The organism is Hydrogenophaga sp. (assembly GCF_026125785.1).
Taxonomy (GTDB): domain Bacteria; phylum Pseudomonadota; class Gammaproteobacteria; order Burkholderiales; family Burkholderiaceae_C; genus Hydrogenophaga.
Genome location: NZ_JAHCKL010000002.1, coordinates 224,239 through 279,997, shown reverse-complemented (window position 1 = coordinate 279,997; position 55,759 = coordinate 224,239). Strand labels below are relative to the sequence as shown.

General features: G+C 65.9%; 54 protein-coding genes, 3 tRNA genes and 1 pseudogene (2 of these 58 running past the window's edge). 16 read left to right on the top strand and 42 right to left on the bottom strand.

Features of this window, described 5'->3' with window-relative positions; translation table 11 throughout:
• The 12 genes from fabZ to rpsB form a co-directional block, all read right to left on the bottom strand.
• Positions 1-406: the 5' portion of a 3-hydroxyacyl-ACP dehydratase FabZ gene (gene fabZ, locus KIT53_RS03575; RefSeq protein WP_297747738.1), read on the bottom strand. The gene continues 35 nt to the left of window position 1, outside the view; 406 of the gene's 441 nt are visible here — the first part of the coding sequence; its start codon is at positions 404-406; the stop codon falls past the left edge of the window.
• The gene (gene lpxD, locus KIT53_RS03570; protein WP_297747735.1) at positions 403-1,458 is read right to left on the bottom strand and encodes a UDP-3-O-(3-hydroxymyristoyl)glucosamine N-acyltransferase; all 1,056 of its coding nucleotides are present in this window, start codon (positions 1,456-1,458) and stop codon (positions 403-405) included. The genes fabZ and lpxD overlap by 4 nt, the downstream gene beginning before the upstream one ends.
• A 16-nt stretch (positions 1,459-1,474) precedes the next feature.
• On the bottom strand, positions 1,475-1,996 hold the full coding sequence (locus tag KIT53_RS03565) for an OmpH family outer membrane protein (RefSeq protein WP_297747731.1): 522 nt from the start codon (positions 1,994-1,996) through the stop codon (positions 1,475-1,477).
• Positions 1,996-4,317 (bottom strand): outer membrane protein assembly factor BamA, encoded by a 2,322-nt coding sequence (gene bamA / locus KIT53_RS03560; protein ID WP_297747727.1) that lies wholly within the window; start codon positions 4,315-4,317, stop codon positions 1,996-1,998. The genes KIT53_RS03565 and bamA overlap by 1 nt, the downstream gene beginning before the upstream one ends.
• Before the next feature lie 13 nt (positions 4,318-4,330).
• Positions 4,331-5,695, bottom strand: coding sequence for an RIP metalloprotease RseP (gene rseP, locus KIT53_RS03555; protein ID WP_297747724.1), 1,365 nt, complete (start codon positions 5,693-5,695; stop codon positions 4,331-4,333).
• 58 nt (positions 5,696-5,753) lie between these two features.
• Positions 5,754-6,938, bottom strand: coding sequence for a 1-deoxy-D-xylulose-5-phosphate reductoisomerase (gene ispC / locus KIT53_RS03550; RefSeq protein ID WP_297747721.1), 1,185 nt, complete (start codon positions 6,936-6,938; stop codon positions 5,754-5,756).
• 5 nt (positions 6,939-6,943) lie between these two features.
• The gene (locus KIT53_RS03545; protein ID WP_297747718.1) at positions 6,944-7,768 is read right to left on the bottom strand and encodes a phosphatidate cytidylyltransferase; all 825 of its coding nucleotides are present in this window, start codon (positions 7,766-7,768) and stop codon (positions 6,944-6,946) included.
• Positions 7,761-8,528 (bottom strand): polyprenyl diphosphate synthase, encoded by a 768-nt coding sequence (gene uppS, locus KIT53_RS03540; RefSeq protein ID WP_297747715.1) that lies wholly within the window; start codon positions 8,526-8,528, stop codon positions 7,761-7,763. Before uppS ends, KIT53_RS03545 begins: the two co-directional genes overlap by 8 nt.
• A 33-nt stretch (positions 8,529-8,561) precedes the next feature.
• Positions 8,562-9,122, bottom strand: coding sequence for a ribosome recycling factor (frr, locus tag KIT53_RS03535; RefSeq protein ID WP_297747712.1), 561 nt, complete (start codon positions 9,120-9,122; stop codon positions 8,562-8,564).
• 47 nt (positions 9,123-9,169) lie between these two features.
• Positions 9,170-9,880, bottom strand: coding sequence for a UMP kinase (gene pyrH, locus KIT53_RS03530; protein WP_297747709.1), 711 nt, complete (start codon positions 9,878-9,880; stop codon positions 9,170-9,172).
• 154 nt (positions 9,881-10,034) lie between these two features.
• Complete coding sequence (tsf, locus tag KIT53_RS03525) at positions 10,035-10,922, bottom strand: translation elongation factor Ts (RefSeq protein WP_297747706.1); 888 nt, start codon at positions 10,920-10,922, stop codon at positions 10,035-10,037.
• Positions 10,923-11,033: 111 nt separating this feature from the next.
• A complete protein-coding gene (gene rpsB / locus KIT53_RS03520; RefSeq protein WP_297747703.1) occupies positions 11,034-11,786 on the bottom strand; it encodes a 30S ribosomal protein S2 in 753 nt (250 codons plus the stop codon).
• Between the two features lie 377 nt (positions 11,787-12,163).
• Between rpsB and KIT53_RS03515 the strand changes: the two genes are divergently transcribed.
• Entirely contained in the window at positions 12,164-13,441 is a 1,278-nt protein-coding gene (locus tag KIT53_RS03515; RefSeq protein ID WP_297747700.1) for an FAD-dependent oxidoreductase, read from the top strand.
• A 122-nt stretch (positions 13,442-13,563) separates the two neighbouring features.
• On the top strand, positions 13,564-15,108 hold the full coding sequence (locus KIT53_RS03510) for an NAD(P)H-hydrate dehydratase (protein WP_297747698.1): 1,545 nt from the start codon (positions 13,564-13,566) through the stop codon (positions 15,106-15,108).
• 4 nt (positions 15,109-15,112) lie between these two features.
• Here KIT53_RS03510 and KIT53_RS03505 read toward each other — a convergent pair whose 3' ends face one another.
• From KIT53_RS03505 to rnr, 3 genes and pseudogenes are all read right to left on the bottom strand, one after another.
• Complete coding sequence (locus tag KIT53_RS03505) at positions 15,113-15,661, bottom strand: YggT family protein (protein WP_297747695.1); 549 nt, start codon at positions 15,659-15,661, stop codon at positions 15,113-15,115.
• A gap of 57 nt (positions 15,662-15,718) precedes the next feature.
• On the bottom strand, positions 15,719-16,540 hold the full coding sequence (locus tag KIT53_RS03500; RefSeq protein ID WP_297747692.1) for a type 1 glutamine amidotransferase: 822 nt from the start codon (positions 16,538-16,540) through the stop codon (positions 15,719-15,721).
• Between the two features lie 143 nt (positions 16,541-16,683).
• Positions 16,684-18,960, bottom strand: a pseudogene (gene rnr, locus KIT53_RS03495) (ribonuclease R); the annotation flags it as partial.
• Positions 18,961-18,985: 25 nt separating this feature from the next.
• On the opposite strand from rnr, the gene KIT53_RS03490 reads away from it, so the two are divergent.
• A tRNA-Leu gene (locus KIT53_RS03490) sits at positions 18,986-19,070 on the top strand.
• Between the two features lie 97 nt (positions 19,071-19,167).
• Here KIT53_RS03490 and rimO read toward each other — a convergent pair.
• The 5 genes from rimO to KIT53_RS03465 all read right to left on the bottom strand — a co-directional run bounded on the left by rimO (position 19,168) and on the right by KIT53_RS03465 (position 24,789).
• On the bottom strand, positions 19,168-20,556 hold the full coding sequence (gene rimO, locus KIT53_RS03485; RefSeq protein WP_297747689.1) for a 30S ribosomal protein S12 methylthiotransferase RimO: 1,389 nt from the start codon (positions 20,554-20,556) through the stop codon (positions 19,168-19,170).
• Between the two features lie 46 nt (positions 20,557-20,602).
• Positions 20,603-21,148, bottom strand: a complete 546-nt coding sequence (gene phaR / locus KIT53_RS03480) for a polyhydroxyalkanoate synthesis repressor PhaR (protein WP_297747686.1) — start codon at positions 21,146-21,148, stop codon at positions 20,603-20,605.
• Between the two features lie 228 nt (positions 21,149-21,376).
• Positions 21,377-21,453, bottom strand: a tRNA-Val gene (locus KIT53_RS03475).
• Positions 21,454-21,516: 63 nt separating this feature from the next.
• Entirely contained in the window at positions 21,517-23,787 is a 2,271-nt protein-coding gene (locus KIT53_RS03470; RefSeq protein ID WP_297747986.1) for a bifunctional (p)ppGpp synthetase/guanosine-3',5'-bis(diphosphate) 3'-pyrophosphohydrolase, read from the bottom strand.
• A gap of 81 nt (positions 23,788-23,868) precedes the next feature.
• Entirely contained in the window at positions 23,869-24,789 is a 921-nt protein-coding gene (locus KIT53_RS03465) for an alpha/beta hydrolase (protein ID WP_297747682.1), read from the bottom strand.
• A gap of 82 nt (positions 24,790-24,871) precedes the next feature.
• On the opposite strand from KIT53_RS03465, the gene KIT53_RS03460 reads away from it, so the two are divergent.
• Complete coding sequence (locus KIT53_RS03460; RefSeq protein ID WP_297747679.1) at positions 24,872-25,642, top strand: 3-hydroxybutyrate dehydrogenase; 771 nt, start codon at positions 24,872-24,874, stop codon at positions 25,640-25,642.
• Positions 25,643-25,661: 19 nt separating this feature from the next.
• On the opposite strand, the gene KIT53_RS03455 is transcribed toward KIT53_RS03460, so the two are convergent.
• Positions 25,662-26,324, bottom strand: coding sequence for an SIMPL domain-containing protein (locus tag KIT53_RS03455; protein WP_297747983.1), 663 nt, complete (start codon positions 26,322-26,324; stop codon positions 25,662-25,664).
• 98 nt (positions 26,325-26,422) lie between these two features.
• Complete coding sequence (locus KIT53_RS03450; protein WP_297747677.1) at positions 26,423-26,719, bottom strand: hypothetical protein; 297 nt, start codon at positions 26,717-26,719, stop codon at positions 26,423-26,425.
• Between the two features lie 169 nt (positions 26,720-26,888).
• On the opposite strand from KIT53_RS03450, the gene ompR reads away from it, so the two are divergent.
• On the top strand, positions 26,889-27,620 hold the full coding sequence (ompR, locus tag KIT53_RS03445) for a two-component system response regulator OmpR (RefSeq protein ID WP_297747674.1): 732 nt from the start codon (positions 26,889-26,891) through the stop codon (positions 27,618-27,620).
• A complete protein-coding gene (locus KIT53_RS03440) occupies positions 27,620-29,026 on the top strand; it encodes an ATP-binding protein (protein WP_297747671.1) in 1,407 nt (468 codons plus the stop codon). Before ompR ends, KIT53_RS03440 begins: the two co-directional genes overlap by 1 nt.
• A gap of 88 nt (positions 29,027-29,114) precedes the next feature.
• On the opposite strand, the gene ispF is transcribed toward KIT53_RS03440, so the two are convergent.
• Positions 29,115-29,618, bottom strand: coding sequence for a 2-C-methyl-D-erythritol 2,4-cyclodiphosphate synthase (gene ispF, locus KIT53_RS03435; RefSeq protein ID WP_297747668.1), 504 nt, complete (start codon positions 29,616-29,618; stop codon positions 29,115-29,117).
• Positions 29,615-30,346 carry a 2-C-methyl-D-erythritol 4-phosphate cytidylyltransferase gene (gene ispD / locus KIT53_RS03430; protein WP_297747665.1) on the bottom strand — a complete coding sequence of 244 codons (732 nt, stop codon included), beginning with the start codon at positions 30,344-30,346 and terminating at the stop codon, positions 29,615-29,617. The genes ispF and ispD overlap by 4 nt, the downstream gene beginning before the upstream one ends.
• 136 nt (positions 30,347-30,482) lie before the next feature.
• Here ispD and mfd point away from each other — a divergent pair, with 136 nt between their 5' ends.
• From mfd to KIT53_RS03415, 3 genes are read left to right on the top strand one after another with little or no spacing between them, the layout of a single operon-like run.
• Positions 30,483-33,968, top strand: a complete 3,486-nt coding sequence (gene mfd, locus KIT53_RS03425) for a transcription-repair coupling factor (protein WP_297747662.1) — start codon at positions 30,483-30,485, stop codon at positions 33,966-33,968.
• Positions 33,965-34,702 (top strand): phosphoserine phosphatase SerB, encoded by a 738-nt coding sequence (gene serB, locus KIT53_RS03420; protein ID WP_297747659.1) that lies wholly within the window; start codon positions 33,965-33,967, stop codon positions 34,700-34,702. Before mfd ends, serB begins: the two co-directional genes overlap by 4 nt.
• 14 nt (positions 34,703-34,716) lie before the next feature.
• Positions 34,717-35,268: a redoxin domain-containing protein gene (locus KIT53_RS03415; RefSeq protein WP_297747656.1), complete on the top strand. Its 552-nt coding sequence runs from the start codon at positions 34,717-34,719 to the stop codon at positions 35,266-35,268.
• Between the two features lies 1 nt (position 35,269).
• On the opposite strand, the gene KIT53_RS03410 is transcribed toward KIT53_RS03415, so the two are convergent.
• The 13 genes from KIT53_RS03410 to uvrB all read right to left on the bottom strand — a co-directional run bounded on the left by KIT53_RS03410 (position 35,270) and on the right by uvrB (position 46,900).
• Entirely contained in the window at positions 35,270-36,427 is a 1,158-nt protein-coding gene (locus KIT53_RS03410; protein ID WP_297747652.1) for an MFS transporter, read from the bottom strand.
• A 123-nt stretch (positions 36,428-36,550) separates the two neighbouring features.
• Positions 36,551-36,919 (bottom strand): translation initiation factor Sui1, encoded by a 369-nt coding sequence (locus KIT53_RS03405; protein WP_297747649.1) that lies wholly within the window; start codon positions 36,917-36,919, stop codon positions 36,551-36,553.
• A gap of 33 nt (positions 36,920-36,952) precedes the next feature.
• Entirely contained in the window at positions 36,953-38,161 is a 1,209-nt protein-coding gene (locus KIT53_RS03400; protein WP_297747647.1) for an HD domain-containing phosphohydrolase, read from the bottom strand.
• A 93-nt stretch (positions 38,162-38,254) separates the two neighbouring features.
• A tRNA-Val gene (locus tag KIT53_RS03395) sits at positions 38,255-38,329 on the bottom strand.
• Positions 38,330-38,387: 58 nt separating this feature from the next.
• Entirely contained in the window at positions 38,388-39,095 is a 708-nt protein-coding gene (dnaQ, locus tag KIT53_RS03390) for a DNA polymerase III subunit epsilon (protein ID WP_297747644.1), read from the bottom strand.
• Positions 39,096-39,153: 58 nt separating this feature from the next.
• Positions 39,154-39,492, bottom strand: a complete 339-nt coding sequence (gene fdx / locus KIT53_RS03385) for an ISC system 2Fe-2S type ferredoxin (RefSeq protein ID WP_297747641.1) — start codon at positions 39,490-39,492, stop codon at positions 39,154-39,156.
• A 13-nt stretch (positions 39,493-39,505) separates the two neighbouring features.
• Positions 39,506-41,380 carry a Fe-S protein assembly chaperone HscA gene (gene hscA / locus KIT53_RS03380; protein ID WP_297747638.1) on the bottom strand — a complete coding sequence of 625 codons (1,875 nt, stop codon included), beginning with the start codon at positions 41,378-41,380 and terminating at the stop codon, positions 39,506-39,508.
• A gap of 34 nt (positions 41,381-41,414) precedes the next feature.
• Complete coding sequence (gene hscB, locus KIT53_RS03375) at positions 41,415-41,945, bottom strand: Fe-S protein assembly co-chaperone HscB (RefSeq protein ID WP_297747635.1); 531 nt, start codon at positions 41,943-41,945, stop codon at positions 41,415-41,417.
• Positions 41,945-42,268: an iron-sulfur cluster assembly protein IscA gene (iscA, locus tag KIT53_RS03370; protein WP_297747632.1), complete on the bottom strand. Its 324-nt coding sequence runs from the start codon at positions 42,266-42,268 to the stop codon at positions 41,945-41,947. The genes hscB and iscA overlap by 1 nt, the downstream gene beginning before the upstream one ends.
• 88 nt (positions 42,269-42,356) lie before the next feature.
• On the bottom strand, positions 42,357-42,743 hold the full coding sequence (gene iscU, locus KIT53_RS03365) for a Fe-S cluster assembly scaffold IscU (protein WP_297747629.1): 387 nt from the start codon (positions 42,741-42,743) through the stop codon (positions 42,357-42,359).
• A gap of 12 nt (positions 42,744-42,755) precedes the next feature.
• The gene (locus KIT53_RS03360; protein WP_297747626.1) at positions 42,756-43,973 is read right to left on the bottom strand and encodes an IscS subfamily cysteine desulfurase; all 1,218 of its coding nucleotides are present in this window, start codon (positions 43,971-43,973) and stop codon (positions 42,756-42,758) included.
• 63 nt (positions 43,974-44,036) lie between these two features.
• On the bottom strand, positions 44,037-44,573 hold the full coding sequence (iscR, locus tag KIT53_RS03355) for a Fe-S cluster assembly transcriptional regulator IscR (protein ID WP_297747623.1): 537 nt from the start codon (positions 44,571-44,573) through the stop codon (positions 44,037-44,039).
• A 203-nt stretch (positions 44,574-44,776) separates the two neighbouring features.
• Positions 44,777-46,900, bottom strand: coding sequence for an excinuclease ABC subunit UvrB (gene uvrB, locus KIT53_RS03350; protein ID WP_297747619.1), 2,124 nt, complete (start codon positions 46,898-46,900; stop codon positions 44,777-44,779).
• Positions 46,901-46,957: 57 nt separating this feature from the next.
• Here uvrB and KIT53_RS03345 point away from each other — a divergent pair, with 57 nt between their 5' ends.
• Positions 46,958-47,560, top strand: coding sequence for a 3'-5' exonuclease (locus KIT53_RS03345; protein ID WP_297747615.1), 603 nt, complete (start codon positions 46,958-46,960; stop codon positions 47,558-47,560).
• On the opposite strand, the gene KIT53_RS03340 is transcribed toward KIT53_RS03345, so the two are convergent.
• Positions 47,536-48,369: an alpha/beta hydrolase gene (locus tag KIT53_RS03340; protein ID WP_297747612.1), complete on the bottom strand. Its 834-nt coding sequence runs from the start codon at positions 48,367-48,369 to the stop codon at positions 47,536-47,538. The genes KIT53_RS03345 and KIT53_RS03340 overlap by 25 nt on opposite strands.
• A gap of 5 nt (positions 48,370-48,374) precedes the next feature.
• Positions 48,375-48,842 (bottom strand): MarR family winged helix-turn-helix transcriptional regulator, encoded by a 468-nt coding sequence (locus KIT53_RS03335; RefSeq protein WP_297747609.1) that lies wholly within the window; start codon positions 48,840-48,842, stop codon positions 48,375-48,377.
• A 152-nt stretch (positions 48,843-48,994) separates the two neighbouring features.
• On the opposite strand from KIT53_RS03335, the gene KIT53_RS03330 reads away from it, so the two are divergent.
• Genes KIT53_RS03330 through KIT53_RS03320 form a run of 3 tightly spaced genes read left to right on the top strand, consistent with a single transcriptional unit; the run spans position 48,995 to position 51,017 of the window.
• Positions 48,995-49,981, top strand: coding sequence for a tripartite tricarboxylate transporter substrate binding protein (locus KIT53_RS03330; protein WP_297747605.1), 987 nt, complete (start codon positions 48,995-48,997; stop codon positions 49,979-49,981).
• On the top strand, positions 49,981-50,538 hold the full coding sequence (locus tag KIT53_RS03325; RefSeq protein ID WP_297747602.1) for a hypothetical protein: 558 nt from the start codon (positions 49,981-49,983) through the stop codon (positions 50,536-50,538). The genes KIT53_RS03330 and KIT53_RS03325 overlap by 1 nt, the downstream gene beginning before the upstream one ends.
• Positions 50,535-51,017 (top strand): hypothetical protein, encoded by a 483-nt coding sequence (locus tag KIT53_RS03320; protein WP_297747599.1) that lies wholly within the window; start codon positions 50,535-50,537, stop codon positions 51,015-51,017. Before KIT53_RS03325 ends, KIT53_RS03320 begins: the two co-directional genes overlap by 4 nt.
• Here the strand turns inward: KIT53_RS03320 and KIT53_RS03315 are convergent.
• Positions 50,996-51,397, bottom strand: coding sequence for a Zn-ribbon domain-containing OB-fold protein (locus KIT53_RS03315; RefSeq protein WP_297747596.1), 402 nt, complete (start codon positions 51,395-51,397; stop codon positions 50,996-50,998). The genes KIT53_RS03320 and KIT53_RS03315 overlap by 22 nt on opposite strands.
• Positions 51,398-51,400: 3 nt before the next feature.
• Positions 51,401-52,570 (bottom strand): thiolase domain-containing protein, encoded by a 1,170-nt coding sequence (locus tag KIT53_RS03310; protein ID WP_297747593.1) that lies wholly within the window; start codon positions 52,568-52,570, stop codon positions 51,401-51,403.
• A 100-nt stretch (positions 52,571-52,670) separates the two neighbouring features.
• On the opposite strand from KIT53_RS03310, the gene KIT53_RS03305 reads away from it, so the two are divergent.
• The 3 genes from KIT53_RS03305 to KIT53_RS03295 are packed head-to-tail and all read left to right on the top strand — an operon-like array spanning position 52,671 to position 55,065.
• Positions 52,671-53,426, top strand: a complete 756-nt coding sequence (locus KIT53_RS03305; protein ID WP_297747590.1) for an SDR family NAD(P)-dependent oxidoreductase — start codon at positions 52,671-52,673, stop codon at positions 53,424-53,426.
• A gap of 44 nt (positions 53,427-53,470) precedes the next feature.
• Complete coding sequence (locus tag KIT53_RS03300; protein WP_297747587.1) at positions 53,471-54,304, top strand: SDR family oxidoreductase; 834 nt, start codon at positions 53,471-53,473, stop codon at positions 54,302-54,304.
• Complete coding sequence (locus KIT53_RS03295) at positions 54,301-55,065, top strand: SDR family NAD(P)-dependent oxidoreductase (protein WP_297747584.1); 765 nt, start codon at positions 54,301-54,303, stop codon at positions 55,063-55,065. Before KIT53_RS03300 ends, KIT53_RS03295 begins: the two co-directional genes overlap by 4 nt.
• An 11-nt stretch (positions 55,066-55,076) precedes the next feature.
• Here the strand turns inward: KIT53_RS03295 and KIT53_RS03290 are convergent, their stop codons facing one another.
• Positions 55,077-55,759 carry the 3' portion of a PLP-dependent aminotransferase family protein gene (locus KIT53_RS03290; RefSeq protein WP_297747980.1) on the bottom strand. The gene runs 508 nt beyond the window's last position, so only the last 683 of its 1,191 coding nucleotides appear in the window; its start codon lies off the right edge, out of view; the stop codon is at positions 55,077-55,079.

Genomic DNA, 55,759 nt, shown 5'->3' with positions numbered 1-55,759 from the left:
CCTCGCAGGCCACCTCGGCGCCCACGCGGGTAACACCCTTGAACTTGAAAATGCCGGCCTTCATGCGCTCCAGCGTCACGTCCATCACCAGTTGATCACCCGGCTCGACCGGGCGCTTGAAGCGTGCGCCATCGATGCCTGCAAAGTAGTAGACCGTCTTGTCGTCGGGCGTCACACCCACGGTGTCAAAGGCCAGCAAGGCTGCCGCCTGCGCCATGGCCTCCAGCATGAGCACACCCGGCATCACCGGGCGGTGCGGAAAATGCCCGGTGAAAAAGGGTTCGTTGATGGTGACGTTCTTGAGGGCCTGGATGCGCTTGCCCTTGTCCAGCTCCAGCACCCTGTCCACCAGCAGGATCGGATAGCGGTGGGGAAGCTGCTTGAGAATCTGGTGAATGTCCATCATGGGTCGGAAGAGGTGTTTGGTCGGGCGCTTGCGATGGCCTGCTCGACAGCCTTGAGGCGTTCGCGCAGGCGGTTGAGCTGTTTGAGGGATGCGGCGTTCTTTTCCCAGGCCCCATTGTCGTCTATGGGGAACATGCCGGTGTAATGCCCTGGCTTGAGCAACGAGCGCGTCACCACCGAGGCGGCCGATACGTGCACGCCGTCGGCCAGCGTCAGATGCCCCAGGACCACCGCACCGCCTCCAATAGTGCAGTGCGCGCCGATGTGCGCGCTGCCCGCCACCCCCACGCAACCGGCCATGGCGGTATGGGCACCGACGCGCACGTTGTGTCCAATCTGGACCAGGTTGTCCAGCTTCACGCCGTCCTCGATCACGGTGTCGTCCAACGCCCCTCTGTCGATACAGGTATTGGCGCCGATTTCGACATCGTTGCCGATGCGCACCGCACCCAATTGCTCGATCTTGACCCATTGCCCCTGGTGTGGTGCAAAGCCGAATCCATCGGCCCCGATGACCACGCCACTGTGCAGCACGCAGCGCGCGCCCACCACGCAACGCTCGCCCACGCTCACCCGGGCATGCAGCAAGGTGCCTTCGCCTATATGGGCATCCGGCCCCACCACGGCATGGGCGCCGATGCGTGCTCCGTGCGCCACCTGCGCGCCGGCCGAAACGACGGCGAAGGGACCTATGTCCACGCCCTCTTCCACTCGCGCCTGCGGATGGACGCTGGCCAGCGGGTCGATAGCAGGCGGGCGCGCAGGTTCGTGCGCACGGCGCCACCACTGGGTGAGCCGTGCGAAATACAGGTAGGGATCGTCGGTGACGATGCACGCGCCGCGCCGCGCCGCTGGCTCGGCAAGTCCGGGAGGCACGATCAGCGCACCGGCCGCTGTGCTCCCGATCTGGTTGGCGTACCGCACATGGGCCACGAAGGCCAGTGCATCAGCCTCAGCGGAGGCCAGCGGCGCCAGCCGCTCGATACGGAGTGCGGGATCGCCCTGAAGTGAGCCGCCAAGGGCCTCGACGATGGAGCCCAGCGACTTGGACACCGCCCGCTCCGTGCGCTTACTTGCCGCCGCCGTTCAAGCCAGCCAGCACCTTGTCGGTGATGTCGTGCTTGGGGTTGATGTAGACGGCCTCCTGGATCACCAGGTCGTACTTCTCGGCCTCCGCCACCTGCTTGATGATGCGGTTGGCGCGCTCCAGCACACCCTGGAGCTCTTCGTTCTTGCGCATGTTCAGGTCTTCCTGAAACTCACGCTGCTTGCGCTGGAAGTCCCTGTCCTGCTCGACCAGTTGGCGCTGACGTGTGACGCGCTGAGCGTCGGGCAGTGTCGGCGACTCGCGTTCGAACTTTTCCGAAGCGCTCTTGAGCTGGCTGGCCAGGGACTGGATTTCCTTCTCGCGCCGCGAGAACTCCTGCTCCAGCTTGGTTTGCGCGGCCTTGGCCATGTTGGCTTCGCGGAAGATGCGATCGGTGTTCACGAAACCGATGCGGAAGTCCTGGGCGACTGCGGCGAGAGCCGACAGTCCCAGCACCACCACCGCCAGATGGCGGGGGTTGAAAAGGCGGAAAAGAGTCTTCATCAAAAGGAGGTTCCGATCTGAAACTGGAATTTCTGGATTCTATCCCCGGGGAATTTGCGGATGGGGTTAGCAAATGCAAAGCGCAGGGGGCCGATGGGCGAGATCCAGCTCACCCCGACACCGACCGAGGCGCGCATGTCGGAGAAACTGAGCTTCTCCCCTTCGCCATAGATGTTGCCCACATCGATGAAGCCGAACATGCGCAAGGTCCGGTCGTTGCCGGCTCCCGGGAAGGGGGTGATGAACTCGGCGTTGAGCGCCACGCTGCGGTTGCCGCCGATGTTGACCCGCTCACCCGCCAGCAGCCCGGAAAGAATCGGCGACGTGGGGCCCAGGGTACCCTGGTCAAAACCACGCACCGAGCCCAGGCCCCCGCCGAAGAAGTTCTTGAACAGCGGGAATGGACGCCCCCCCAGACCCTTGCCGTAGCCCAGTTCGCCGTTGAGCGCCAGCGTGTACTGTTTGTTCAACGGGAAATACTGCTGGACTTGGTAGTTGGCCTTGAAATAGCGGGTGTCTCCCGCCACGCCCAACTCCGTGTTGAAGCGTTGCAGGCGGCCCTGCGTGGGCACCAGGGCGCTGTCCCGGCCGTCTCGCGTCCAACCTATGGTCAGAGGCACCGACACGCTGGCGTCACCAAACGTGGTGGAGTAGTTCTGATAGGCCTCGGGCAGCCCATTGCCGGCCTCAATGCGGGTCTGCTCCACGCCGACCCCGAAAAACACCGTGTCTTGTTCGGTAAAAGGCACGCCGAACTTGACCGCGACGCCCGGGGTGACCAGGCGGTAGTCCCCACCCTGATTGGTGTAGGGCGTGGTGGTCTTGTAGTAGGCGTCGAAGGTCCGCGAAACACCGTCTGGCGTGAAGTAGGGATCCACCGTGCTCAGCACCAGTTGGCGGTTGAACCGGCTGGTGTTGACGTTGATGCCCAGGTAGTTGCCGGAGCCGAACACGTTTTCCTGCTGGATGCCGGCAATCAGCGAAAGCTGCTCGGCCTGGGAATAGCCGGCGCCAAGCGAGATATTGCCGGTGGGCTTCTCGGCCACGGTCACCGTCAGGTCCACCTGGTCTGGCGTGCCGGGCACTGCCTGGGTATCGACATTGACCTCGGTGAAGAAGCCCAGGCGGTCGACGCGGTCGCGCGAGAGGCGGATGCGATCGCCGTCGTACCAGGCCGACTCGAACTGACGGAACTCGCGTCGAACGACCTCGTCACGCGTGCGGCTGTTGCCTTCAACGTGGATACGGCGCACATACACCCGCCGCGCAGGCTGCGACCGCAGCACGAAAGACACCTGCTTGTTCACGCGGTCGATTTCGGGCGTGGCATCAACCTGCGCGAACGCGTAGCCGAAGGTACCGAAATAGTCGGTGAACGCCTTCACGGTGGCGGAAACGTCCTCGGCGTTGTAGGCCTCGCCAGCGCGCAAGGTCACCAGCGACTTGAACTGCTCCTCCTTGCCCAGGTACTCGCCCTCCAGCGCCACCGACTTGACCACGTAGCGATCGCCTTCGGAGATATTCAGGGTGATCGACATGTCCTGCTTGTCGGGCGAGATCGCTACCTGGGTCGACTCGATGCGGAACTCCAGGTAGCCGCGCGTGAGGTAGTAGGAGCGCAGGGTTTCGATGTCGGCGTTGAGTTTGGCGCGAGAGTAGCGGTCCGATTTGGTGTACCAGCTCAGCCAACTGCCCGTGTCGAGATCGAACAGATTGCGCAACGTGGATTCGGAGAAAGCCTTGTTGCCGACGATGCGGATTTCGCGGATCTTGGCCACATCGCCTTCGACCACGGTGAAGTTCAAGTTGACCCGGTTGCGCTCGGTTGGCGTCACGGTGGTCACCACGGTGGCCGCGTACATGCTGCGGTTGATGTACTGGCGCTTGAGCTCCTGCTCGGCGCGATCGGCCAGCGCCTTGTCAAACGGACGGCCTTCGGCCAGGCCGATGTCGCGCAGCGCCTTCTTGAGCACGTCCGCGTCGAACTCCTTGATGCCGGAGAAGCCCACATCGGCCACGGTGGGACGCTCTTCCACGATCACCACGAGCACGTCGCCGTTGATCTGCAGGCGCACGTCGCTGAACAGGCCCAGGCCGAACAGCGCGCGGATGGCCGTCGTGCCCTTGTCGTCGTTGTAGAGCTCGCCAATACGGAATGGCAGCGAGGCGAACACGGTACCCGGCTCCACGCGCTGCAGGCCTTCCACGCGAATGTCCCGCAGGGTGAAAGGGTCCACGGCCCAGGCGGGCAGTGCAGCCATGAGGGACGCCGCGAGCGCTGAAAGAGTCAGGCCGCGAAGACCGGTTTGTTTTGTTTTCATGGAAAGGAAGCGTTCAGCCCGCAAGACGGACCACATCATTGAACAAGGCGACGGACATGAGCGCCATGAGAACCACGACACCCCCTCGCTGCAGGCGCTCCATCCAGACATCGGAAACGCTGCGACCGGTCACACCCTCCCAAAGATAATACATCAGGTGCCCCCCATCCAGGACCGGCAGCGGCAGCAGGTTCAGCACCCCCAGACTGACGCTGATGAGCGCCAGAAACAGGAGGTAGGAGGTAACGCCGAGACTGGCCGACTTGCCCGCGTAATCAGCAATCGTGATAGGGCCGCTGAGGTTCTTTACCGAGGCTTCCCCCACCAGCATGCGCCCCATCATCCGCAGCGTGAGCCACGAGACTTCCCAGGTGCGAACCACGCCATTGATCACGCTGTCCACCAAGCCATGGCTGACGGTGGTCATCTGGGGCGCAGCGCCGATGTAGGCGCCCACGCGACCGATCCAGGCACCGTCCTGCTGTTCCGGCGCCGGCGTCACGGCCAGGCTCAAGGCCTGCTGGCCACGCCGGATGTCCCAGTGCTGGGTGACAGCCTTGCCCTCGGCACCGACCGACGCGCGGATCAGCGCCCGAAGGCTCTGGCCGTCGGCCACCGGATGGCCGTCGACACGCTGCACCAGATCACCGGGATGCAATCCGGCCGCCGCCGCCGCGCCGCCCTCCACCACTTCGCCCACCACCGGTGCGCTCCAGGGCGTCGTGATGCCGATGCGCTGGAACAGGGTGGCGTCCGCGTCGCGCACCTGGAGTTCACTCAGGGGCAGGACCAGCGAACGCACGCCGGCCTGGTCGCGCGGGCTGAACCAGACCGTCAGATCGTCGCCAGAGAGGGCCGCTTGCGTGAGGCGCCAGCGGAGGTCCTCGAACGACAGCACATCGACAGGCTCATCGTCTGCGGCGGCCACCTGCGTCACACGCTCACCGCCCTTGAAGCCAGCCTGTGCGGCAAGAGACCCCGCCACAGGCGATGCCAACACGGGCACCGGCTCCTCGATGCCCGTCCAGTTCACCAGCGCATAGATAAGCACGGCCAGCAGCAGATTCGCCGCAGGGCCCGCAGCAACAATGGCCGCGCGGGAACGCAAGGGCTGGGTATTGAAAGCCAGATGCCGCTCCGCCGGGTCCACGGGCGCTTCCCTCTCGTCCAGCATGCGGACATAGCCTCCCAGAGGCAGGGCGCACACGACAAACTCCGTGGAGCTGCCCGGCTTGCGCCAGCTCAGCAATGGTTTGCCAAAGCCGATGGAGAAGCGAAGCACTTTCACGCCGCACGCTACCGCCACACGGTAGTGGCCGTATTCATGCACCGCGATCAGCAGTCCCAGGGCCACGACAAAGGCAACGAGAGTGAGCATGGTCAGAGGCCGGTAGATTGGTGAGACGCAGGAAACCGCAGCCGCGCCCTGAATGCCTTCAGGCCCTCAGCCGCTCGACCTGAGCACGGGCCAGCGCCCGCGCCTCGGCGTCGATGGCCAGCAGGTCCGCCAGTTGCTGCGGCTTGGAGGGTTGCAGCGCCTGCAAAGTTGCATCGTTGATCCGGTGAATCTGGTCGAAACGCAGGTGTCCAGCAAGAAAGGCGTCCACCGCCACCTCGTTGGCCGCGTTGAGCACGGCGGTCGTGCCTGCCGGACCCTCGAGCGCCTCCCAGGCCAGGCGCAAGCCAGGGAAACGCCGATCGTCCGGTTTTTCGAAGCTGAGTGCGCCCAGGGCGGTGAAATCGAGCGCAGCCGCACCGGACTCGATACGCTCGGGCCAGGACAAACCGTAGGCGATGGGGCCGCGCATATCGGGCGTGCCAAGTTGCGCCACCACCGAACGGTCCCGGTACTGCACCATCGAATGGATCACGCTCTGCGGATGGATCACGACCTCGATGCGCGAACCCGGCAAACCAAACAGGTAGCTGGCCTCGATCACCTCCAGCGCCTTGTTCATCATGGTGGCGGAGTCGACGGATATCTTGCGGCCCATCACCCAGTTGGGATGCGCACAGGCTTCCTGAGGCGTCACCTTCTCCAGCGTGCCGAGATCGCGGGTCCGAAAGGGCCCCCCCGAGGCGGTCAGCACGATCTTGTCGACACGGCGCTCCCAGGTGTCCGGATCTTCTGGCAGAGACTGGAACACTGCGGAGTGTTCACTGTCGATCGGCAGCAGTGTGGCGCCGCCCTCTCGCACCGCCTGCATGAACAGTTCGCCCCCCACCACCAGCGCTTCCTTGTTGGCCAGCAGCACCTTCTTGCCCGCACGCGCGGCAGCCAGGCTGGGCGCGAGTCCCGCAGCCCCCACGATGGCGGCCATCACGGCGTCCACTTCGGCGGCGCTCGCCACATCGCACAGCGCCTGCGCGCCGGAAAGCACCTGCACAAGCAGACCTTCTTCGCGCACACGCTGCGCCAGTTCGTGCGCATGGGCAGGGCTGGCCATCACGGCATAGCGGGGTGCGAAGCGGCGGCACTGCGCCAGCAGCGCGTCGACCTGCGTGGCTGCGGTCAGTGCATGGACCACATAACGATCGGGGTGGCGTGCCAGCACATCCAGCGTGCTGGTGCCGATGGAACCGGTTGAACCCAGTATGGTGACGGCCTGCGGACGGGTCATGGCGTTCAAAGGGTCGTGAGCATCATGGCCAGGGGAAGCACGGGCAGCAGCGCGTCGACCCGGTCAAGCACACCACCATGGCCGGGCAGCAAGGCACTGGAGTCCTTGACCCCCGCGCTTCGCTTGACGAGCGACTCGACCAGATCGCCCACCACGCTCATCGCCACCAGGAACACCAGGGCCAGCACTGCGGGCAGTGGCCCGAGCTGCCAGAGGCGCGCATACAGGCTGTCGCCCTCGCCGCCCTGGACCACCAGCCAGCCTGCGGCCAGAAGCGCCACCCCCACCAGGCCGCTGATCGCGCCTTCCCAGCTCTTGCCCGGGCTGATGGTGGGAGCCAGCTTGCGGCGGCCCAGAGCCCGACCGCCGAAATAGGCGGCGATGTCGGCCATCCAGACCAGCGTGAGCACCGACAGAAGGAACGTGAGTCCGGCCTGCCTGGCCTGCACCAGGGCCAGCCAGGCACAGGCGATCAGAAACAGCCCGCCCCAGAGGCGTAGACCGGCAGGCCAGAGACTCCAGCCGCCGACGCCACGCCCCAGCATGGCCACGGACAGCAGCACCCAGGCCGCACCGACCACCAGCCACAGCGGACGCAACGCCAGCGAAAGCCCGCCCAGCAGCCAGAAAAGCGCCATGGCCAACGCCATGCCGGCGCCGAACGAGAGCGACAACCGAGGACCGCAGCCGTTGAGCCGGGCCCATTCCCAACTGGCGGCGGCAATGAGAAGCAGCGTCAACGCCGCAAAAGGTTCGATGGATGGGTAGAACAGGGCCGGCAGCAGGACCGCCAGCAGCAGGACCGCGGTGATGACACGCTGCTTAAGCATGCCGTTGGCCCGCATGGGCCGCCAAAGATTCGGCCTGGGCGCGCTGCTCCGCAGTCTGGCCAAAGCGGCGCTGGCGACCGGCGAACTCGGCCAGAGCCCGGTCGAGTGCGGCCCCATCGAAGTCCGGCCAGAGACAGTCGGTGAAGACGAGCTCTGCATACGCGGACTGCCAGAGCAGGAAATTGCTGATGCGCAGTTCGCCACCGGTGCGGATCAGCAGGTCGGGATCCGGCACATGCGACAACGCCATGGCATTCGACAGGCTCTCTTCCGTGATCGCCTCACCTCGCGCCGCCAGGCTGTGGGCAGCCTGTGCGATGTCCCAGCGTCCGCCATAGTTGAAACAGACGTTGAGAACCAGGCGGGTGTTGTGCGCGGTGTCTCGCTCTGCCGCCTCCAGACCCTGGGCCACGCGCGCAGACAGGCCACTGCGATTGCCCGGGAAATGCAGGCGCACGCCGTTGTCCTTGAGGCTGGGCACTTCGCGTCCGAGCGCCATGGCCAACAGGTCCATGAGACCCGACACCTCGTCGGCGGGACGGTTCCAGTTCTCCGAGGAAAAGGCGAACACCGAAAGCGCAGGGATGCCGCGCTCGATGCAGGCCTCAACAATGCGCCGCAAAGCGTCCACCCCTTGTTTGTGGCCTGCCACACGCGGCAACCAGCGCTTCTGTGCCCATCGGCCATTGCCATCCATCACGATGGCAATGTGGCCGGGCTTCACTGCGCCAACGAGCGGGGCGGGAGAAGGGTTCGACATCGACGCGATGGATGGGAAAACGGACACTGGGCTTCAGACCGCCAGGATGTCCTGCTCCTTCGCGGCGACCAGACGGTCCACCTCCGCGATCATGCGATCGGTGAGCTTCTGGATATCCTCCTGCGCACGGCGGTCATCATCCTCGGAAGCCAGCTTGTCCTTCACCAGGCGCTTGACCGATTCGTTGGCATCACGGCGCAGGTTGCGGATGGCGATCTTGGCCGCCTCGCCATCGCCTCGCACGACCTTGGTCAACTCCTTGCGGCGCTCTTCCGTCATCGGCGGCATAGGCACGCGGATCAGGTCTCCCTGGCTCGAGGGATTGAGGCCGAGATCGGACTCCCGGATCGCCTTTTCGATCTTGGCGCCCATGCCCTTTTCCCACGGTGCCACGCCAATGGTGCGCGCGTCCAGAAGCGACAGGTTGGCCACCTGGGACAGGGGCAGCATGGAGCCGTAGTACTCCACATGCACCGCGTCCAGCAGCGCCGGATTGGGCCGGCCGGTGCGCACCTTCGTCAAACCGGTCTTGAGCGCCTCCACCGATTGGAGCATCTTGTGCTCGGCGGTCTTGCGGATGTCCTCAATGCTCATGAATCATGCTCCTCGATGCGTCAGGAAGGAAAGAATGCTCGACGCCATCAGACGTGAACCAGCGTGCCCTCATCGCCTCCGAGCACCACCTTGCGCAGCGCGCCGGGCTTGAAGATCGAGAACACCTTGACAGGCAGGTTCTGGTCGCGGCACAGCGCAAACGCGGTCGCATCCATCACCTGAAGGTTCTTGCTCATGGCCTCGTCGAACGAGATCGTGGTGTAGCGCGTGGCGCTCGCGTCCTTGTTGGGGTCTGCGGTGTAGACGCCATCGACCTTGGTGGCCTTGAGCACCACCTCCGCGCCAATCTCCGCGCCCCGCAGGGCGGCGGCGGTGTCGGTGGTGAAGAAAGGGTTGCCGGTACCAGCGGCGAAGACCACCACCTTGCCCTCTTCCAGATACTGCAGCGCCTTGGGGCGGACATAGGGCTCGACCACCTGCTCGATGGCAATGGCCGACATGACGCGGGCGACCAGTCCGGCCTTTTCCATGGTGTCGGCCAGGGCCAGCGAGTTCATCACCGTGGCCAGCATGCCCATGTAGTCCGCCGTGGCACGGTCCATGCCCACCGAACCGCCCGCCACGCCGCGGAAGATGTTGCCGCCGCCAATCACGATGGCCACCTGCACCCCCAGCCGCGTCACCTCGGCGATTTCCTCCACCATACGCACGATGGTGGCCCGGTTGATGCCGAAAGCGTCATCCCCCATGAGGGCCTCGCCCGACAGTTTCAGCAGGATCCTCTTGTAGGCTGGCATGTGGCTACTTTCTGGAATTCGATGAAAAAACGCTCAACCGGCAAGTGTAGCGAGGAGCATGCGCCCTCCTGCCAGACAAGAACAAAAATGAAGTAACAGGCTCCACACGGCACAACGGGCCTTGCGGCCCGTTGCTGGAAGAGGCGGAAGCGACTCAGGCGCCCTTGGCGGCAGCGACCTGTGCGGCCACCTCCGCGGCAAAGTCATCGACCTTCTTCTCGATGCCCTCGCCCACCACGTAAAGAGTGAAGCCCTTGACCGTCGTTCCGGCGGCCTTGAGCATCTGCTCCACGGTCTGCTTGTCGTTCTTGACGAACGGCTGGTTGAACAGCGAGACCTCCTTGAGGTACTTCTGTACCGAACCCTCGATCATCTTGGCGGCGATGTCGGCCGGCTTGCCGGACTCGGCCGCCTTGGCGGTTGCCACCGAACGCTCCTTCTCGATCAGGTCGGCGGGCACATCGGCGCTGGTGAGCGCCACAGGCTTCATGGCCGCGATGTGCATCGCGGTGTCCTTGGCCGGGACCTCCTCGCCGTCAAACTCCACCAGCACGCCGATGCGGGTGCCGTGCAGGTAGCCGGTCACCTGACCACCGTCGCTGTAGCGCTTGAAGCGGCGAAAGCTCATGTTCTCGCCGATCTTGCCAATCAGCCCCTTGCGCACGTCTTCCAGCGTGGGGCCGAAGCCATCCTGGCTGTAGGCCAGCGCGCCCAGTGCTTCGAGGCTGGCCGGATTGCCCTGGGCCACGAGTTTGGCTGCGGCGTTGGCCAGCGCGAGGAAGCTGTCGTTCTTGGTCACGAAGTCGGTTTCGCAGTTGACTTCGATCAGCGCGCCGGTCTTGCCTTCGATGAAGCTGGCCACCACGCCTTCGGCGGTGACGCGGCTGGCAGCCTTGCCGGCCTTGGTGCCGAGCTTGACACGCAGCAGTTCCTCGGCCTTGGCCATGTCGCCATCGGCCTCGGTCAGGGCCTTCTTGCACTCCATCATGGGGGCGTCGGTCTTGGCGCGCAGTTCGGCGACCATGCTTGCGGTAATTGCCATTGTGGTTTCTCCGTTGACCACGCCGCGGCAGACGGCGGCGCGGGTTGAAATGATGCTGCAGACTTGTGAAAAAGGGGCTACATGAGCCCCTCTTTCATGGGCGCGCCACGCTCAGGCGGACGCGTCTTCCTTGACTTCCACGAACTCGTCGGAACCCTCGGCAGTGGCCTTGACCACGTCGTTCACGGCGTTGCTGCGGCCTTCGAGGATCGCGTCGGCGATGCCACGGGCGTACAGCGCCACGGCGCGGGCCGAGTCATCGTTGCCGGGGATCACGTAGTCGATGCCCACGGGCGAATGGTTGGTATCCACCACGCCGACCAGCGGAATACCCAGCTTCTGGGCTTCGAGCACCGCGATCTTGTGGAAGCCCACGTCGACCACGAAGATCGCGTCGGGCAGCGCGCTCATTTCCTGGATGCCGCCGATGTCCTTCTCGAGCTTTTCCATCTCGCGGGCGAACATCAGTTGCTCCTTCTTGGTCATGCTGTCCAGGCCGGCTTCCTTCTGGGCCTGCATGTCCTTGAGACGCTTGATGGAGGTCTTGACGGTCTTGAAGTTGGTCAGCATGCCGCCCAGCCAGCGCTGGTCGACAAAGGGAACGCCGGCACGGCGGGCTTCCTGGGCCACGATGTCACGCGACTGGCGCTTGGTGCCCACCATCAGGATGGTGCCGCGGTTGGCGGAGAGCTGGCGCACGAACTTCTGCGCCTCTTCGAACAGGGGCAGCGTCTTTTCGAGGTTGACGATGTGGATCTTGTTGCGATGACCGAAGATGTACGGAGCCATCTTGGGGTTCCAGAAGCGGGTTTGGTGACCGAAATGGACACCGGCTTCCAGCATTTCGCGCATGGAGACAGACATGTGAGAACTTTCCAGAGGTTGAGTCTAAAATCCAGCCCCGATAGCCTGGGTCGATGCGTGCCGCTGACGGCTCGCTCAATTCCGGCAACACCCGGTTGGGCTGGTTTGCGATTTCGCTTGTGTCAATGTGTGACGGACTTAGTCCGAAACCGCCATTGGCAAAGCCTGTCGATTATAGCAGTCTGACCACAGCCTCTTCCCCGCCTCCCGTCCGGCGCGCACGGTCTGCTTCATACAGGCGTGCGGCCTGTCCTTATCGTGCCCTGCACCATGCCCCACGCCCCGTCCTGCCCCGACGCCGACACCCCCGCGGAGCCCTCTCCCGACCCTCTGCCCGCTCCCATCGCCCGTACAAACATCGCGCAGCGAGGCCAGCCTTGAGGATCGCCGTGGTGGGTGCGGGCATCGCGGGGACCACCACCGCCCACGAGCTGGCCCTCGACGGCCACGAAGTCGTCGTGTTCGAACGACGCAGCACGGTGGCCGAGGTCGCCAGCTTCGCCACAGGCCCTCTGGTCGCGCCCGGCTGGACCGCTGATTGGCTCGGTGATCAGCGCCGCCTGCGCCTGCCCTGGGCGACTCAGGGAGCCGGCATGCGGCTGCCGCGGCTGCCGCCAGCCAGCGAATGGCCCTGGCTGTGGCAGTGGTCGCAGGCCGGCCGAACCGAACGACAGACGCCCGCACAGCAACTGGTGCACCGGGCTGTGCGGTACAGCCAGCAGCGCCGACAGGACATCGGCGCGGAATACGAACTGGACCACGACCGCAGCGAAGGCATGCTTGTCCTCTGGCGCGATGACCGTGAGGCCGACCTTGCCCAGGCCGCGTTGAACTCCCTGCGCGAAGCGGACGTCGCGTTCAAGGTGCTGAGCGCCGAACAGGCCCGCGCCCTGGAGCCCGCTCTGCACCCTGAGACGACGCTGCACGGCGCAGTCGAACTGCAGGGCGAGGCCGTGGCCAACTGCCGGGAATTCGCCCTGCTGATCCGCAGCGAATCGCAGCGCCTGGGCGCCCGATTCGAGTTCGACACCCTGGTTCGCTCGATCGCGCCGCAAGTCGATGGCCGGGTCGAGCTCACGCTCACCCCTGCGGGACCGGAAGCAGAGAGTCGCAACGAGCGGTTTGACGCCGTGGTTCTGTGCGCAGGCGCCCTCTGCCCCCCTCTGCTGCGACCGCTGGGCCTGCGCCTACCCCTGCGAACCGTTCACGGTCATACGCTGAGCGCTGCGGTGCGCGAACCCCTGGATGCGCCCTTGTCGGCGGTGCTGGATGCGCGCAGCGGCGTGTCCATCTCCCGTCTCGGGCAGCGCGTGCGCGTGGCCGGCGGCCACTACTTTGGCGAGCCGCCCGCAGTGCCCTCCAAGCAGGCCCTGACCCTGCTCTACAAGGTGCTGGCCGACTGGTTTCCCGGGGCCATGCGCCTGGGCGGTCCCAAGGGCAGCATCCAGGAATGGCAAGCCGTGCGAGCCGCCATGCCCGATGGCCTGCCGTTGCTGGGCGCCACGCGGCAGGCCGGGGTGTGGCTCAACCTGGGCCACGAGACCGCAGGCTGGGCCATGGCCTGCGGCAATGCGCGGGTACTGGCCGACCGATTGCGCGGGCGCGAGCCCGACATCGACCTCGGCGGCTTTGCCCCGCAGCGCCTCGGCCTCTGACGCGAGGCCACGGCGCGCGGCAAACGTGATGAAATCGCGGCGTGACCCAAGCTGCCCCTCCTCCCCTCACACCGCCTGACACGCTCTTCCCAAGGCGAGTGGCCCTTGACCGGCGGGAGGCCTTGTTCGACACCGAGGCCACGCGCCGCCTCGAACGCGTTGCCCTTTCACGCGCGCCCGCCCATGCGCTGATGGCGCGTGCGGGCCAGTCCACCGCAAGGCTGGCGCTCGCCCTCTATCCCCACGCCCGCATCATCTGGGTCGCCTGCGGTCCAGGCAACAACGGCGGCGACGGGCTGGTGGCGGCCAGGCATCTGCACCTGGCCGCACTGGCGCATGGCGGGCGTCCCCGTGTCGTGGTGACCCACTGGCTGGGCGACTCGGGCGACGAAAGCCGCCTCCCCGACGATGCGCGCCATGCCCTCGCGCAAGCCCGCGACGCAGGCGTGGTGTTCGTGGAGCAGCCACCGGCGAGCCACGATCTCGCCATCGACGCCGTGCTCGGCCTTGGTGCCACGCGACCTGCACAAGGCCGGCTGGGGGAATGGCTGACCCAGCTCAGAAGAAGCCCATCCCCCGTGCTGTGCGTGGATCTGCCCAGTGGTCTGGACGCCGACACCGGCCTGCTCAGCCCCGTACCTGGCGCAGAGCAGGCCGGCGCGCACTCTGCGCCTGGGCCACGCCACACCCTGACCCTGCTCACCCTCAAGCCTGGCCTGTTCACGGCCAACGGACGCGATGCGGCCGGTGATGTCTGGTTCGACGATCTCGGGGCGCAGAGACAACCATCAGAAGACGCCACGGCATGGCTGAGTGGCCAGCCGGGCCCGACACCAGGTGCGCGAGGACGGCCTCACGCCAGCCACAAAGGCAGTTTTGGCGATGTGGTCGTGCTCGGCGGCCAGTCGATCGGCGTCGATGGCGCCGGCATGACTGGCGCCGCCGTGCTCGCCGCGCGTGCGGCCCTGCACGCGGGTGCGGGCCGGGTCTTCGTTGGCCTGCTGCAGGCCAACGAGGCCGCTGCGGACGTCGCCTGGGACCCGGTGAATCCCGAGTTGATGTTCCGGCGACCGGAACGCCTGCTGGATGCGTTGGCGAAAACGGTGGGAAGCGTCGTCTGCGGCTGCGGTGGTGGCAGCAGCGTGGCGGCCATCCTGCCCCGAGTGCTGTCCACCGCCCACTCACTGGTCCTGGACGCGGACGCGCTCAATGCCATTGCCCAGGACACGGTGCTGCAAACCTTGCTGCGTCACCGGGCAGGACGAGGCGCTATCACTGTGATCACACCGCATCCACTGGAGGCTGCGCGGCTGTTGGGACAAGACACGAACGCCGTGATGGCCGACCGCATCTCGGCAGCGCAAGCGCTGGCCGACAGGCATGGCGTGGTCTGCGTGCTCAAGGGCTCAGGCACCGTGATGGCCGCACCGGCGCGGACACCCCTCATCAACCCGAGCGGCAATGCCGCCTTGGCCACCGCAGGCACCGGCGACGTGCTGGCGGGCATGATCGGCAGCGCCCTGGCCCGGCCCAGGTCACCACAGACACCAGCCCTGGATGTGGTGGCCAGCGCTGTCTTCCAGCACGGCTGGCTGGCCGACCATTGGCCTGCCGATGGCCCGGACCTGTGCGCCAGCGCGCTGGCCGCCAGCGTCCGGTACCTCTAGCACCCTAAGCCAGCAGCATCAGCCCGACCTGCAACAGGACGATCAGGATCAGCACCGAGAGATCCACCCCACCCACCAGCGGCACCACCCTCCGCAAAGGGCGCAAGAAAGGATCGCAAAGGCGGCCCAGCGTGCCCATGACCGGTGATTGCGGTTGCACCCAGGACAGGATGGCGTAGGCCAGCAACAGAACCATCAGGCCCTGCAACAGCGAACGCAGCAACATGCGCACCGACATGCCCAGCACCATCGTGAGCACATGTTCAGACGGCATGGGCCCGGAGACGCTGGTGGCCAGCAAGGCCCAGACCACGCCAAACGCAAGAGACAGCAGCACCGCCGCCAGCAGACTCCCCCAATCCACGCGGCTCCTTGACAGCGCCTGGGGCAGCACGCGCCGCAATGGCGCGACCAGCCAGTTGGTCAGCGCGATCACGAAGCGGCCTGGCTGCGCAGACATGTGCACGCGCAACTGGTTCATCCAGGCCCGCAGCAGGGCTGCGGCCACCAGAAAGAAGAACACGGTTTCCAGCAGGAACAGAACAATGCGCATGCGTTGGTGGCGTGGTCGAAAAGAAGTCAGCAGGGTTGCGTCAGGCAGTGTAGGCGCTCAGGCACCGAAGCGCAGCGGCGCAAGCGGCACTCGCGGGTCGAGGGCCAGGCCATCTTCGAGCCGCTTGAGCGCAGCCGCGCGCGAAGCTTCCAGGAAGTCCAGCATGATGGGTGAGCTGTCGGCCAGGGCATCGCGTCCATGGTGGAACTCTGGATGCCACTGCACGCCCCGCGCATAGGAATCCCCTGTCCAGCGAATGGCCTCCACCATGCCGTCGATGGTAGACACCGCCTCCACCACCACCCCTTTGCCCAGATCGGCCACGGCCTGGTGGTGAATGCTCGTGACACGAAGCTGCGATGCATTGGGGTACAGCGCCGTCAGGGCCGAACCCTGCAAGAAAGTCACGTCGTGTTCGAGTTGATCGTACAGATCGGTGTCCACATGGGCGTGCGCTGCCGGGCACTGGGTTGCAATGTCCTGGTACAGCGTGCCCCCAAAAGCCACATTGAGCAACTGCGCGCCACGACAGACCCCCAGCACCGGCTTGCGCTGGGACAGGAAGGCGCGCAGCAGCGAAAGCTCGTAGCGGTCGCGCACCACATCGCCCTCCCAGCGCGGATCCAGCGGTGTCTGGCCATAGGTCTGAGGAGCCACATCAGCACCGCCCTGGAGCACCAGGGCGTCGAGCTCCTGCACCACGTGCTCCACTTGGAGATGGCGCGCCGCGTGCTTGCTGTCGTGCGCCACCGCAGGCACCATGAAGGCCACCGCGCCGTGCTCCATGATCCAGTGGGCCAGCGACTGCTCGATGTACTGGAGTATCTTGCTGCGAAAGCCCAACTCCTGAGGAACGCGGTGCAGCAGACGCGCCGACACGCCAATCCGCAAGGGACGTTCGGTTGGCCTCGCCGGCGACTTGCGCGCTGCGGACCGCCCGACAGGCGACTTTGCACCTGCATGCCGGGAGCGTACCGATGCTCTGGGTGGGGTGCTGGTCATGCGAGGCCCTGCCTTAGTGCTCAACGTCGCCCTTTTCGCGCCTTGCCCGGCGCGCTGCGCGCGGCCTTCTTGCCTGCTGACGCCTTGCGCACGGCCGCCTTCACTTCCAACACGGGCGCCTGCGGTGCGGCGCTGCCCGGTCTTGCGCGGCGCGACTTGCCCGCACGGCCACCTGGCCCGCCTCCATCGGCAGCTCCGCCCTGCCCCGCCTTGTCCCGCATGGCGCGCAACAGCAGGTCATCGTCACCGCTGACCAGCCGGAAGTCGATGCGCCGCCCGTCCAGGTCCACTCGGCTGACCTGCACCTGCACCCGGCTTCCCAACGCATAGCGTATCCCCGTGCGCTCACCACGCAGCTCCTGGCGCGCCTCATCGAAGCGGAAGTACTCGCCACCCAACTCGGTAATGTGCACCAGCCCTTCGACATACATGGCATCGAGCGTGACGAACAGGCCAAAGCTGGTGACCGCAGTCACCACGCCACTGAACTCTTCGCCCAGGTGCTCACGCATGTACTTGCACTTCAGCCAGGCCTCCACGTCGCGGCTGGCTTCATCTGCTCGGCGCTCATTGGCACTGCAGTGCAGCCCAGCTGCCTGCCAGGCCAGCGTGTCGGCGGACGGCTTGCGCGTGGACTCACCCGGCACGGGCGGCTTCACTCGGCTGGCCAGCCGTTTGCTCAACTTGGCATGCGCTTCGCCAGGCGTGGGCAGCGCCGGCAACTCGTAGCGCCTGCGTGCCAGGATCGCTTTGATCACGCGGTGCACCAGCAAATCCGGGTAGCGCCGGATCGGGCTTGTGAAATGCGTATAAGCCTCGAAGGCCAAGCCGAAATGGCCGCTGTTGATGGGCGTGTAGATCGCCTGTTGCATGGAACGCAGCAACATGGTGTGGATCTGCTGGGCCTCCGGCCTGTCCTTGGTCGCGTTGGCGATCTGCTGGAATTCCGAGGGCTTGGGGTTGTCGCCAATGGTCTGGGAAACGCCCATGGCCTTGAGGTAGTTGCGAAGAATCTCCTGCTTTTCGGGCGTGGGGCCTTCATGCACGCGAAACAGGCCGGGGTGTTTGCCTGCCCCGATGAAGTCGGCCGCGCAGACATTGGCCGCCAGCATGGCCTCTTCGATCAACTTGTGCGCATCGTTGCGGGTGCGCGGAACGATCTTCTCGATGCGCCCGGACTCATCGCACACGATCTGGGTCTCGGTGGTCTCGAAATCCACCGCACCACGCTCATTGCGCGCGGCCAGCAGCGCACGGTAGACATCGTGCAGGTTGAGCAGGTAGGGCACCAGCGACTTGCGCTGGGCGGCCTCGGGGCCCCGCGTGTTCTGCAGAATCGCCGCCACCTCGGTGTACGTCAGACGCGCATGGCTGAACATCACCGCCGGATAGAACTGGTAGGCGTGCACCTCGCCGCGCGCGCTCACCAGCATGTCGCACACCATGCACAAGCGCTCCACGCCAGGGTTGAGCGAGCACAAGCCGTTGGACAACTTCTCCGGCAACATGGGGATCACGCGCCGCGGAAAGTACACCGAGGTCGCGCGGTCGTAGGCATCCACGTCGATCGGCGAGCCGGTCTCCACGTAGTGGCTGACGTCGGCGATGGCCACCAGCAGACGCCAGCCCTTGCCCTTGCCGACCTTGGCCGGCTCACAGTACACGGCGTCATCGAAATCGCGCGCATCCTCGCCATCGATGGTCACCAGCGGCACATCTCGCAGGTCCACGCGGTGCCTGTGATCGCTGGCACGCACATGGTCCGGGAGCGCCCTGGCCTGCGCCATTGCGGCCTCGGAAAACATGTGCGGCACACCATACTTGCGCACCGCGATTTCGATTTCCATGCCAGGGTCGTCAATTTCGCCCAGCACCTCCTTCACACGGCCCACAGGCTGGCCATACAGCGCCGGAGGTTCGGTGAGTTCGACCACCACCACCTGCCCCGGCTTGGCCGAGCCCGTGGCACTTTTGGGAATCAGCACATCCTGACCGTAGCGTTTGTCTTCGGGCGCCACGAGCCACACGCCACTCTCCTGAAGGAGGCGCCCAATGATGGGCGCATCGGAGCGTTCGACGATCTCGGTCACGCGACCCTCGGGACGGCCCTTGCGGTCCAGACGCACGATGCGGGCCTTCACGCGGTCCTTGTGCAGGACGGCGCGCATTTCATTGGAAGGAAGGTAGATGTCGGCCTGGCCATCGTCGCGGATCACGAACCCGTGTCCATCACGGTGTCCGGAAACCACGCCTTCGTATTCGGCCAACAGGCTGTTTTTTTCGTTCACTTTTTCTCTGCTATACTTCTGGTTTTCCTGAGATGCCCAGGTGGCGGAATTGGTAGACGCACTAGTTTCAGGTACTAGCGCCGAGAGGCGTGGAGGTTCGAGTCCTCTCTTGGGCACCAATCATATAAGGGCTTGCAAACACAAGGTTTGCAAGCCTTTTTTCTTTGCGCAGGCCAATAAGCCCGCGGGTGGGAAAAGTGGGGTTGGGGCAGACCGTCAAAACGGGACCGCCAGCAGGTCATGCCCTTGCGCGGCGACCACACGGGCCTTGGTGAACTCGCCCACTTTCAACGTCTTGCTGATCTTCTCCGGTGGCAACAGACGCACCACGCCGTCGATCTCCGGGGCATCGGCGTAGCTGCGGCCCACGCCACCTTTGCGCCCCATGCCAGGCGCTGCATCCACCAGCACCTGCATGGTAGCGCCGATACGGTCCTGCAACTTCTGCACCGAAAGCGCTTCGGCAACCGCCATGAAACGGGCGCGACGCTCCTCGCGCAGGGTGTCCGGCACCGCATCCGGCAACTCATTGGCCGTGGCACCTGGCACCGGCGAATAGGCAAAGCAGCCGGCCCGGTCGATCCGGGCTTCGCGCAGGAAATCGAGCAGGTGCTCGAACTCGGCTTCGGTCTCGCCTGGGAAGCCCGCAATGAAGGTGCTGCGCACGACGATCTCGGGGCAGATTTCACGCCAGCGCGCGATGCGCTCCAGGTTGCGCTCCCCACTGGCAGGCCGCTTCATGCGTCGCAGCACATCCGGGTGGCTGTGCTGCAACGGCACGTCGAGATACGGCAGGCACAGTCCATCGGCCATGAGCGGGATGATCTCATCGACATGAGGGTACGGATAAACATAGTGCAGGCGCACCCAGGCACCAAACCCGCGGGCGATCTCGCCGAGCGCACGCACCAGATCGAACATGCGCGTCTTCACCGGTTTGCCATCCCAGAAGCCCGTGCGGTACTTCACGTCCACTCCATAGGCCGACGTGTCCTGGCTCACCACCAGCAACTCCTTCACGCCAGACTCGAACAGCTTGCGCGCTTCAGTCAGTACATCGCCGATCGGGCGACTCACCAGGTCGCCGCGCATCGAGGGAATGATGCAGAACGTGCAGCGGTGGTTGCAGCCTTCGCTGATCTTCAGGTAGGCGTAGTGCCTCGGTGTGAGCTTGATGCCTTGGGGTGGCACCAGATCGACGAAAGGGTCGTGCGGCTTGGGCAGGTGCTCGTGCACCGCGCTCATCACTTCATGGGTGGCATGTGGGCCGGTGACCGCAAGCACGCTGGGGTGCATCTGCCTGACCAGGTTACCACCCCCTTCACCTTCCCGGGCCCCCAGGCAACCGGTCACGATGACTTTACCGTTCTCCGCCAGCGCCTCGCCGATCGTATCCAGGCTCTCGCGCACGGCGTCGTCGATGAAGCCGCAGGTGTTGACGATAACGAGGTCGGCCCCCGCGAAGGTCTTGGAGGTCTGGTAGCCCTCCGCACTGAGCTGTGTGAGGATGAGTTCGGAGTCGGTCAGGGCCTTGGGGCAGCCCAGGCTCACAAAACCGACTTTTGGGGCCGCACTGGCGGCCTGCGCAACGGACGTTTCGGACATGCCCCGATTGTCTCAGACCGCGCACCATACCGTGCGCGACTGGGCGTCAGGGCCGCTTGAGCCCGAGCGCCGCCAGCATCTGCTCGCTGTTCTTCTGCATCTGCTCCTGCATCTGCGTGAACGCGTTGCGCGACTGCTCCAGATAAGTCCCCATCATCCCCTGCATCATCGGCGACTGGACATTCATGAACTGCTTCCAGACCTCCGGGTTGACGCCACCGGACTGCTCCGCCATCTTGTGCTGCAACTCCATGAAGATCTGCACGTTCTTCTCAAGGTAGGAGCCCATGAAGTCCTGCATGGCGTGGCCATAGAACCTGATGATGTTGGCTAGAACCTGCTCGGTGAAGATGGGTGCGCCGGCGGTCTCTTCCTCCAGGATGATCTGCAGCAGGATGCTGCGGGTCAGATCGTCGTTGGTCTTCGCATCACGCACCACGAAAGCTTCGTTGTCCATGACAAGCGACTTCACTTCGGACAAAGTGATGTACGAAGAGGTGTCGGTGTCGTAGAGGCGCCGGTTCGGGTACTTCTTGATGACACGCACGGACGAGGCGCGCTCGCCACCGCTGTCGGCCTTGGACTTTTGCACTGCAGGACTTTCAGAAGGAGCGGGCGGGAACGCCCGGCATCCTGAGAGGATACGGCAGATTCCAGGAACCGGGCCAGTAGGCCGAGCATGGGTTTTCCCTGTGCAACCGTCGGGCCCTGGGCCGGCAGGAACGCGACCGCCAGGTGGTGCGCACAGGCGCTGGGCGCAAAAAAGCCCGGCAACACCGGGCGATTTGATTAACCTCCACACCCCGAATCGTCATCGGAGTGGTAGGCGCGAAGGGACTCGAACCCCTGACCCCCACCATGTCAAGGTGGTGCTCTAACCAGCTGAGCTACGCGCCTACGATCAGTTCGAAGCCTCGAAGTATAGCAGTGTTCCGCCCCACCTCGGCCGGAGGAAGCGCCTCATTTGCGACGTACGACACGCACACCGGGCACATCACCCACCACCGCCATGGCACGCGCCACCTGACGGGCATCGGGCACCTCAATGGTGAACGTCATCCAGGCGATGCCCTTGACCGACTGGGTCTGCACGCCGATCACATTCATTTTCTCGCGCGCAAAGACATCCGAGATGTCGCGCAGCAGGCCCTGCCGGTCGACGGCCTCGATCGCCACATCGACGGGGTAGAAGGTCGCGGGCGAGTCGCGCCCAGCCGAGGACTGGCCGCCACCCCACTGCACTTCGATCACCCGGTCGGGGTTCTTTCGCTGGAGATGAGCGAAATCGGTGCAGTCCGCACGGTGGATGCTCACACCCTTTCCGCGGGTCACGAAACCACCGATCTCGTCTGGCGGCGCAGGCTTGCAGCACTTGGCGAGCTGGGTCATGAGCGAGTCCACCCCGACCACGAGAACGCCCGCACTGGACGATGTGGCGTTCTTGCGCGGCTTCTTCAACCACACCGGGCCTTCAGCAGGCAACTCCGGTTCGGGCAGCGGCGGACGCAGATGGGACTCGATGGCGCGCAACGACAGCTCATCCTTGCCCACCTGCTCAAACATCTCCTGCGCCGAGGACAGGCCCAGCGCGATGGCGAGGTCATCCAGCTTGAGCGATGTCTTGCCCTCGCGCTGCAGCAGTTTTTCCACCGCCTCCCGGCCGCGGGCCACGGTTTCCTGCATGGCCTGGGCATTGAACCAGGCGCGCACCTTGCTTTTGGCACGGTGACTGACCAGGTAACCCAGTTCGGCGTTGAGCCAGTCTCGCGAAGGCCCGCCTTCCTTCGCAGCGGTGATTTCCACCGTCTGGCCGTTCTGCAGGGGTGTATTGAGGGTGACCATTGCCCCATCGACACGCGCACCCCGGCAGCGATGCCCCAGGTCGGTGTGCACGCTGTAGGCGAAGTCCACCGCCGTCGCCCCCTGGGGCAATTCCACGATGGCCGCGTCGGGCGTGAGCACGTAGATGCGATCGTCAAACAGCCCCTGGGCGGTCCCGCTGAGGTCTCGCTCCCAGGCCAGCAGTTGCCGCAATACCGCGATCTTGGCGTCGTACTCGGAACTGGCCGAGACACCCGCATAGCCTTTGACACCGGCTTCCTTGTAGGCCCAGTGCGCTGCAACGCCGTGCTCGGCGTGGTCGTGCATGGCCTGGGTGCGGATCTGAATCTCGAACGCCTTGCCCTGCTCGTCGCGCACCACCGTGTGCAGGGACTGGTAACCGTTGGGCTTGGGCTTGGCTATGTAGTCGTCGAACTCATCGGCCAAGGGCGAAAAACGGGCGTGCACATGGGCCAGCGCGGTGTAGCAGTCGGCCACCTCCGGCACGATCACGCGCAAGGCGCGGATGTCGAAGACCTGCTCGAAATCGAGTGACTTGCCCCGCATTTTTTTGACGATGCTGTAGATATGCTTGGGCCGACCTTGCACCGACGCCTTCACGCCAAGCTCATTGAGCTCGACTTCCAGACGCTGGCGCACCTGCTCCACGTGGGCCTCGCGCTCGGCACGTTTTTCGTCCAGCAGCCGCGCCACTTCCTTGTAGGTCTGGGGTTCGAGGAAACGGAACGCCAGATCCTCCATTTCCCATTTGATCTGCCAGATGCCCAACCGGTTGGCCAGGGGTGCGAAGACATGCAGCGATTCGCTGGCCAGCGCCTCGCCAGGATCACCCTTGCAGGCGGCAAAGTAGCGCAAGGTCTGCAGACGCGAGGCCAGCCGGAGCATGACCACACGGAGGTCGCGCGAGAAAGCCAGCAGCATCTTGCGCACGTTCTCGGTCTGGCTGGCCGCCAGCTCCGACACCACCGTCTTGCCCGGCGCCACCATCGGCAAGTCCTGCTCTTGCGCTGCCTGACGCTCCTCTTCTTTCTTGGCCTGCACCTCGGCATGCTTGAGGCGCGCCGCGCGCTGAAGCTGGACCAGCTTGGTGGTCTCCACCGCCAGCGCGGCAAAGTTGTCGCCAAAGGCTTTGGCGATCACCTCCTGCGGGCGGTTCAGGTGCTGGCAGGCGTACACCAGATACGCGGCTGCCTGCATGGCTTCAGAACCACCGATGTCGTGCAGAACACCGGCCACCGCATCGGCATGCGCCAGGATGTTCTCACCCGTATCCAGGCGTTCGCTGGCCAGCAGCGGCTCGGCAAAAGCCCGAGCTCGTGCCAGGGCCTGCGCCTGTCTGGGCAGGCTGTCGGACGTGGCCGCGACGATGGCCGATGACGCCGGTGGCATCACGCGCACGTCCTGCGCGTCGGGCTCAACAGAAAGAGAAGACCGCTTCATGGCCGGGCATTCGCTGAAGGGGTCCCGCGCTCAGGCATCCAGGAGAAAGGCCTTCACGGCGGCGACCTGGTCAGGCGCCACCAGGGTGGGCGCATGCCCCACACCTTCGAAGACCACGCAACGGGCGTGCGGACCGCGACGGGTCATCTCCACTGCGGTCTCCTCGCTGAAGAGGTCGGACTGCGCACCTCGCAGAACCAGCGTGGGCGCCGTGATGGCGTCGTACAGGCCCCAGAGTGTGGCTTCGCCCTCGCGCACCGTTGTGCGGGCCATTTCCTGGTCGGGAGCCTCCGTCAGCGCCTTGACCGGAACGGCCAGCGCCGGGTCGTAGTGCAACCACCAGCGGCCCTCGCGCTCTCGCAGCAGCGGAAGCGAGAGTGCGCGCCATTGCTCAGGTGTGTGCGGACCAAACCCGGTGGAGATGGAGGCGAGGTAGTCGACAGCTTCCTGCTCACTGCCGAAGGAGGGGTTGCGCCCCAGGTAGCTCGCAATGCGCTGCAAGGCCTCCCACCGGATCACCGGCCCCACATCGTTGAGCACCAGCTTTCGCGGCGCCAGCGCGGGCTGTGCCGCCAGCGCCATGCCGATCAGCCCCCCCATGCTGGTCCCCACCCAATCGATCACCACCTCCGGGTCTTGCGCCCGCAGTTGCATGAGCAGCGCGGCAAGATCGGCCACGTAGGTTCCCACCTGGTACGCCATGGGATCGGCGAGCCAGTCACTGTGGCCACGTCCGGCGACGTCCACCGCGAGAACGCGTGCCTGCGGACTCAGCGCGCGGGCCAGCACATCAAAATCACGGCCCTGCCGGGACAGGCCGTGCACGCACACCACGACATGCCGCGCCCGGCCAATGGCAGGCGCCCAGTCCCAGTACGCCATGCGTCGGGGAGCACCGCCGCGCGCAGCCGGGCCACCGACAGGAATGTATTGCAGGGATGGTTCTTGCATGGGTCGCAGTGGGGCCACAGGCCTCCGTGATAATGCTTTCAACAATCGCGTTCAACCAATCGTAATGGAACTGGAGTACCCCATGCTTGCGAACAAGACCGCCCTCGTCACCGGCTCCACCAGCGGCATCGGACTGGGCATTGCCAAGGCCCTGGCGCGACAGGGCGCCAACATCGTGCTGAACGGCTTTGGCGACGTCGAGGGCCCCAAGGCGGAGATCACCGCTCTGGGCGCCAAGGTGGCCTACCATGGCGCCGACATGAGCAAGCCGGCAGAGATCGAGTCCATGATGGCCTTCGCTGCCGAGACCTTTGGCCAAGTCGATATCCTGGTCAACAACGCCGGTATCCAGCACGTGGCGCGCGTCGAGAAGTTTCCCGTCGAACGCTGGGATGCCATCATCTCCATCAACCTGACCAGCGCCTTTCTGACCAGCCGCCTGGCCCTGCCGGCGATGCTGAAGTCGAATTGGGGCCGCATCATCAACGTGGCCTCTGTGCATGGCCTGGTCGGCTCTGCCGAAAAGTCCGCCTATGTCGCAGCCAAGCACGGCATCCTGGGCCTGACCAAGGTCACGGCCTTGGAGAACGCCACCACGGGTGTCACCTGCAATGCCATCTGCCCGGGCTGGGTGCTCACGCCACTCGTGCAGAAACAGGTGGACGCCAAGGCGCAAGCCCAGGGTCTGTCCAACGAAGAAGCCACGCGTCAGCTGCTGGGAGAAAAAGAGCCCTCCATGCAGTTCACCACGCCCGAGGAACTGGGCGAACTCGCCGTGTTTTTCTGCTCCAAGGCAGCGGACAACGTGCGTGGGGTGGCCTGGAACATGGACGGCGGCTGGGCCGCGCAATGACGCGGCCTCGGGCCGCGGGTCACTTCAGCTGGATGGAGCCAGAGACGGTGATATTCACCGTCGACTTGCCAGCTTCCACCGGCACGGCGGCGTCGGACATCGCCGCCTTGGCCTCCATGGCCATCATGCGCGGCTGGTAGGGACGCACGTCCTGGTCGGCCGAACTCACCGACACTTCGCGCAGCGTGTAGCCCGAGAAGCCGAAGCCCTTGGCCACTTCGTCCGCACGGGCCTTGAAACGCTGGATGGCCTGGGCCTGCACATCCGATTCCAGCTTCTGCCGCGCTTCTCGCGAGAGCGAGAACCCCATGTTGGCCATGGTGAGCGTCTGGATCTTGCCCGCCGTGCCGCTGATCAGGGCGAAGTCACGGCCTTCGAGCACCAGTTCGGTGCTGCCCTGCCAGCCGGTCATCTTGCCGTCCTTGCCGTAGCGCGGATGCAGACTGAACTGTCCTGTGCGCACCTCAAGCGCCTGCGGCTTGGCGGCTGCGCGAGCCACGGTCAATGCGGCATCGAGCGCCTGCTTGAGTTGGTTTTGCACCGTCACGGCATCAGACGCTTCACGCGTGGTGCTCAAGCTCATGCTGAGCCAGTCCTGAGGGACTTCCATGAAGCCGCTGGCGGCAATATTCACCACATTGGCTGGAACGGGGAGTGTCTGGGCCATGGCGGGCGCCGCCATGAACAGGCCCAGGGCCAGCACGGCGGAAAGACTGCGACGGGAAAAGAAAGACGGGGAAAAACGAGAGGACGCTTGGGGCAGACGGGTCGCGTTCAGGGTCATGGCTTGAGTCGAAGTTCAGAAGTGGGCTGCTCGCGCAGCTGTTCACGCAGCCGCTGACGCTCCTCCACAGAGAGGCGGTAGGGCTTGCTGCTTTCATCCATGTCATCGAAAGGCTGACGCAGTGCATCGCGCAAGCGCATGGGTCCGCGCGCCTCACCCGCATCGCCCACCGAGATGGGCAGCACGGTGGCGGGGACATCGGAGGGCAGCGGATGCACGCGCTGACCTTCCGGCCCGGCCATCAGAGGGCTGACCACCGAGAGCAGGCAAACGCTCGTCAGATAGGATTTCATGGTTCGCTCAAGTATGAACACCCGACCGATTGTGTGATGTGCCCCGCATGAAGTGGATGCCAGTGCGGGCAAAATCTGTAACAGCCTGTCAGGAAACCAAAATTTGAGGGCTGACAAGCACTTGGCGCTGCCAAAATCGTGTTTGTTACATATTTGGAGAGTTGCTCTCATGCCACAGAACAGTGTCCGTCCCAACAAGATCCTGGTCGTCGACGACGACGTCCGCATCCGAGACCTGCTGCGCCGCTACCTGATGCAAGAAGGCTTCGAGGTCATGCTGGCCGAAGATGGCAAGGCATTGAACCGCGTGCTGCAGCGCGACTCGGTGGACCTGATCGTCCTCGACCTCATGATGCCCGGCGAAGATGGCCTGTCGATCTGCCGCCGTCTGCGCGCCAATGGCGACCGCACACCCATCATCATGCTCACCGCCAAGAGCGAAGACGTGGACCGGATCGTGGGCCTGGAGGTCGGTGCCGACGATTACCTGGGCAAGCCTTTCAATCCACGCGAACTGCTCGCCCGCATCCACGCGGTGCTGCGCCGACGCCCGCCCACCGAGGTTCCGGGCGCCCCTTCTCAGGACCAGGAGGTGGTGAAGTTCGGCCCGTTCGAGTTCGACCTCAGCCTGCGCACCCTGCGCAAGGATGGCGCGGATCTGCCGCTGACCACCGGCGAGTTCGCCATGCTCAAGGCCCTGGTGCGACACCCGCGTCAGCCGCTCTCTCGCGAGAAACTGGCCCAACTGGCGCGCGGTCGCGAATTCGAACCGTTCGATCGCAGCCTGGACGTGCAGGTCTCCCGCCTGCGCAAGCTGATTGAAGAAGACGCTGCCTCGCCGCGCTATCTGCAGACCGTCTGGGGCGTGGGCTACGTCTTCGTGCCGGATGGCAATGCCTGATGGCCGCTGACGAGTCACGCGTTCCGTTCGAGACCGAACCCGCCGCGCTGGAGACCGCTCCCGCGCCGCTGGAACTGCGCCCCAGCCGGGGCGTGAGCCTCTTCTGGCGCACGTTCTTCTTTCTCACCCTGCTGCTGATCGGCTGCATCGTGGCCTGGCTGCAGACGTTCCGGGCGCTGGAGTACGAGCCGCGTGCGCTGCAGAGCGCCAACCAGTTGGCCTCGCTGGTGAACCTCAGCCGCGCTGCGCTGGTGCACTCGGACGCTATCGCGCGCGTGTCGCTCATCAAGACGCTGGCCAACGAAGAAGGCCTGCGCATTGCGCCGCGCGAGCCCTCCGACACCTTCCGGCTCTACAACATCGACGCACTCAGTCGCAATGTGTCGCAGCAGCTCAGCAGCCGCCTGGGGCCGGACACGCTGGTGGCGCGTGAGGTGAATGGCACGCCAGGACTGTGGATCGGGTTCACCATCGACGACGATCCCTATTGGCTGCTGACCGACCCCTCTCGCATCGGCCCGGTGGCGGGTACCACCTGGCTGATCTGGCTGGGCACCGCCGCCCTGCTCTCTCTCACCGGCGCGGCTCTGATTGCACGTCTGATCAACCGGCCGCTGAAGAAACTCTCCTTTGCCGCCAGCCGAGTGCGCGAGGGTGACTTCAACGCCAGTCAGCTCAACGAGGCCGTGGCCACCAGCGAGATCCGCGAGGTGAACATCGGCTTCAACCGCATGGCGCAGCGGTTGAGCAAGATCGAACAGGATCGGGCCCTGATGCTCGCGGGCATCTCGCACGATCTGCGCACGCCGCTGGCGCGGCTGCGTCTTGAGACCGAGATGAGCGTGGACGACCCGCAGGCGCGAGAGCACATGTCGGCCGACATCGAGCAGGTCAACGCCATCATCGACAAATTCCTCGACTACGCGCGGCCCGACCACATAGCGCCCGAACGCGTCAGCCTCAATCAGGTGATCGATGCGGCCATCTTCTCCCTGGGCCAGGACCCCAGCCATGTGGTGACCACCAACATCCCGCCACAAACCGCCGTGATGGGAGACGCCGTGGAGCTGCAGCGCGTGTTCTCCAACCTGCTCGAAAACGCTTCCCGCTACGGACGAGACCCGCGTACCGGCGTGATGCGGGTGGAGATCGCTGCCAAGGCCAAGGACGACTTCGTGCTGGTCAAGCTCCGCGACCATGGGCAGGGGGTGGATGCGGGACAGCTCGAACAGCTCACGCAGCCGTTCTACCGTGGCGATGTCTCGCGCAGTTCGGCCACGGGCACCGGGCTTGGCCTGGCCATCGTGGAACGCGCCATCACCCGCATGGGTGGGCGTTTCGCACTGGCCAACAGCAGTACCGGTGGCCTGGCCGCGCACATGAAGCTGGTCAAGGCGCCCGCTTGAACGCGCGCCCTCATGGGCCTCTGGCCCGGGGTGACTTCATCTCCGGCCCGGTTCTGCCGGTGACGGCCTGAGGCCGGGCAGCAGCCCCTCAGCGATACAGCAGCGCCGCCGCGCGCGCCTCGATGCTGCGGCCTTCTCCCACCGGCCCCATCTTCTCGGCGGTCTTCGCCTTCACATTGACCTGCGAGATGGCGATACCGAGTACGCCGGCGATGCTGGCGCGCATGGCATCGATGTGTGGCGCGAGCTTGGGTGCCTGGGCGATCACGGTGGCGTCCAGGTTGCCAATCTCGTAGCCGGTCTCGCGCACGCGCCGCGCCGCCTCGGCGAGCAACACGCGGGAGTCGGCACCACGGAAGCGTTCGTCGGTATCGGGGAAATGGCGGCCGATGTCGCCCAGCGCCGCAGCGCCCAGCAAGGCGTCGGTGACGGCGTGCAGCAGCGCATCCGCGTCGGAGTGGCCCAGCAGGCCGTGCGTGTGTGGAATGTTCACGCCGCCGAGGATCAGCGGGCGCCCCGTCACCAGGGCGTGCACGTCCCAGCCTTCGCCAATGCGAAAAGGCGGCCGCGGTGCGGTGTCGGTCGAAGTCATGAGCGGCTCCTGAGGACGGCTTCCGCCAAGGCGAAGTCTTCCGGGTAAGTGATCTTGAAGTTCTGCGCGCTGCCGCGCACCAGCAGCGGTTTGAAACCCGCCATTTCCATTGCGCTGGCCTCATCGGTCACGCCGTCAAAGCCTGCGCGAGCGGCGTGCGCCATGGCGTCCGACAGCGCACCGAGGCGGAACATCTGGGGCGTCTGCGCGAGCCATTTGCCCGAGCGGTCCACCGTCGCGGCAACCCGCCCCCCGACCTCGGCCTTGAGAGTGTCGGGCAAGGGCAAGGCCAGCAAGCCGCCCACGGCATCGTTCTCGCATGCGTCCATCAGCGCCTCGACCTGCGATGGGGTGACCAGGCAGCGCGCTGCGTCGTGCACCAGCACCCAGTCGAGCGGCTGTGCGCCTTGCTCCCGCAGGGCCTGCAAGCCGTTGAAGACACTTTGCGCGCGGCTGTCGCCGCCACAAGGCGCGACGGTCACCCCAGGCGGCACAGCCTGCGTGGCCCAGAAGCCGTCATCCGGAGCGGTCACCACCAGGCAGCGGTCGATGCGAGCGACGCCCCGCAGTGCCGCCAGCGTGTGCATGACCATGGGGCGCCCAGCCAGCGCTTGGTACTGCTTGGGCAGCGGGGTTCCCGCCCGGGAGCCAGTACCCGCGCAAGGCAACAGCGCATGGCAGCGCGCGGTGGTGGATGAAGTGGGCAATCCGGGGCGGAGGTCGGGCATGGGTGAGCGCATTCTAAAATCAGTGCCCTCACCCCCTGCCTCTTCAGGCCGGGGGTGTTCGTGTTCGCTGAGGCCTCGGCCACTGCGGCGCCCCGCTCCCCCAAGTCCATCCAACGCCTCACCTACGCCTGTCTTCATGGACTTGCCTCACCTGTCCCCTGGCAAACGCCACACGCTGCCCCACCCTGGTGTGACGGCCGACGCGCTGCTGCTGGCCGAACTGGCCAGCCGCGAGAAGGCCGTTGGCCGGCTCACAGCCATCGTCACGGCAGACGCCAACGACGCGCAACGACTGATCGAGGAAATCGCTTTCTTCGCACCGGACCTGCGCTGCGCCCTGTTTCCCGATTGGGAGACGCTGCCCTACGACACGTTCTCCCCCCACCAGGACCTCATCAGCGAGCGCCTGGCCACGCTGTGGCGCATCTCCCAGCGCGACAAGGACGGCGGTGCGGATCTGGTCCTGGTGCCCGCCACCACCGCGCTCTACCGCCTGGCACCACCGGCCTTTCTCGCGGGCTACACGTTTCACTTCAAGGTCCGGCAGAAGCTGGACGAGGCACGCCTCAAGGCCCAGCTCACCCTGGCGGGCTACCAGCATGTGACACAGGTCGTGAGCCCGGGCGAATATGCCGTGCGGGGCGGCCTGATCGATCTCTTTCCCATGGGCAGCCTGGTTCCGTACCGGGTGGACCTGTTCGACGACGAGATCGACAGCATCCGCACCTTCGACCCCGACAGCCAGCGCAGCCTCTATCCCGTCAACGAGGTGCAGTTGCTCCCCGGGCGGGAGTTCCCCATGGACGATGCGGCGCGTGCACGCTTTCGCAGCCGCTGGCGCGAGTTGCTCGAGGGCGACCCGACCAAGAGCCGTATCTACAAGGACATGGGCAATGGCGTGGCCACCGCGGGCATCGAGTACTACCTGCCCCTCTTCTTCGAGGACACGGCCACGGTGTTCGACTACCTCGGTGGAGACGCCACCGTGGTGCTGCACGGGGAGCTCGAGCCCGCCTTTCAGCGTTTCTGGCAGGACACGCAGGACCGCCACCGCCTCCTGCGAGGAGACCCGGAGCGCCCGGTGCTGCCGCCGGAAACGCTGTTCCTGCAGGCCGAGCAGTTTCACGCCCTGGCCAATCGCCATGCGCAGTTCGTCCTGCGTCCGGTGCAACAGGCCCAGGCGCACGACAGTTTCGTGCAGAAGCTGGAAGACCTCTCCGTGGTGCGTGGTGCCGAGGACCCGCTCGCGCGCCTGCAGGACCACATCCGCCGCACGCCCCACCGCGTGCTGCTGCTGGCCGAAAGCGAGGGCAGGCGTGAAAGCCTGCTCGACTTCCTGCGCGCCAGCGGCCTGAACCCGCCCGCCTTCGATTCGCTGGCCGACTTCCAGTCTCACCGCGACGAGAAAACCGGCATCGCCACCGCAGCGCTGGCCAACGGCTTCGCCTGGCTTGAAGCAGGCATCGACTTTGTCACCGAAACCGAGCTGTTCGCCGCCGGACCGACCACACGGCGGCGGCGCAAGCAGGAACAGGTCAGCGATGTTGATGCGCTGATCAAGGACCTCTCCGAACTCAACGTCGGCGACCCGGTGGTGCACAACGCGCACGGGATCGGCCGCTACCGGGGCCTGGTCCACATGGACATGGGCGAGAAGAACCCAGACGGCTCGCCAGCGTTGCAGGAGTTTCTGCACCTGGAGTACGCCGACAAGGCCGTCCTCTACGTGCCGGTCAGCCAGCTCCAGCTCATCGGGCGCTACACCGGTGTGAGCGCCGACGAGGCACCGCTGCACAAGCTGGGCAGCGGTCAGTGGGAAAAAGCCCGGCGCAAAGCTGCCGAACAGGTGCGCGACGCGGCCGCCGAGTTGCTCAATATCTATGCCCGCCGCGCGGCCCGCCAAGGCCACGCCTTCCGCTACTCGGCGCAGGACTACGAGGTCTTCGCCAACGACTTCGGCTTCGAGGAGACCGCCGACCAGCGGGCCGCCATCCATGCGGTGATACAAGACATGATCAGCCCGCGCCCGATGGACCGCCTGGTCTGCGGCGACGTGGGTTTCGGCAAGACCGAGGTTGCGCTGCGTGCAGCTTTCGTGGCGGTCACCGGGGGGCGACAGGTGGCCTTTCTTGCACCCACCACGCTGCTGGCGGAGCAGCATTTCCAGACCTTGTCCGACCGCTTCTCGAAGTGGCCCGTCAAGGTGGCGGAGATGAGCCGTTTCCGCTCCGCCAAGGAAATCACGGCGGCCGCCAAGGGCCTGGCCGATGGTTCGGTGGACATCGTCGTCGGCACGCACAAACTGCTTTCCGAGAGCGTGAAGTTCAAGGACCTCGGCCTGCTCATCATCGACGAGGAGCACCGGTTCGGTGTGCGCCACAAGGAAGCCATGAAGGCTCTGCGCGCGGAAGTCGATGTGCTCACGCTCACGGCCACGCCCATTCCGCGGACGCTGGGCATGGCGCTGGAAGGTCTGCGCGACCTGTCGGTGATCGCCACCGCGCCGCAGCGCCGCCTGGCCATCAAGACCTTCGTGCGCAACGAAGGCAACGGCGTGATCCGCGAGGCTGTGCTGCGCGAGCTCAAGCGCGGCGGCCAGGTCTACTTCCTGCACAACGAGGTCGAGACCATCGAGAACCGGCGCCAGAAGCTGGAGGAGATCCTGCCCGAGGCCCGCATCGCCATTGCGCACGGGCAGATGCCCGAGCGCGAGCTCGAACGGGTGATGCGCGACTTTGTCGCCCAGCGCTTCAATGTGCTGTTGTGTTCCACCATCATCGAGACCGGCATCGACGTGCCCACGGCCAACACCATCGTGATCAGCCGCGCGGACAAGTTCGGCCTGGCGCAGTTGCACCAGTTGCGCGGCCGTGTGGGCCGCAGCCACCACCAGGCGTATGCGTACCTGATGGTCCCCGAGATCGAAGGCCTGACCAAGCAGGCCGCGCAGCGGCTGGACGCCATCCAGCAGATGGAAGAACTGGGCAGCGGCTTCTATCTGGCGATGCACGACCTGGAGATCCGTGGCGCTGGCGAAGTGCTGGGCGAGAACCAGAGCGGCAACATGCTGGAGGTTGGCTTCCAGTTGTACAACGAGATGCTGGCCGAGGCGGTCCGGTCGCTCAAGGCTGGACGCGAGCCCGACCTGCTCTCGCCGCTGTCGGCAACCACGGACATCAATCTGCACGCCCCTGCCCTGCTGCCCAACGACTACTGTGGCGACGTGCACCTGCGCCTGTCGTTCTACAAGAAGCTCGCCACCGCCAAGAACAACGACCAGGTGGATGCGCTGCTGGAAGAGATCGTGGACCGCTTCGGCAAGCTGCCGCTCCAGGCCCAGACGCTCATCGACGTCCATCGCCTGCGCTGCATCAGCGCCCCCTATGGCGTGACCAAGGTCGACGCAGCCCCCGGGGTGATACAGATCAGCTTCCAGCCGAACCCGCCTTTCGACCCCATGCGCATCGTCGAACTCATCCAGAAGAACCGGCACATCAAACTGGCCGGCAATCAGAAGCTGCGCATCGAGCGTTCCCTGCCCGAGGTAAAGGACCGCGTGCAGATGGTGCGCGACGTGCTGCGCGCCCTCGGCCAGCCCCTCAAACAATCCGAACCTGCATGACCCCAGCCAACGCACCGATCGATTTCGCCCCCGGCCTCACCGTCCGCGGTTTCACGCCGCCGTTGAAGCTCGCGGATTTCAAGCTCATTGCCTTCGACATGGACTCCACGCTCATCAGCATCGAGTGCGTGGACGAGATCGCCGATGCGGTGGGCAAGAAGGCTGAAGTCGCCGCCATCACGGAAGCCGCCATGCGCGGTGAAATCGCCGACTACAAGGAAAGCCTTCGCCAGCGCGTGGCGCTTTTGCGCGGCGTCACCGTCGCCGACATGGAGCAGGTCTATACCGAACGCCTGCGCATCAACCCAGGGGCGGTCGAACTGATCACGGCGTGCAAGGCCGCTGGCCTCAAGGTGCTGCTGGTCTCAGGTGGCTTCACCTTCTTCAGCGAACGCCTGCGTGCCCGCCTGGGTCTGGACTTCACGCGCGCCAACGTGCTGGAGGTGGAAAGCGGACCGAATTGCGGGCAGCTCACGGGGCGGCTGGTCGACCAGTCCTGGGGAGACATCTGCGATGGCGCGGAGAAGCGCCGCACGATGCTGGACGTCGCCTCCCTGCTGGGGATAGAACCGGCACAGTGCATCGCCATGGGGGATGGCGCCAACGACCTCTTGATGATGGGAGCGGCAGGTCTGTCGGTGGCGTACCACGCCAAGCCCGCCGTACGGGCACAGGCCATGGTCGCGATCCATGAAGGCGGACTGGATCGCCTGCTGGAAGTCTTCGTCCGCTGAATGCCCGGCTATCCATGAGCCTACGGTTGAAGACCCTGGTGCAGTCGATGCGCCACCGCTGGCGCAGCCATCTGCTGACGGTGACCATGCTGCTGGCGGTGGTCCTGGGCGTGCAAGCCTGGCAGACGCGCGACGTGCCCGGCGGCGCAGCGCCGGACTTCGGCTTCACTTTGCTGCAGGCCGACGGCAGCCGCACCACCACGACGCTCGCGCAGTGGCGCGAGCGGCATCCAGGCCAGCCGGTGGCGCTGCATGTCTGGGCGGAGTGGTGCCCCATTTGCAAGGCAGAAGAACACAGCGTCTCCCGCCTGGCGCGAGACTGGCCTGTGCTGACCGTGGCCATGCAGTCCGGCAGCGAGGATGCCGTAGCCCGCGTTCTGGCCACACGGCAACTGCGGTGGGATACGGCCATCGATCCACGCGGCCAGATCGCCAGTGCGCTGGGTTTCAAGGCGGTGCCGGCCTTCGTGGTGGTGGACGCCAAAGGCCATCTGCGAACGCCAACGGCGGGTTACACCAGCGAGATCGGCATGCGCCTGCGCCTGTGGTGGGCGCGGCTGTTCTGACTCAGACCCGTGTGGGCGGCTGCCCCGGCGCCCGCCCCAGTCGCCACGCGGTGCGCGTGACCAGAGCGCTGCCAGCGCCAGCCAGCCAGAACAGCGACGCCACGCCGATCACGGCACTGATGGTGCCCAGCACCGGTGGCACCAGCGCATTCGACCCATTCATCACCGCCAGACGAAGGCCCAACGCCTCTCCGTGGCGATGCGGCGGAGTGATCTCCATCATCAACGCCATGATCATGGGCATGCCGCACCCCAGCGCCATGCCCAGCAGCACCGAGGCCACCGCCATCGCCCACAGCGAGTGCAGGAACGGGTAGCACGCGCAGACCAGCACCACCACCACCAGCAAGCCGGTCACCACCCCATGGTCACGCACATGGCGCGTGACCAGCGGCAGCGCGAAACGCGCGGCCGCCGCCGCAAAGGCAAACCCGCCCAGGATGCCGCCGATGGCCGAAGCGCTGATGCCACGTTCGTGGCCCAGCATGGGCACCACGAAGGAGTGCACCTCCCAGCAGGTGACGATCATCCAGTTGACCAGCAGCAGTCGCCGCACGGCAGGCGCGAGCAACAGGTCCAGCGGTCGCTGTGGCGTTGCCGATGGCGGCCGAGGCACCGGGACATGGGGCTCCGCCGCCAGCCTGCGCACCACCAGCCAGGACACCATGGGCAGCACCGACAAGGCCGCGAACGCCGGGCGATAGCCCACGCTGTCAATGAGCAACCCCGCCAGCAGCGGCCCCAAGGCATTGGCCAATGCCGGGCCCGCCGTCATCCAGCTGTAGACGTACTTGACTTGCGCCGCGTCACGGGCCAGGCGGCCTGCACGCTGCTGCAGAGGCACCATGGACAGCATGGTGGCCGAGCCGGTGGCGAATGCACAGACCCACAACACCGGGTACAGCGGAAATGCGGCCGCCAGCAAGGCGCCCCCCGTTCCCAGACAGACAGCGGCCATCATGGGATGGCGAATGCCATGGGCGTCGGCATACCGGCCCGACGGCAAGGAGAAAACCACCTGCGAGAAAGCGAACTGCCCAATGACCAGGCCAATGGCCATCTTGGTATGGCCAGCCTGCAACGCGATCAGCGGCACCACCAGGCGCACGCCAGCCATGCAGGTGTGCACCAGCATCTGGGCCACCAGCAGTTGTATCAAACGGGGTAACAGACGCTCCGCTCCCAGGCTCCCGGACCCACCGGACGTATAAATTCTGAAATGGACCAACCAATGCTAGCCCAAACCCGATGCCCCTGCCGGGCGCGGGCCTGCCAGCCTGTTTCAGCCGCCTGAGCGCTTGACCTGGTGGCCCAGGCCGGCAAGCACCACCATCACCCGTTCGACATGGTCACCCTGGACCTCGACCGCGCCGTCCTTCACCGTACCGCCGGTGCCACAGGCGGCCTTGAGCTGGCGCCCCAGCGCAAGCAGCGCATCGGCATCCAGGGCAAGACCGCGCACCACGGTCACCACCTTGCCGCCGCGGCCCTGCGATTCGCGCGAGACGCGGACCCGGCCATCCCCCAGAGGGACGGAGGAAGGAGCCTTGCGGCACTGGCAGGCGCCAACAGCTTGCCGGCAGACCGGACACGTGCGACCGGTCTCCGTGGAATAGACCAGGCCACCAGAACCAGGGTGTTTGTGTTTCATGGCCCGGCATGGTAGCCGCTGCCCATGGGTCTATCAGAGCCTGTCGAGCAGGCGGCGCACATTGACCACCACCTTCACCTCCCCAGGCGGCAGGCCGGCGCGCACCTCGTGCGCGGCATCCTGCGTGTCACGCAGGGCAGGCTCCCCCAAGGGCAGACCGTGGCGACCTACGAGGGCGAACACCAGTGGCGCATTGGCCTTGCTGCCGCGCCGCGCCACCACGCCCATCTCCCCGCTGGCCAGGCGGACGAAACTGCCCGGCGGGTAGAGGCCGACATGCTTGACGAACAAGGCGCCCAGCGGATCGGGCTGCTGGTTGGGGCCGAGGTAGAGCTCACGTGCGGCCTGCTGCGCGACCAGGCCACCGCGGCCCTGGCGCGGACTCAGGCAAGCCACGTAGCTGTCGGCCATCTGCAGCAGGCGTTGCGCCGGCAACGACACCGGCTTGCCCTGAGGGTAGCCTGAGCCATCGGAACGTTCATGGTGTTCTTCGACCAATTGCAGCCACAGCGGGTCTTGCACGCCAAGCTCGCGCAGCAAGGCGGCACCTGCGAGGGGATGTTCCGCCACGGTCTGGCGCTGCGCGGCCGACAAATCACCGGCCTGGCGCGCCATCGCATCGTGCGCGCGGGTCATGCCGATGTTCATGCACAACGCCGCACCGAAGAGCGACTGTTGCACCTCCGACGCCAGTCCCGCTGAAGGCGCCACCAGCGAGCACAAGCCCGCCGACAGCAGGGCGTGACTGGCGCTGTAGCCCACACGTGTGTCGAACAGAAGCTGCACCAGCACCAGCAGGCTTTCATCGGGGTGGCTGCGCCACAAAGCCTGCGAACGTTGCATGAGGCGGCTCAGCCGGTCGAGAAACTGGTCGCCTGCGTCCGCGCCCTGGTAGAGCAGGCTGCAAAGACCGGCATGCAGATCGGGCCAGGCCTGCGCGGGCCCCGCTGCGTCCTCGTTGGCTGCAGCGGCGCGCACCGACACCATGTGGGTCACCCCGGCGATGCGGCTGAGCGATTCGTTGCTGCGCACCCGCCGATCCAGTTCGGCGGTGTAGCTGTAGGACCAGGCCTGCCAGTCGCTTTCGCGCACCATGGGTCCATGCAGCATCAGATGTCCACGGTGCTGCTCGGAGGTGATCGGCTCCCCCTTGCGCAAAAGCAGCATGCCCTTGGTATCCCATACGTTGACGGGAACCGGCTGGTTCAGGGCAATGACCTCCAGGGGCAATGGCTTGTACATTCGGCCAAATCTAAGGCCTTCGCTCCATCTGGAATCCACCGATAAGAAGCAGAAAAGCCCGCAAGTTCTGCAACTTGCTGGCTTTCCGGGTTCTGGTGGGCGGTGCAGGGTTCGAACCTGCGACCCCTGCCGTGTGAAGGCAGTGCTCTACCACTGAGCTAACCGCCCGAGCAATCTGGCCGATTTCTCGGAAGCCTCAGATTATAGCCATATTTTGGCCGCCCTCTCAGGCGGATTGCTGGAGACGCCACACGGTCTTGCCCTTGCTGGCCTTGTCCAGATCGGCCAGCAGCGCTTCATGCGCCTGGGCCTCCTGTTCATTGGCCTGGAGCACCGGCAAATCGAAACGGCTGAGATCGATCTGCTCGCTGACGCCGTCTTCGCCCGGTGCGTCACCCAGGTCGATCAGCAGGGCGTCCTGCCCGCGCGTCATGTTGATGTAGACGTCGGCGAGCAACTCGGCGTCTAGCAACGCGCCGTGCAATGTGCGGCCCGAGTTGTCCACGCCCAATCGGTCGCAGAGCGCGTCCAGACCGTTGCGCTTGCCCGGGAACATCTCCTTGGCCATCACCAGGCTGTCGGTCACCTGCCCGATGATGGTGGTGATCGCAGGCATGCCCAGCAACTGCAGTTCCTTGTTGAGGAAGCCGATGTCGAAGGGTGCGTTGTGGATGATGACCTCCGCATCGCGCAGGTAGTCGATCAGCGCGCCGGCTATCTCCGCAAACTTCGGTTTGTCGCGCAGGAACTCGTTGCTGATGCCGTGCACCTTGAGCGCGTCTTCATGGCTGTCTCGCTCAGGGTTGATGTAGAAGTGCAGGTTGTTGCCGGTCAGCTTGCGGTTAAGCAGTTCCACGCAGCCGATCTCGATGATGCGGTCGCCGTTCTCCGCCGACAGACCGGTGGTTTCGGTATCCAGGACGATCTGTCGCATCAGACGCTCCGTCGGGCCGCCGTGCGGAGCGGCCGGTGCGCGTGGTGAAAGCCGGACATCAGTGGTTTTCCTTCGCGTGGTTGATCGAGTACTTAGGAATCTCCACCGTCAGGTCCTGCTGCGCGACGATGGCCTGGCAGGACAGGCGCGAATTCGGTTCCAGCCCCCAGGCACGGTCCAGCAGATCTTCCTCGTTCTCGTCGAGTTCGTTCAGGCTGTTGAAGCCCTCGCGCACGACCACGTGGCAGGTGGTGCAGGCGCAGCTCATGTCGCAGGCATGCTCTATGCGGATACCGTTGTCCAGCAAGGCCTCGCAGATGGAGGTCCCTGCCGGCGCGCTGATGCTCGCGCCCTGTGGGCAGTATTCGGGATGGGGCAGGATCTTGATCGTGGGCATGGGGGTGTCGCGTTCAGACTTCTTCAACCTTCTTGCCAGCCAGCGCCTGCTGGATACCGCGGTTCATGCGCAGCGCCGCAAACGCTTCGGTGCCCTTGGCCAACGCCTGGGTCGCAGCCTCGATGGCGGCAGCATCGTCACTCGCTGCGGCCGTGGCCAGCTCAGCCATCAAGGCCTCGATGTGTTCGCGCTCGTCTCCCGACAGCAGATCGGCGTCCGCCGTGAGCGCCGTGCGCGTGGCAGAGATCATGCGCTCGGCATCCACCCGCGCTTCCACGAGAGCCCGGGCGCGAATGTCCTGTTGCGCGGTGGCGAAACTGTCCTGCAGCATGGCGGCGATCTGTTCGTCGCTCAGTCCGTAGGCAGGCTTGACGTCAACGGCGGCTTCGACGCCACTGGTGAGTTCGCGGGCGCTGACCGAAAGCAGGCCATCGGCATCCACGGTGAAGGTCACCCGGATGCGCGCCGCGCCCGCCACCATGGGAGGGATGCCACGCAGTTCGAAGCGCGCCAGACTTCGGCAATCCGCGACGAGATCACGCTCGCCCTGCACGACGTGCAGCGCCAGCGCGGTCTGGCCGTCCTGGTAGGTGGTGAAGTCCTGCGCACGCGCGGTGGGAATGGCGCTGTTGCGCGGCACGATGCGCTCAACCAGACCGCCCATGGTCTCCAGCCCGAGCGAAAGCGGAATCACATCGAGCAGCAGCAGGTCGCCGTCCCGCGTATTGCCAGCCAGCGCATTGGCCTGGATGGCCGCCCCCAGAGCGACGACCTCGTCGGGATTGAGGTTGACCAACGGCTCGCGTCCGAAGAACTCGCCAACGGTGCGGCGGATCACCGGCATGCGCGTAGACCCACCCACCATGACCACGCCCTGCACCTCCTCGCGCCCGATGCCGGCATCACGCAGCACCTTGCGCACCGCCGCCATGGTGCGTGCGGTCAGCGCGGCGGTACAGGCCTCGAAGTCGGCCTGCGTGACAGCCTGCGCCACTGTGCGCCCCGCCACGGCAACACGGAAATTCTCGGCGGGCGCGTTCGACAGGGCTTCCTTGACGCGCCGTGCCTCGGCCTGCAGCGCGGCGCGCTCGCTGGCATCGGGAACTGCAGGGTCCAGCCCCTGTTGCCGCAGCACCCAGGCGGCCAGTGCCTGGTCATAGTCGTCGCCGCCCAGAGCCGAGTCGCCGCCAGTGGCCATCACCTCGAACACGCCCCGCGTGAGCTGGAGGATGGAGATGTCGAAAGTGCCGCCGCCCAGATCGTAGATGGCATAAATGCCTTCGGCGGCGTTGTCCAGCCCGTAGGCAATGGCGGCGGCCGTGGGTTCGTTGATCAGCCGCAGTACGTTGATGCCCGCCAGTTGGGCGGCATCCTTGGTGGCCTGCCGCTGAGCGTCATCGAAATAGGCGGGCACGGTGATGACCGCGCCGTAGAGGTCGTCGTCAAAACTGTCTTCGGCACGGTAGCGCAGCGTGGCGAGGATCTCCGCGCTCACCTCCATAGGGGTCTTGGTTCCGGCCACGGTCTGCACCACGGCCATGCCGTCCCGATCGAGCACGGTGTAGGGCAGCCTGTCCACATCGCTCACCTGGGCCCGGCTGCGGCCCATGAGGCGTTTGACCGAACTCACCGTGTTGGCGGGGTCCTGCACCTGCGCTGCCTGGGCCTCGTGGCCGATCTGGCGACCTGCGCCACCTTGAGCGGGGTCGAGGTAGCGCACCACGCTGGGCAGGATCACACGGCCATCGGCGGCGGGCAGACACTCGGCCACACCATGGCGAACCGAAGCCACCAGTGAGTGGGTGGTACCCAGGTCAATGCCCACGGCCACACGGCGCTGGTGCGGGTCGAGCGATTGGCCGGGTTCGGATATCTGCAGAAGCGCCATGTCGAAGGGGTCGGGTTCGGATCAAGAAAACCCGCTATTGTCCCAGCAGATCGATCCTGGCCTCCACATCGCGCGCAAAGCGCTCAACGAACATGAGGGCTCTCACCTGCCGCGCCAGTGCAGGCCAGTCCTGCTGCTCGTCAGCGGTCATGCGCAGTTCTTCGAGCATCGTGCGGCGCGCACCAGCCACTTCATCCGCCATGCGCTCCAACGCATCGGGCGTCGTGGCATCCTCCAGGTCCTCGCGCCACTGCATCTGCTGCATGAGAAACGCCGGCGGCATCGCCGTGTTGTCCTCCGCGCGCACAGGGGCGCCATGCAACTCGCACAGATAGGCGGCGCGCTTGAGCGGGTCCTTCAGGCGCTGGTAGGCCTCGTTGATGCGAACCGACCACTGCATGGCTTCGCGCTGGGCCTGCGCGCCCGCGGTGGCGAAACGGTCAGGATGGGCTTCGCGCTGCAGGTCCTTCCAGCGCGCATCGAGTGCATCGCGCGCCAACGCGAAACGGGGCGAGAGGCCGAAGATCTCGAAGTCGTTCGATTGCAGGGTCGGTTGCACGGGCATCAGACCCGGAAGCTCTCACCGCAACCGCAACGGTCGCGTTCGTTCGGGTTGTTGAAGCGGAAACCCTCGTTGAGGCCTTCACGCACGAAGTCGAGCTGGGTTCCGTCGATGTAGGCCAGGCTCTTGGGATCCACGAGCACCTTCACGCCGTTGTCCTCGAACACGATGTCCTCCGGCGCGATCTCGTCGGCATACTCCAACTTGTAGGCCATGCCGGAACAGCCGGTGGTCTTGACGCCCAGGCGCACCCCCACTCCCTTGCCACGCTTGGCAAGGTAGCGGTTGACATGCCGCGCGGCGGCTTCGGTGATGGAAATAGACATGTTGGACTCAAGCTTGAGCGTCTGGCGTTGAGAGAGCGGGATGGCTGTCTGCTCCCCGCTCAATGCTCAACACCCCACGCCCAACCTCTCAGTTGACGTGTTTCTTGCGGTAGTCGTCGACGGCCGCCTTGATGGCGTCCTCGGCCAGGATGGAGCAGTGGATCTTCACCGGCGGCAGCGCCAGCTCCTCCGCGATCTGGCTGTTCTTGAGCGCAGCGGCCTCGTCCAGCGTCTTGCCCTTGACCCATTCGGTCACCAGCGACGACGAGGCAATGGCCGAACCGCAACCATAGGTCTTGAAGCGTGCGTCCTCGATCACCCCGGTGGTCGGGTTGACCTTGATCTGCAGCTTCATCACGTCACCACAGGCCGGTGCTCCGACCATGCCGGTGCCCACGGTCTCATCGCCCTTGTCAAAGGAACCGACATTGCGCGGGTTTTCGTAGTGGTCGACAACTTTTTCTGAATAAGCCATGGTGTTTCTCCTTCAATGCGCCGTCCACTGGATGGTGGACAGGTCAATGCCATCCTTGAACATTTCCCACAGAGGGGAAAGCTCACGCAGCTTGGCCACGTTTTCCTTGATGGCGCCGATCGCGTAATCAATCTCTTCCTCGGTCGTCCAGCGGCCGATGGTCATGCGCAGGCTGCTGTGCGCCAGTTCGTCGCTGCGGCCCAGGGCGCGCAGCACGTAGCTGGGCTCCAGGCTGGCCGAGGTGCAGGCCGAACCCGAAGACACCGCCAGGCCCTTGATGCCCATGATCAGCGACTCGCCCTCGACGAAGTTGAAGCTCATGTTGAGGTTGTGCGGCACGCGCTGGGTCTCATGGCCGTTGATGAAGACCTCCTCGATACCCTTGAGACCGGCCACCAGGCGGTCGTGCAGTGCGCGGATGCGGCGGTTCTCCTCGTGCATCTCGGCCTTGGCAATGCGGTAGGCCTCACCCATGCCCACGATCTGGTGGGTAGGCAGCGTGCCTGAGCGCATGCCGCGCTCATGGCCGCCACCGTGCATCTGGGCCTCGATGCGCACACGCGGCTTGCGGCGCACGAACAGCGCGCCAATGCCCTTGGGGCCATAGGTCTTGTGCGCCGTCAGGCTCATCAGGTCCACCGGCAGGGACTGCAGATCGATATCCACACGGCCCGTGGCCTGCGCGGCATCGACATGGAAGATCACACCCTTTTCCCGGCAGATCGCGCCGATGGCCGCAATGTCCTGCACCACGCCGATCTCGTTGTTCACGAACATGACCGAGGCCAGGATGGTGTCGGGCCGGATCGCGGCCTTGAAGACGTCCAGGTCGACCAGACCGTCGGACTTCACGTCCAGGTAGGTCACCTCGAAGCCCTGGCGTTCGAGCTCACGGCAGGTGTCCAGCACCGCCTTGTGCTCGGTCTTGACGGTGATGAGGTGCTTGCCCTTGGTCTTGTAGAAATGGGCCGCGCCCTTGAGAGCCAGGTTGTTGGACTCGGTGGCCCCGCTGGTCCAGACGATCTCGCGCGGGTCGGCGCCAATCAACGCCGCCACCTGCTCGCGTGCCGTCTCCACAGCCTTCTCGGCCTCCCAGCCCCAGGCATGGCTGCGTGAAGCCGGGTTGCCGAAATGCTCACGCAGCCAGGGGATCATGGCATCCACCACCCGCGGATCGCAGGGGTTGGTGGCGCTGTAGTCCATGTAGATGGGAAAGTGAGGAGTGCTCATGGGTCGTTCCGGGAATGGGTGTCGTACGAGAAAAAGGCTGTCGCTGGTTCGAGGCCCGGGGCCTCACTTCGTCTGGACAGCCCCACCGAGCGCGAACACCGAATTGGGCGCGTTCACACGAATGGGCTTGACCACCGGCGCGCTGGAAATGGCCCGCTTGATCATGGGCGCGTTCTCGACCACCACGCCCTTGGCGAGTTGGTCGTCCACCAGCGACTGCAGCGATACCGAGTCGAGGAAATCGACCATCTTGGCGTTGAGCGCCGCCCAGAGCTCGTGCGTCATGCAGCGATGGCCTTCACCCAGGCAGTTCTCCTTGCCGCCGCACTGCGTGGCATCGATCGGCTCATCCACGGAGACGATGATGTCGGCCACGGTGATGTCCGCCGCCTTGCGGCCCAGCGTGTAGCCGCCGCCCGGCCCGCGGGTGGACTCCACCAGCTCATGCCGGCGCAGCTTGCCGAACAGCTGCTCCAGATAGGAAAGAGAAATCTGCTGACGCTGGCTGATAGCCGCCAGCGTCACGGGTCCGTTGTTCTGGCGAAGGGCCAGGTCAATCATGGCAGTGACCGCAAAGCGGCCTTTGGTCGTGAGGCGCATATTCAAGCTCCTTGATGCGTTGGCTTGACCGTCGTGGTACGGCTCCAGATCGGCTGACGCCGACCGGGCCCCTTCTCCACCCGCCCCGACCCTTGGGGTCTGTTGAACGAAGGCTTTCCCGACTGTTTTCGTCGAGTATAGCGTAAACCCCAGTGTTCTGCTCGGCATTTTAACCGTGCCGGGGTATGCCTACCCCGCCCGGCTCAGGCCAGGTGGTCGGTGCCCGGGGCGCCAAACACCTGCGCCTTGAGGCGCGCCAACTGGTCGCGTACGCCAGCGGCTTGCTCGAACTCCAGGTTGCGTGCGTGCTCCAGCATGAGCTTTTCCAGCCGCTTGATCTCGCGCGCCACGTCCTTCTCGCTCATCTCGTCGATGCTGGCGCGCTGGGCGCTCTCCGCGGCCAGGCGATCGGCTTCCCTGCCGGCCTTCTCGCTGTAGACGCCATCAATGAGGTCCTTGATGCGCTTGTTGACGCTGCGCGGCTCGATGCCCATGGCCTGGTTGTGCGCCATTTGCTTGGCACGGCGGCGGTTGGTCTCGTCCATGGCCCGCTTCATGGAGTCGGTGACATGGTCGGCGTACAGGATGGCACGGCCGTTGAGGTTGCGCGCCGCCCGGCCTATGGTCTGGATCAGACTGCGTTCGGAGCGCAGGAAACCCTCCTTGTCGGCATCGAGGATCGCCACCAGCGAAACTTCCGGGATGTCGAGGCCTTCGCGCAGCAGGTTGATGCCCACCAGCACATCGAAGGCGCCCAGGCGCAGGTCCCGGATGATCTCGACACGCTCGACGGTGTCCACGTCGCTGTGCAGATAACGCACCTTGACGCCGTTTTCCGTCAGGTAGTCCGTGAGCTGTTCGGCCATGCGCTTGGTCAGCGTGGTGATGAGCACCCGCTCGCGGCGCTCCACGCGCAGGCGGATCTCCTGCAGCACGTCGTCCACCTGGTGGGTGGCGGGGCGGACCTCCAGCTCCGGATCCACCAGGCCGGTGGGGCGGACCACCTGCTCCACCACCTGGCCGGCATGGGTTTTCTCGTAGTCCGCCGGGGTGGCGGAAACAAACACCACCTGGCGCATGCGTTGCTCGAACTCTTCCAGCTTCAGGGGCCGGTTGTCCAGCGCACTGGGCAGGCGAAAGCCGTACTCCACCAGCGTGGTCTTGCGAGCGCGGTCGCCGTTGTACATGCCGCCAAACTGGCCCATGAGCACGTGACTTTCGTCCAGGAACATGAGCGCGTCGCGCGGCAGGTAGTCGGTCAAGGTCGAGGGGGGTTCGCCGGGCGCGGTGCCGGCCAGGTGGCGCGAGTAGTTCTCGATGCCCTTGCAATGCCCCACCTCGCTGAGCATCTCGATGTCGAAACGGGTGCGCTGCTCCAGCCGCTGCGCCTCCACCAGCTTGCCGGCGTCCACGAGTTCCTTGACGCGGCCCGTGAGTTCTTCCTTGATCGCATCGACCGCACGCAGCACCTGGTCGCGCGGCGTCACGTAGTGGCTGCTGGGGTAGACGGTGAAGCGGGGGATCTTCTGCCGCACACGGCCGGTGAGCGGATCGAAGAGCTGCAGGCTTTCGACTTCGTCGTCGAACAACTCGATGCGGATCGCCATTTCCGAATGCTCGGCGGGAAACACATCGATGGTGTCGCCGCGCACCCGGAACTTGCCACGCGAGAAGTCCTGCTCGTTGCGGGCGTACTGCATGCGCACCAACTGGGCGATGAGGTCGCGCTGGCCGATCTTGTCGCCGGTGCGCAGCGTCATCACCATCTGGTGGTAGCTCTCGGGTTTGCCGATACCGTAGATCGCCGAGACGGTGGCGACGATCACCACGTCGCGCCGCTCCAGGATGCTCTTGGTGCACGAGAGGCGCATCTGCTCAATGTGCTCGTTGATGGCGCTGTCCTTCTCGATGAAAAGGTCGCGCTGCGGCACATAGGCCTCGGGCTGGTAGTAGTCGTAGTAACTGACGAAATACTCGACCGCGTTGCGCGGAAAGAACTCGCGGAACTCGCTGTAGAGCTGGGCGGCCAGCGTCTTGTTGGGCGCGAACACGATGGCGGGACGGCCGCAGCGCGCGATGACGTTGGCCATGGTGAAGGTCTTGCCCGAACCGGTCACGCCCAGCAGTGTCTGGAACACCTCGCCGTCGTTCACGCCTTCGACGAGTTGCCGAATGGCCTCCGGTTGGTCGCCAGCGGGGGGATACGGCAGGAAAAGCTCAAAGGGAGAGCCTGGAAATCGCAGGAACTCACCCTCGGCGGGTGCATCTCCACCCGCTGCGTCGGGCAAAGGGTCCTTCGGCGTCGGAGGCAAGGTCGAAACAGGCATCCCGGCATTGTGCCGGATGCCCGTGGCCCGAAGTCTCCAGCGGTTATCCTGAGGCGCATGAGTGCCCCGCCCCGCCGCGAAAGCCCCGCCAAGGAAGACATCGCCCTGCTCGAACCGTTTGAGCGACTGGGACTCGACCGGATCACCCTGGTGCGCTCTGCGGCCGAGGCCCGCGAAGCCTGCGCAGCGCTGGTCGACCACCCGGCCTGGGGTTTCGACACCGAGTCACGCCCCACCTTCCAGAAGCACGAGGTCTCCGACGGACCTCACACCGTGCAGTTGGCCACCCGGCAACACGCCTGGGTGTTCCAGCTGCACGACCCGGACTGCCGCGAGCAGGTGGCCGGGCTGCTGGCCAGCAACCATCACGTCAAGGCCGGATTCGGCCTGGGCGACGACACCCGCCGCATCGTCGCCAAGCTGGCCATCGAGCCGGCGTGCGTGCTGGAACTCAACGCGGTGCTGCGCGCGCTCGGCTACCGCAAGGACATGGGCGTCAAGGCGGCGGTGGCGGCGCTGTTCGAGCGGCGCTTCATCAAGTCCAAGAAAGTCGCGACATCCAACTGGGCCAACGCCCACCTCAACGAAGCCCAGCTCATCTACGCCGCCAACGACGCCTGGGCTGCCGCGCGGATCTACGAGGCACTGGGGCTGGACTGAGCGTCCAGCCAGGCACGCACGCAGGCGTTGAACTCATCGGGCTTCTGGCGCATCACCCAGTGCCCGGTGTCCATGGGCTGTACCGCACAACCGGGCATGCCGGCCAATTGAGACAACCAGCGTGCGGAGTGGAACATGAAGGGCTTGCGGCGGCCGTAGATGTAGAGCGCCGGCAATCGATGGCCCAGCAGCCGGTCCATGCGCGCCACGCCGCGCAGGCCACCATAGGCGCCGAACCATCCCATGGCGTAGGGGTAGTTCATCTGCCAGCCAATGCGCTCTGGTGGATTGCGGCATCCCATGTTGCGCGCCATGAAGCGCGTCATGCGGTCGGCCAGGGCGGGCGCCCAGCCTCCCAGCTTCCAGGCCAGCGCGAGCCACAGCTGGTAGGACGCGATCATCAGCTTCTCTTTGAGGCTCAGCGCTTTGAGGTAGGCGCCCGAACCGGTGTCGCCGATGTCCACGCCCACCACGCGCGCCACACGGCTGGTATGGCGCGCGGCGAATTCGTAGCCGAAGAAACAGCCCCAGTCGTGCAGCAGCAGCGTCACGGGCTGGTCGGGGCTCACGGCGTCGACCACCTGTCGCAGGAAGGCTGTGATGCTAGCCACAGAGGTCGGTCTGGGCGGCTGGGTGAGGTCGTAGCCTGGCAGGCAGACGCGCACGCAACGGTAGCCATCCTGCAGGGCCTGCACGCAACGGTCCCAGAGCACGGGAGTGTCGGGCCAGCCCTGCAGCATCACCACCGTATGCGGCCCATGGCCGTCCACATGAACCTCGATGCCATCGATGCGCAGAGGTCCGCTCATGGCGTTCAGCTCCCGCTGGACGATGGCCGGGAAAGCCGCCGCGTCTGGGCTTCCACGAGCTTGGCCAGCAGTTTCATGAAGCTGGCCTGCTCTTTGGGCGACAGGGGATCCAGGATGGTGAGCTGCGTGCCCACGCCCTTGCGACTGGACTGCCGGAACACATCGCGCCCCTTGGGCGTGAGTGCAAGCACGCGCGCGCGGCGGTCATTCGGGTCCATCTCGCGCGTCACCAGGCCACTGGCTTCCATGCGGTCCAGCACGCCGGTGAGCGAGGCCCGGTCCAGCGAGAGCGTGCTGCACAGGGTCTTGGCATCAATGCCCGGCCGCTCGTTGAGCACGATCAGCAGGCCGAACTGGATGGGCGTGAGGTTGAACTCGGCCAGTTCTTCCAGGGCAATCGCCGTGGCCAACTGGTGCGCGCGGCGCAGCAGTTGTGCAGGGGCATGGGTCAGGCTCTGGATGGAAACGCTCATGGAGACAGGGAAGACAGCCAAGGGAGAAGAGATCGGCGCATTGTAGAAGTGCGCCCCGCGGCTGTGTACCGGCATGGTGTCACCTTGGTTTTGATGTACATTAATCTTATGTGCACAAAATAAATGCGCGAAATCACCAACAGGAGACCAACATGAACATGCCCTTGCGCCGCCGCAGCCTGCTCGGCCTTGCCGTCCTCGCGTCCGTGATCGCCACACCGCCAGGCGCACTCGCTCAGGGTGACACCTGGCCCAGCCGACCGATCCGGCTGATGGTCACCAGCGCGGCTGGCGGCCAGACCGACCAGATCGCGCGCATCCTGGCGCAGCAACTGCAGGCTTCCCTGGGACAGCCCGTGGTGGTGGAAGCCCAGGGTGGTGCCAACGGCATGCTGGCCACGGGCACGGTGGCCAAGGCATCGCCCGATGGCTATACCTTGTTGATGACCCACGGCGCGCTGGTGCAGAACGAGGCCCTGCGGCCGCAGAAGCCTTATGCCTTCAGCGAGCTGGCTCCGCTGGCCATGGTGGCCACGCTGCCCATCGGTTTTGCCATCAACACCTCCAGCGGCGCCAGCAGCCTGGCCGATTGGGTGCGCCGCGCCAAGGCCGAGCCGCAGCGCTACTCGTACGCCTCGTATGGCCAGGGGTCTTCGGGTCACGTCATGGGCGAGATCCTCAAGCGAGCCGCTGGCCTGGACATTCCGCACATCGCCTACCGCGGCGGTGCCCCTGCGGCCGCAGACCTGGTTGCGGGTCATGTCAGCGCATCGTTTGGCGCGCTCAGCGATCTGTCGCCCCATGTGCCCACGGGTCGCGTGAAAATCGTCGCCGTCACCGGTGCGGCACGCAACCCGCGTTTCCCCGATGTGCCCACCTTCGCCGAGCAGGGCTACCCGGCCGTGAACCTGGGCGCCTTCACCGGCGTGCTGGCGCCCGCCGGCCTGCCCCGCCCCATCGCCAGCCGGCTCACGCAGGAGGTCCAGCGCATCGTGCGCGGCCCGGAACTCAGCGCCAAGCTCAACGACATCGGCTACACGCCGGCCCCGCTGAACGCGGAGGAGTTCGACGCCTTCCTGCGCGCCGACATCGAGCGCTGGCGCGAGGCGGTGAAGGCCAACCAGATCAAGATCGACTGATGACCACGGGCGTTGCGGACTGGACCGAACTCTGGCGGCCGATGGTGGCCGCGGTGGGGCGCGACTTCGCCGGCACCGACCCGGAACTCTGGGGCGAGGTGATCGAGGCGGGCGCCGTGCGGCGTTACCTGGAGCCACTGGAAATGTCCCAGGCAGACGGCCCGGACGGTGAGCCCATCCTGCCCAGTACCGCGCTGGCCAGCTTCGCGCTGCCGCTGCTCTGGCGACCGGGCGATCCACCGCTGTTCCAGAGCGGTCAGCGCGATGCGCAACCCCGCATCACGCATGTCGCGGGCGTGCTCACCGGACTGGAACCGCCCACCACGCATTTCTTCGCGGTGGAGTCCGACGCCGACTACCTCGGCGTCGCCCGCGTCGGTGACCGTCTCTGCCGCCGTGGCGCGCTGCTCCTGAGCTGCAAACCCCGGCAGACCCGTGTGGGGCGTGGCGCCTTCGTGTGCTGGCAGAGCGAAATCATCAACCAGCGGCGCGAGCTGCTGGCGCGGCTGCGCACCACCTTCTTCCGCTACAACCCGCTCACGGGAGACGGCACGTGAGCCGCGTACCCTTGGGACACCGCTGCTGGGAAGACTTCGCCGAGGACGAGGTACTGGCTCCCGCGAGCTACCCTCTGAGCGTGATGCGCCTGGTGATGGCCGCGGGCGCCAACCGCGACTTCAACTCCATCCACCACAACGCGGATTTCGCCCGTGCCAGCGGCGCACCCGACATGTACGCCAACACCTATTTCCTGCAAGGCATGTGGGAGCGCTGCGTGCGCGACCACCTGGGGCCGGCCTGCAGGCTGCACAGCCTGCAAGGCTTTCGCATGAAAGCCTTCAACACAGCGGGCCAGACGGTGGTCGTGCGTGCCCGGGTAACGCGCAAGTGGCTGCAAGACGGGCTGGGCCTGCTGGACATCGGCATCCACTCGGAGACGGCACAGGGCATCACCGTGGGACCGGGCCGGGTGCTTGCCTCGCTGCCGCTGCGCCATCCACCTGGCTCACGGGCTCACGCACCATCGGCCACGTAGAACGGCATCGAGCGGCCCTCGGGCACCGCGCGGAACACCGCGTGCACCCGCTGGCCGATGCGCAGCGACTCGAAGGGCGTGTCCACGATGTTGGTCATGACGGTCGGGCCTTCGTCCAGCCGCACGTAGGCCAGCACATAGGGATCGCCCGCACGGCGCACCACGCTGAAGCTGTGGATCTCGCCACGGCCGCTCGCGGTCTTCCACGCCAGCCTGTCGCTGCCGCACAGCGGGCAGACCACCCGCGCAAACCAGTGCGGCCTGCCGCAATCCTCGCAATGGCGCAGCAACAGCTCGCCGCGCTCGGCGGCCGCCCAGAACGGCGCGTTTTCGGGAAAGGCTTCGACGAACGGGTCTTGTAAGTGGGTCGTGTCGGTCATGGTTTATCCCCGCTCCAGGATCAAGGTGGCATGGTTGTGACCGTCGCCCAGGATCATGCCCGGGCCGCAGGCAAGCGCGAGATGGCAGTCCGGCACCTGCACCGCAGGGTGCGCCTCGCCGCGCAGTTGGCGCACCGCCTCGATGACCTTGGTGATGCCGCCCCGGTTGGAGGGGTGGTTGTTGCACAGGCCGCCGCCATCGGTGTTGATGGGCAGTCTGCCCACGCCGGCGATCAGATTGCCGTCCGCCACGAAGCGCCCGCCCTGCCCTTTGGCGCAGAAACCCAGGTCTTCGAGCTGCATGATCACGCTGATGGTGAAGTTGTCGTAGACGGAGGCGTAGCGGATGTCCTGCGCGCTCACGCCGGCCTCGGCGAAGGCCTGCGCGCCGCTGCGCACCGCGCCGGTGACGGTGGGTTCGATGTAGCCGCCGTGGTTGGTCTTGAGTGTCTCGCCGCTGCCCAGCACCCGGACCACCGGGCGCCGCAGGCTGCGTGCGATCTCGGGCTTGACCACCACCACCGCACCGCCGCCATCGGTGATGACACAGCAATCCAGCCGGTGGATCGGGTCGGCAATCAGGGGCGAATCGAGCACGTCCTGCACCGTCACCTGTTTGCGCAGCAATGCATTCGGGTTGTGCTGCGCATGTTGCGAGGCCGCCACCTTGACCCAGGCCATCTGCTCGGACGTGGTGCCGTACTCGTGCATGTGGCGTTGGGCGATGTTGCCGTAGATGCCGGTGATGTTCCAGCGGTAGGGGTAGTCCCAGGTGGCCTCGGGCTTGTCCGGATCAGGCGGGCGGGGCTTGGTGCCTATGGTCTGGCCCCGCGACCTGGGCTTGCCACCCAGCGTGATCAGCGCCACCGAGCACTTGCCCTCGGCGATCGCCGCCGCTGCGTGCCCCACCTGGGCAATCGCCGAACAGCCGCCCAGGTCGGTGCCATCGAGGTAGGACAGCTTCAGGTTGAGGTACTCGGCCATGGACAGCGTGGAAGCGCCGGGTGCGTCGGCGGCACAGAAATAGCCGTCCACGTCGCGTGTGCTCAACCCGGCGTCGCGCAGCGCTCCGAGCGCGCACTCGGCATGGATCTGCGCGATGGACTTGTCCGGCGCGAACCGGGTGGGGTGCTCGTACGCGCCCGCGATGCAGGCCTTGCCCTTGATCGTCATGTTCCCGTCCGAAAGTGAGGTGCGAGAGAAGATGGCATTATTGTCCATTGGTCCATCTATTGACTATGATGCGCCATCCACCCACCAAGGAGACCCGAACGTGCCTCCCGCGAGATCCGTGCTCATCACCGGCGGCGCCAGCGGCATCGGCCTGGCCACCGCGCGTGCCTTCGCCGCGCAGGGCTGCCCTCTGCTGCTGGCCGACATCAGCCCCTCCGTGCACGAGGTAGCGCGCAGCCTGGGCACGCCGCAGGCGGCGGCACATGCCTTCGAGGCCGACATGGGCGAGGAAACGCAGGTGCTCGCCCTGGCTTCAGAGGCCATGCGCCTGTTCGGCGGCTGCGACGTGCTGGTCAACTGCGCGGGCGTCTCGCAGAAACGCGATGGCAAGGCAATACCGCCAACAGAGGTGCGCACGGCGGACTGGGAGCGCGTGCTGCGCATCAACCTCACCGCACCGTTCCTGCTCTGCCGCGAACTGATCCCCGCGATGCAGCGCCGCAAGTTCGGCCGCATCGTCAACGTTGCCTCGCGCGCGGGCCGCACCTTCTCCAAGGGCGCGGGCTCCGACTACGCCGCGTCCAAGGCGGGGCTGATCGGCCTCACCCGCCACCTGGCCGGCACCTATGCGGCGGACGGCATCACGGTCAACGCGGTCGCGCCCGGCCGCGTGCACACGCCACTGGCCAACACCTCCAGCGCCGAGGTGCTGGCCAAGGCCATGCAGGAGATCCCCGCTGGCCGCTTCGGCACGCCCGATGAAATCGCGCAGGCCATCGTCTTCCTGGCGTCCGACGGCGCGGCCTACCTCACGGGTGCCTGCCTCGACGTCAACGGCGGCGGCTTCATGGCCTGACCGCCGCTCTCACCCTTACCCCTCTCGACAAGGAACGACACCGCATGACACACACGCCGCCGCCTGGAGACGACCAGACCCCCGTGCCCGACTACAGCCGCCTCTGGCGGCTGGATGGGCGTGTCTTCCTGGTGCTTGGCGCCGGCCAGGGCATTGGCCGGCAGACCGCGCACGCCTTGAGCCAGGCCGGTGCACGCGTGGTCTGCGTGGGCCGCCGCGCCGGCCCCACCGAAGCGGTGGCCCGCGAAGTGGGCGGTACCGCCCTGATGGGCGACGCCAACAACCGCGAGGACATGCAGCGCATCGCCGCCGAGGTGATGCAGCGCTTCGGCCGGCTCGACGGCCTGGTGGACATCCTGGGCATGCCGCGCGTCAAGCCGCTGGTGGACTTCACCGATGAGGACTGGAACTGGCAGTTCGACATGAGCCTGCGCCACGCCTTCCTGTCGCTGCAGATCATGGGCCCGCTGATCGGCCAGGCCGGCGGCGGCGCCATGGTCTTCGTGAGCTCCACCTCCGGCAAGGTGATCTCTTCCGACCGCGCGCCGTACGCGGCCAGCAAGGCCGCGCTGCAGCAACTGGTGAACGCGGCGGCCATCGAATTCGGGCCGATGAAGGTGCGCGTGAACGCCGTGGCGCCCGGCCTGGTCCTCACACCGCGCGTGAGCACCACCATCCCGGCCGACACGCTGGCCCAGTCGGCGGCGCTCTACCCGCTCGGCGAGGTTGGCACGCCACCGCAGATCGCCTCGGTGATCCTGTTCCTGGCCAGCGCCATGAGCGCGCACGTGAACGGGCAGACCCTGTTCGCCGAGGGTGGCGTCACCGGACGCTCCCCCACCTACGCCACCAGCTCGGCACGGCCGCCCCGCGCATGAGCCCGCAGCGCCCACTCTCCGTCCTGGTCACCGGCGGCGCCACCGGCATCGGCCTGGCCATTGCACGCGGCTTCATCGCCCAGGGCCACCGCGTAATGATCAGCGGCAGCAGGCCGACCGTGCCCGACATGGCCCGGCAGTTGTCCAGCCCGGCATGCCCGGTGCACGCACACGTGGCCGACCTGGCCAGCGAAGCGCAGACCCTGGCGCTGGCCGAAGAGACGCGCCGCGTCTTCGGCGGCGGCTGCGATGTGCTGGTCAATTGCGCCGGGTACTCGCAGAAGCGCAACGGCGAAGCCATTCCACCCACCGAGGTCAGCAGCGCGGACTGGAACCGCATCCTGCACATCAACCTCACCGCCCCTTTCCTGCTCTGCCGCGAACTGATCCCGGCGATGCGCGAACGCGGCTGGGGGCGGGTGATCAACATCGCCTCGCGCGGCGGACGCACCTACGTGCCGTTCGCTGGCGCCGACTACGCGGCGGCCAAGGCGGGCCTGATCGGTCTCACCCGCCATCTGGCCGGCACGTATGCGGGCGAGGGCATCACGGTCAACGCGATCGCGCCGGGCCGCATCGATACCCCGTTGTCCAACACCTCCAGCGACGCGGTGAAGGCGCGCGCGGCGGCGGCCATTCCCGCCGGCCGCTTCGGCACGCCCGAGGAAATCGCGGCGGTGGCGATGTTCCTCGCCTCCGACGGCGCGGCTTACCTCACCGGCGCCTGCCTGGACGTCAACGGCGGCGTGTTCATGGCCTGAGCGCCCTGCGGTCAGAGCGCACGCGCCAGCCGCGCGATGCCTTCCTCGATCTTGTCCAGGCCCACGGTCGCGAACGACAGGCGCAGGGTGGCGTGGTCCGGGTCGCGGGCAAAGAAGGGCGCGCCGGGCACGAAGGCCACGCCCTGGTCGATGGCGCGCCGCGCGAACTCGCCGCCATCGGCCACCTTGCCGCCGGCGCCGGTGAGCCGTGCCCAGACAAACAGGCCGCCCTGCGGCTGCACGAAGGCGATGGCGTCGCCCAGTTCGCGCCGCAGCGCGTTGCCCATGGTGGTGGCGCGTTCGGCGTACACGGCGCGCACGCGCGCCAGCGTGGCCGGCATGCGCCCGGCCTTGAGGTACTGCGCGGCCGTGGCTTGTGCAAAGGTGCTGGTGTGGGCGTCGCTGAACTGTTTGCACATGGTGGCCTTGGCCAGCAGTTCGGCCGGCCCCACCATCCAGCCCACGCGCAGGCCGGGGCTGAGCACCTTGCTCAGCGAACCGCAGTGCACCAGGCGCTCGCGGCTGCCGGGCACGGAGTCGCTGAGAGCCAGCAGGCTGGGCGGTGGCGCGGCGCCGAAGTACAGGTCGCCATAGGGGTCGTCCTCCACGATCAGCGTGTCGTGCTTCACCGCCATCTCCAGCACGCGCCGGCGGCGCTCCAGGGTAAGCAAGCCGCCGCTGGGGTTGCCGAAGG

Bases quoted from the DNA above. Each gene is read 5' to 3' on its own strand.
- frr (WP_297747712.1), bottom strand. From the start codon at position 9,122: ATGAGCATTGAGGACATCCGCAAGACCGCCGAGCACAAGATGCTCCAA.
- iscR (WP_297747623.1), bottom strand. From the start codon at position 44,573: ATGCGCCTCACGACCAAAGGCCGCTTTGCGGTCACTGCCATGATTGAC.
- KIT53_RS03340 (WP_297747612.1), bottom strand. From the start codon at position 48,369: ATGAGCGGACCTCTGCGCATCGATGGCATCGAGGTTCATGTGGACGGC.
- mfd (WP_297747662.1), top strand. From the start codon at position 30,483: ATGGACTTGCCTCACCTGTCCCCTGGCAAACGCCACACGCTGCCCCAC.
- fdx (WP_297747641.1), bottom strand. From the start codon at position 39,492: ATGCCCACGATCAAGATCCTGCCCCATCCCGAATACTGCCCACAGGGC.
- ispC (WP_297747721.1), bottom strand. From the start codon at position 6,938: ATGACCCGTCCGCAGGCCGTCACCATACTGGGTTCAACCGGTTCCATC.
- KIT53_RS03450 (WP_297747677.1), bottom strand. From the start codon at position 26,719: ATGAAATCCTATCTGACGAGCGTTTGCCTGCTCTCGGTGGTCAGCCCT.
- iscU (WP_297747629.1), bottom strand. From the start codon at position 42,743: ATGGCTTATTCAGAAAAAGTTGTCGACCACTACGAAAACCCGCGCAAT.
- rimO (WP_297747689.1), bottom strand. From the start codon at position 20,556: ATGTCCGAAACGTCCGTTGCGCAGGCCGCCAGTGCGGCCCCAAAAGTC.
- pyrH (WP_297747709.1), bottom strand. From the start codon at position 9,880: ATGCCAGCCTACAAGAGGATCCTGCTGAAACTGTCGGGCGAGGCCCTC.
- KIT53_RS03345 (WP_297747615.1), top strand. From the start codon at position 46,958: ATGAGTGCCCCGCCCCGCCGCGAAAGCCCCGCCAAGGAAGACATCGCC.
- iscA (WP_297747632.1), bottom strand. From the start codon at position 42,268: ATGTCTATTTCCATCACCGAAGCCGCCGCGCGGCATGTCAACCGCTAC.
- KIT53_RS03545 (WP_297747718.1), bottom strand. From the start codon at position 7,768: ATGCTTAAGCAGCGTGTCATCACCGCGGTCCTGCTGCTGGCGGTCCTG.
- ispF (WP_297747668.1), bottom strand. From the start codon at position 29,618: ATGACTTCGACCGACACCGCACCGCGGCCGCCTTTTCGCATTGGCGAA.
- KIT53_RS03400 (WP_297747647.1), bottom strand. From the start codon at position 38,161: ATGTACAAGCCATTGCCCCTGGAGGTCATTGCCCTGAACCAGCCGGTT.
- tsf (WP_297747706.1), bottom strand. From the start codon at position 10,922: ATGGCAATTACCGCAAGCATGGTCGCCGAACTGCGCGCCAAGACCGAC.
- KIT53_RS03360 (WP_297747626.1), bottom strand. From the start codon at position 43,973: ATGAGCACTCCTCACTTTCCCATCTACATGGACTACAGCGCCACCAAC.
- bamA (WP_297747727.1), bottom strand. From the start codon at position 4,317: ATGAAAACAAAACAAACCGGTCTTCGCGGCCTGACTCTTTCAGCGCTC.
- hscB (WP_297747635.1), bottom strand. From the start codon at position 41,945: ATGCCCGTGCAACCGACCCTGCAATCGAACGACTTCGAGATCTTCGGC.
- KIT53_RS03465 (WP_297747682.1), bottom strand. From the start codon at position 24,789: ATGCAAGAACCATCCCTGCAATACATTCCTGTCGGTGGCCCGGCTGCG.
- KIT53_RS03415 (WP_297747656.1), top strand. From the start codon at position 34,717: ATGAGCCTACGGTTGAAGACCCTGGTGCAGTCGATGCGCCACCGCTGG.
- KIT53_RS03335 (WP_297747609.1), bottom strand. From the start codon at position 48,842: ATGAGCGTTTCCATCCAGAGCCTGACCCATGCCCCTGCACAACTGCTG.
- KIT53_RS03405 (WP_297747649.1), bottom strand. From the start codon at position 36,919: ATGAAACACAAACACCCTGGTTCTGGTGGCCTGGTCTATTCCACGGAG.
- rpsB (WP_297747703.1), bottom strand. From the start codon at position 11,786: ATGTCTGTCTCCATGCGCGAAATGCTGGAAGCCGGTGTCCATTTCGGT.
- rseP (WP_297747724.1), bottom strand. From the start codon at position 5,695: ATGCTCACTCTCGTTGCCTTTGTCGTGGCCCTGGGACTGCTGATCGCG.
- KIT53_RS03315 (WP_297747596.1), bottom strand. From the start codon at position 51,397: ATGACCGACACGACCCACTTACAAGACCCGTTCGTCGAAGCCTTTCCC.
- hscA (WP_297747638.1), bottom strand. From the start codon at position 41,380: ATGGCGCTTCTGCAGATATCCGAACCCGGCCAATCGCTCGACCCGCAC.
- KIT53_RS03300 (WP_297747587.1), top strand. From the start codon at position 53,471: ATGACACACACGCCGCCGCCTGGAGACGACCAGACCCCCGTGCCCGAC.
- KIT53_RS03455 (WP_297747983.1), bottom strand. From the start codon at position 26,324: ATGGCGGCGCCCGCCATGGCCCAGACACTCCCCGTTCCAGCCAATGTG.
- ispD (WP_297747665.1), bottom strand. From the start codon at position 30,346: ATGCCCGACCTCCGCCCCGGATTGCCCACTTCATCCACCACCGCGCGC.
- KIT53_RS03440 (WP_297747671.1), top strand. From the start codon at position 27,620: ATGGCCGCTGACGAGTCACGCGTTCCGTTCGAGACCGAACCCGCCGCG.
- dnaQ (WP_297747644.1), bottom strand. From the start codon at position 39,095: ATGCGACAGATCGTCCTGGATACCGAAACCACCGGTCTGTCGGCGGAG.
- uppS (WP_297747715.1), bottom strand. From the start codon at position 8,528: ATGTCGAACCCTTCTCCCGCCCCGCTCGTTGGCGCAGTGAAGCCCGGC.
- KIT53_RS03505 (WP_297747695.1), bottom strand. From the start codon at position 15,661: ATGCGCATTGTTCTGTTCCTGCTGGAAACCGTGTTCTTCTTTCTGGTG.
- ompR (WP_297747674.1), top strand. From the start codon at position 26,889: ATGCCACAGAACAGTGTCCGTCCCAACAAGATCCTGGTCGTCGACGAC.
- KIT53_RS03460 (WP_297747679.1), top strand. From the start codon at position 24,872: ATGCTTGCGAACAAGACCGCCCTCGTCACCGGCTCCACCAGCGGCATC.
- KIT53_RS03310 (WP_297747593.1), bottom strand. From the start codon at position 52,570: ATGACGATCAAGGGCAAGGCCTGCATCGCGGGCGCGTACGAGCACCCC.
- KIT53_RS03470 (WP_297747986.1), bottom strand. From the start codon at position 23,787: ATGCCACCGGCGTCATCGGCCATCGTCGCGGCCACGTCCGACAGCCTG.
- KIT53_RS03325 (WP_297747602.1), top strand. From the start codon at position 49,981: ATGACCACGGGCGTTGCGGACTGGACCGAACTCTGGCGGCCGATGGTG.
- KIT53_RS03565 (WP_297747731.1), bottom strand. From the start codon at position 1,996: ATGAAGACTCTTTTCCGCCTTTTCAACCCCCGCCATCTGGCGGTGGTG.
- KIT53_RS03295 (WP_297747584.1), top strand. From the start codon at position 54,301: ATGAGCCCGCAGCGCCCACTCTCCGTCCTGGTCACCGGCGGCGCCACC.
- KIT53_RS03330 (WP_297747605.1), top strand. From the start codon at position 48,995: ATGAACATGCCCTTGCGCCGCCGCAGCCTGCTCGGCCTTGCCGTCCTC.
- uvrB (WP_297747619.1), bottom strand. From the start codon at position 46,900: ATGCCTGTTTCGACCTTGCCTCCGACGCCGAAGGACCCTTTGCCCGAC.
- serB (WP_297747659.1), top strand. From the start codon at position 33,965: ATGACCCCAGCCAACGCACCGATCGATTTCGCCCCCGGCCTCACCGTC.